Consider the following 57,383-nt stretch of genomic DNA (forward strand, 5'->3'; position numbering starts at 1 on the left):
CCCGAAGGGATCGTCACATCTGCTTGTCGTTCTGCCGTAGCAGCACGCCAAACAGTGAAGCTGACAACACTCATCATCGGCACAAGGCCTAGAGTGCGATACGCGCTCGGTCCGCAGTCGCTTGCACGACCAAACCGCCCACATATCTCTTCAGATAGCATCAATGTCAAAGAGCAAGGAAACAAAAACAACCGTCAGCACCAATCCCTTGGCGCATCCAGCCAGTATCATCTCCAGTTTTCCGTTTGCTTTCAGTCGCTTGCGCTTCCGTCCGCTTCCTTCCGCAACCACCGTCGCTTCGGTGAGGGGTCTTCTACGGATACCCACCAACCTCCGCAACCCCCTTTTTCAAAAATCACCAAAATTTCTCGCCGCGCCCGCCAAACCCCCAGCATTCATTGGGCAAAATCGAATACCCAAAAGAGAACCCCAAAACACGCCAGAAACTTTGTTGCGCAAAGGCGCCAGCGAAAGACGGAAAATTCTTGCACGCGACCGGGCGACACCGGGGAATCGCAAGGAAAGCGCCCTGCCCTTCCCGCCCGGCCAAGGCCCAGTCATGCGAAGGCCCGCCATGGGGCGGGCCGGGCAAGACGGGTTTCAGCGCGGACGGGTCACATCCTTCGGGCATAGGGCGCGATCGCATCCTCGACCTCGGCGCGCGAGAACGGGCCGGTGAAGGGCCCCGGTCGGCCGTCGCCGGTCAGGACGACGCCGAATTCCGCCCCCCGCCACAACAGGAAGGTGACGTTACCGTATTTCGAGACCACGGGCGGCTGCGTGGTGATTTGCGACAGTTGCATGGCGATTCCCCAATCGATGGCCCCCCCAGCTTCGCGGATCGAGGTTAACCGAGAGTCAATCGCGCGCCGAAATCCGGCCTGACCGGTCGCGCTCATTTCCCTTTCTTCCTGAGCGTCGAATGCTTGCCGAGATCCCATCGGGCCCGCAGGAACATCACCGCCTGCGCCAAGACTCTTTCCGCTCAGGGGCCGAAAATCGGGGTTTACAGGGCTGATGCGCCGCTTGCTTTCGGGATATGTCGCGGCGGAGGATCTGGCGCATCGCGGACAGGCGCAGCGGAAGCGCGGGTCGGCACGAGGGCAATGCGTGCGCCTTTGCCGCTCAGGGAACGAAGGGCCGTATCGCCTCAAGCACGACGCTTTCGATCCACACCCTGCGCCATTCACCCCCGGGTTTCTCAATCACTGGAAGCGCCTCCTCCCCGCTCGTCAGTCCTGACGCATCAGGAACTCCGCCACGGCCTGAAAGGCTGGCAGCGATGTGGGGTCGATCCGGGTGTTGGACGCGGTGGGATGAGAGGCGAAACGCACCAGAACCATGTCGGCGGCGGGGTCGACATAAATCGTCTGGCCATGCACCCCGCGCGCGGCAAAGGCGCCATGCGCATTGTGAAAGACCCACCACTGGCTGGTGTAGCTGCCACCCGGCAGCGTCGGATAGCCGCTGAACCGGGTCCGATCCCCCCCCTTCGCGATCTTTTCGACGACTTGCGCCGGAAACACCTGTTCGCCGTTGATCCTGCCCTTGTTCAGCATCAGCAAACCCAGGCGTGCCGCATCGCGCAGACCAAGGCTGATCCCGCCCCCCGCGAAAGGCACGCCCTTGCCGTCCACGGTCTGATAGGCGTCCTGCTCGGCCCCCATGGGGCGCCAAAGGCGTTCCGAGGCCAGATCCGTCACCGCCTTGCCCGTGGTACGGCTAAGGATCCAGCCCAGCATGTCGGAATTGATGGTCTTGTAATGGAACGCCTCGCCATGGTTCCCCTCGGGCTGGACCTGCGCCAGATATTCCCAATAGCCGTCCGGCCCCTTGTAGTCGGCAGGTTTCGGAAACGGGCTGGCGGCGGCGGAATAGACCCAGATGTCGGCCTTCGGATCGGCATAATCTTCCGAATATCTGACCCCCGTCGTCATGTCCATCACCTGACGGACGGTCGCGGTGCCAAAGGCGCTTTCGGCAACCTCGGGGATGATCTCGCCGACCCGGCGCGTGTCGTCGAGTGCCCCCTCCGCGATCAGGATCTCGGCCAGAAGGCCCGTCACCGATTTCGTCATCGACATTGCCGCATGTTTCCCGGCCGCGTCCAGGCAGCCGGAATAGCGTTCATAGACGACCCGCCCCCGGTGCAGGATCAAAATGCCGTCGGTGTAATTGGCATCGAGCGACTCTTCCCAGGTCATCGGTGTGCTCGCCCCGATCGGCAGGAAGGACAGCGCATCGATCCGGGCGCGCAGATCGGCGAAGTCCGCCGCCGGGGGATAGCTCAGCGGGACGGGGGCGCCCAATCCGCGGCTGATGGCCTCGGTCGGCAGAAACTCTCGCAGGTGGCAGACCGACCAGCGCAGTTTCGGAAAGCTGAAATAGACCTTGTCCGGCTGCGTGATGATCTTGTCCGCGGGCGGGGGGAAGCCCTGCATCCAGCCCATCACCCGCGGGTCGGACTCCCGCGCCGAGAGCGGCGCCGCCTCGGCGCTGGCGGACGTCGCGGTGGCAAGCGCAAGGACGAGCGCGGCGGTCCACAGGAACCCCTCAGTAGGCGATGACGACATTGGCAAATCCTCCTGTCCAGGGCGATGCGTCCCGGCCGATGACCCGGTCAATTCCGGCCCCGGGAAAGGAGGCCGAGACACCGGCGGTCAGAAACGTGTTGCGGTTGATGACCCGGCTGTATTCAAGGAAAAGATCGTCGGCCAGATCGGCCGTCGTCACGCCCGCCACGACCTCGAAATCGGGATCAAGGCGGGTTCCCTGTCCGAACTGGATCGGGCTCTTCAGCTCATTGGCCCGAACATGGGCATAGCGCAGGGTCAGGCTCTCCCGGGGCGAGGGGCTGAGCTGCAGCGCAAGGGACAGGGCGTTCACGTTCGAATTGATGAAGGTCGAAGCGGATTTCGACCCCGTCGCCCAGGCGCTTGGGCTGCCCTGATAATAGAGCGGGTCGAAGCGTTCGAGGGTCGCAGTGTCCGGATCATCGCCCGAGAAGGTCTGATAGCCGAGCGTCAGCATCGGCGACCATGGCCTGTCCGCAAAGCTGTAGCCGATGGTCACCCGACCGGCCCAGGCTTCCATGTCGATGCGATCATTCCGCTGCAAGGCCAGATCGCCGGTGAAGACCCAATTGGCCAGCCCGGTGTCGAAGGGATTTGTCTTCGCGTAAATGTTCAGCGTCCTGGTCGCCTCGCGCCCGCCCGCAAGGATCGAGGGCGCCCCGATGCCCCCCGGCGCGGCCACGGGATAGGGCGACCCGGAGCGGATCACGTCGACGTAAGTCGCGCCGATATAGCCCCCTTTCGGGTCGTCAAAGCGCAGATCAAGGCCCGCCAGGGCATTCCTGCCATCCTGGCCCGGCAATTCGTTCGGGTCCAGATAGAAAGCCGATCCGGTGACAGGCCCGTGCGACAGCTTGCCGAGGGCGGCCATTTCCCAGGCCTTGCGCGGCCCGAACTTGAGCGCGCCGCGTTCAAAGCCGTTCGTCGCGCCATTCGCCACCAGCATCCCGGTTCCGAAAGACACCTCGCGCGGTCCCAGCGACAGATCATAGGAGATGCCCTCGCTTTCCCCGCCGCGCAGGGCGAGATAGGCCTCTTCAAGCGTCGTCGCGCCGCTGTCCTGCGCGGCGAAGGCATCGGTGCCAAAGGTATGGGACAGAACCGCCGAGGCCCCGCCATAAAGCACGGCGCCGCCGTCCAGCCGCGCTTCAAAGCTGAGCCCGGGCTTGAGGTAGCTTTCGAGCCAGTCCGTATCGGGATCAAACCCGCTTGCGGGCGCCGTTGTCGCCGCAAGATCCCAAAAGAGATTGCTTTCGCTGACCGCATTCAGCCCGCCCTGAAGATGCCAGCGCAGGGTGAAACCGTCGCGCGCAAAAAGGGTGGTTTCTTGCGCCAGCGCGGGCTGCACGGCGGAGGGCAGCGCCGAAACGAGGAAGACAACCGCGCCGGGGAGACAGAACCTTCGCATCGACCACCGCCCCGCGATCACCAGCGGCCCCGTCAACGTTCGCGCTCAGGAGTGAGCCTGCCCGGGCGTGGCGTGATGACAAGCATTTCAAGTTCGGATGTTTCCAGAAGACCTTGGCGAACTATGCCGCGACCGATCCGCTCGATCAACAACTTTTGGTTGCGACCGCGAGGCGAGGATGAGGTTTCCTCTCATGTCGTGTTATGTTCTTCGGAAATCGTCAATCACCACCTGCCGGCTTTTTCCAGAGGTCACCAGGTTCGGGTCTTCTTCGATCAGGCTGCGGGTCTGGGCCGGCGCAAGGGGTGTGCAGGCAAAGCAGAGATGCAGGTGCTGTTCCGTACATGGCAGGTGGGGCAAAGCGGATCAGGCCCCGGTCTGCGGCGCCAGCCCCTTTCGGATCGCGACCCTGTCGCGGCCGGGCGGGGCGCCGAACATGCGGCGGTATTCGCGGCTGAATTGCGACGGGCTCTCGTAGCCGATCGCATAGCCGACCCGGGCGACATCGGCCGCGTCGGACAAAAGCAGCCGCCGCGCCTCCTGCAGGCGCAGCTGCTTTTGATATTGCACCGGCGTCATCGCCGTCACCGCCTTGAAATGGCGATGAAAGGTGGCGGGGCTCATGGCCGCGACCTCGGCCAGCCGCGCGATCTGGAGCTGCTCGGCGAAGCTGTCCCGGATCTGCGCGATGGCGCGGCCGATCCGCGCCGCGGGACTGCCCGCCAGCCCGATCTGGCGCAGCGCGGGCCCCATCGGGCCCTGCAGCAGCCGCCAGGTGATCTCGCGCCGGATCAGCGGCGCGAGGATCGCGACATCGCGCGGCCGCTCGCACAGCTGCAACAGCCGCAACAGCGGCTCCTGCAGCTCGGCCCCGAGACGATGCACCGCCAGCGCCGGGCCGGGCGGGATATCGGCGGCCGCGCCCATCTCGCACAGCAGGTCGGTGATCGTCGCGGGCTCCAGCGCCAGGCTGAAGGCGAGATAGGGGCGTTCCGGCGTGGCCTCGGTGATCTCGGCACGGATCGGCACCTCCATCGAGGCGATCAGGCATTTTCCCGCGTCATAGCAAAAGGCCCGGTCCCCCAGCATGCTGATCTTGGCGCCCTGCACCACGACGCAGAGCGAGGGGCGGTAAACCGCATGAATCGGCCCGGTCGGGGCCGAAACCGCGGTCAGATACAGCCCCTCAAGGGGCGTTTCGCGGCCATGCGCCTGCCACAGGCGGGCGATCGCGTCTCTCAGCGGGGCAAGGCTGTCCGTGTCCATGACCGGCAGGCTATCCGTCTTCGCGTGATCGCGCAGCCCGCAATCGGCGCGAATGAGAGGATCGTGCAAGATTTCGCGAGGATCGGCGTCGCGCCCCGCAGCCTTGCGGGCCTGTCTTTGCGGCAACCGGGCGGCCTGCGGGTTTCCCTCGGGCAAATACGGCGCGGGATCGCCACGGCCCGGGGCTGCTCGGTGGCGCAGGTGGCGCTGGCCTGGCTTTTGCATCAGCCGGTGGTGACCTCGGTGATCGTCGGCGCGAAGCGGGTCGATCAGCTGGCCGATAACATCGGCGCGACCGGGCCGCGGCCTGCGCCCGAGGATCTGGCGGCGGTCGGGCGAAACCCCGCAGTCAAGCCGTCACGGCGCGCTGGCGAAAAGACGGCGCGTCAGCGCAAAGGCCCGCTCCGCCCGGGCCGCGATCTGCGGCGGCGTCAGCGGCGCCTGCCGCCCCAGCGCCTGTCGCATCTGCCCCTCGCCGAAAAGCAGGCTGACATAGGTCTCGGCCGCCTCGGCCGGGTCCGTGTCGGGGGCAAAGCGGCCCGTCGCAATCACCTCGGCGAGACGCCCGGTTTCGGCGGCATCGACGATGGCGGCGCGGTTCAGGATGACCGCCTTGTCGCTGCTGATGAAGGCCAGAAGCAGCGGCCCAAGCTGGTCCAGCGCCGCCAGCGGATCGGCCTGCCCGGCAAGCGCCGCGTCCAGATGCGCGCTGACCCGCCCCCGTTTCGCCTGTGCCCGGGTCAGGATCCGGGCCCCTTTGCATCACCGGGGCATCGCCCGGCGAGCACTTCCAGAAAGATCTCGCGGTCGATGTTGCCGCCGCTCAGGATCACCGCGGCGCGCTTGCCCGCATGGCGGGCGCGACAGTGCATCAGCCCCGCCAGCGCCGCGGCACCTGCGCCTTCGGCAAGGTTGTGGGTGTCGGCAAACAGCACCCGCATCGCTTCGGCGATCTCCTCCTCCGTCACCTCGATCAGATCGGCGGCCCCGCGCAGGATCACCTCCAGCGCCTCGGGCGGCGGCTCGCGGCAGGCAACCCCGTCCGCGAAAGTCTGCGCCGCAAGGCCGGGCACCGGATGACCGGCGCGAAAGGCCCGCGCAAAGGCCGGGGCGCCCTTCGCCACCACGCCGACGATCTCGGTCGAAAGCCCCAGAAGATCGCGCATCGCGATCAGCCCGCAGAGACCCGAGCCCATGCCCACCGGCACGAAGACCACGTCGATCCCCTGCCAATCGGAAAACAGCTCAAGCGCATAGGTCGCGACGCCCTGCACCAGATCGCGGTGGAACGACGGCACCATCCGATACCCCCGCGCCTTTGCCTCGGCGGCGGCCCGCGCCCGGGCGGCGTCGAAATCCTCGCCCGCGATCAGCACCTCGCCGCCAAAGGCCCGCATCGCGGCATTCTTCTCGACCGAATTGCCCTTGGGCACCACGATCAGCGCCGGAATGCCCGCCGCCCGCGCGCCCATCGCGATCGACTGGCCGTGATTGCCCCGCGTCGCGGTCACCACCCCCGGCGGCAGCGCGGCCCGGCGCAGCCGTTCCATGTAAACCAGCCCGCCACGCGCCTTGAACGACCCGGTGGGCGTGTGGTTCTCGTGCTTGACGATCACCTCGAGCCCCAGCCGCGCCGCCAGAAGCGGCCAGGCATAGGCGGGCGTGGGCGGCACGCGCGGCCGCAGGATCGACACGGCATCGGCGATCTCGTCATCGGTGAACTGCATCGCACCCTCCTGTTTCGGGCTTCCGGTTCGGGCTTCCGGTTCGGGCCGCTGTAGCAGCCCTCAGGGCGCCGGGCTTTCACGGATCGCACATGAAATTGCGCCAAACCCGCAAGCGGGGCTGCGCGGGGGGCTGCACGACGGCGCGCGGTGCGCTAGGCTCTCCCCATGGGCAAGGCATCGCAGCAGACCGCCCCGGGCACGGGGGTTCTTCGGGCGCAGATCGGGCGCTGGCGGGCCGAGCTTTGGCCCGAAGCGCCCTATTCGGTGCGCTACACCCCGGACGCCGGGGTGTTGGGCTTTGCCTTTGATCCGCAAACGGGGGAACATGCCTTTGGCGCCGACCGCCGACAGGTCTTCGTCGCGCGGGCGGGGGGCCTGGCCTGGGTCCCGGCCGGCTGCGATGTCTATTCCGCCTCCGACCGGGGCGGCGCCTATCTGCGGATCGAGGGGCTTTGCGGCCCCGACCGACCGATGCGCGACCTGCCGGACCGGGGCGCCGAGGTCGCGGCACAGGCGCTGCGCCGAACGCTTCTGGGCGGCGCGGATCCGCTGCAGGCCGAAGCGCAGATCCTGACACTGGCCGCGCGGCTTGCGGCGGTGAATGGCGCCGCCCCGGCCCGCCCCAAAGGGTGGATGACGCCGCAGCGGCTGCGCCGGATCGACGCCCTGATCGAGGCGCGGCTTGACGAACCTCTCCTTGTTTCGGAGCTTGCGGCGGCGCTGGACCTGTCGCCCGGCTTCTTTGCCCGCGCCTTTCGCGAGGTGACGGGGCGCTCGCCGCGCGCCCATATCCTGGCCCGCCGCCTGAACCGGGCGCTGGAGATGGTGCGCAGCACGCCCCGACCGCTGGCCGAGATCGCCGCCGCCTGCGGCTTTGCCTCGCATGCGCATATGAGCGCGCAGTTCCGCGCCCGGCTGGGCATCGCGCCGAGCGATCTGCGCTGCGCCTTCCCGACGCGGGTCTTGCCGGGGGGAGCCGCGTCGGAAGCGCGGCGCTTGCGCCCCCCGGCGCCGATCCCTTGAGGCTGTCGCCGGCCCGAGGACGCGGCGGGCGGCGCCGTTTTCGATTGTCCCGAGATCAATATCGGCTATGGTCGCGGCACGAATGCGCCGACTTGAGGACGCCGTGTGAACCCATACGATAGCCGAAGCGCCATCAGCGCCTTCCTGTTCAAGAAATGCCCCCCGGAAGCCGTGGATCTGGCCTTTGTCTTCTGCAGCCCGACGCTCAGCAGCCTCGATCCGGCCATCGCACTCTATAAAGCGGGGCTGACCCCGAAACTGCTGCTCTCGGGCGCGGGCACGGCCATCGACGGATCGGTGGAATGGGCGTTCTATCGCGATCATGCCCTCGCCTCGGGCGTGGCGGAAAGCGCGCTGCTGCTTGAAAAGACCGCCCGCAACACCGCCGAGAACGCGGCCTTCGGGGCGGCGCTGATCGAGAAGGAACTGGGCTGGGCGCAGGTCCGCAGTCTTGCCGTGTGCGCCAAGCCCTTTCACATGCGGCGCGCGATCATGACGCTGCGCCCGCATGTCCCGGCCGGGGTGCGGCTGATCGCCCAGCCCCCGGACGATCCCGGCGATCTTGCCGCGGAAACCTGGTGGCAGACCGCGCAGGGCCGCGCGCGCGTCTTCGCGGAATTGGAAAAGATCGGCGCCTATGCCCGCAAGGGAGATCTGGGCGATGTCTGACCCGGCCCCCTCACACCTGACCCGCCCGCAGCTCGCCCGCCCCCACCTCGCCCGCATGCACCTGATCGGCGTCGGGGGAAGCGGGATGCTGCCTTTGGCGCTGCTGCTGCGGCAGGCGGGCCAGCCGGTGACCGGCAGCGACGATCTCTGCGCCCCGGCGCGTCTTGCGCTTTTGCAAGCGCAAGGGATCGCGGTGCGTTCGGGGGCGGATCCGGCCCTTGCGCGGGCGGCCGATTGTGTCGTCGCCAGCCCGGCGATTCCGGAAACCCATGTGGAGCGACGGGCGGCACGGCGCGCGGGCCTTCCCGTCAAGACCCGCGCCGAGGCGCTGGCCGAGGTGATCGCGGGCCGTCAGACCATCTGCGTCGCGGGCAGCCATGGCAAATCGACGGTGACGGCGATGCTGATCCGGATCCTGACCGCCGCGGGACGGGACGATTTCGGCTATATGCTGGGGGCCTCCTTCGCCGATCCCGGGATCGCCCCCGCGCGGCTGGGCACAGCCGGGGCGCCTTTCGTGACCGAAGCCTGCGAAGCCCATGGCGCCCTGGCGCAGTGGCAGCCCGCGCAGGCGATCGTGACCAATCTTGATGATGAGCACGCCGATCACTACGGCGGGCTGACCGGGTTGCGCCAGGCCTTCGCGGCGTTCCTGACGCGATTGCCGCCCGAGGGGCAGGCGGTGGCCTGCGGCGACGACCCGCAGGTCGTCGAGATCCTGCGCCGGGCGGGCTGTGCGGCGCTGACCTATGGTTTTCAGGACGGCAACGGCTTGCGGGGGGTGCCGGACGCGGCCGGGGGCGCCAGCGTCTTCCTGCAGGGCGCAGAGCTGGGGCGGCTCGCGCTGGCGGTTCCGGGGCGGCACAACATGCTCAATGCGCTGGCCGCGCTGGGCATGGCGCTGCGCCTTGGCATCGGGTTCCGGGTCGCGGCCGAGGCGCTGGCCGGGTTTCCCGGGATCGCGCGGCGGCTGCAGCGCCTCGACACCGGCGGCGGGCCGCGGCTTTATGACGATTTCGCCCATCACCCGGCCGAGATCGCGGCGGCTCTGGCGGTGCTGCGCGAAACGACCGCGGGGCGGCTGATCGCCGTGCTCGAGCCGCAATTGCACAGCCGGGTGACGCGCATGGCCGGGCGCTTCGCGCAGGCGCTGGGCGCGGCGGACCAAAGCTACATCCTGCCGGTCGCGGCACTGGGCGAAAGCGCGCGGGCGGGCGATGGCGATGCCGCGCTGGCCGCGGCCTGCCGCGCGGCGGGGCTTGTCTGGCAACCTGTCGCGGAGCTCGGCGCCCTGCTGGCGCGGCTCGGACAGGATCTGCGGGGCGACGACACGCTTGTTGTCATGGCGGGGACAAGCGGCGCCGCGCTGGCCCGGCAGATCGCCGCGGCGCTGTCGCAACCGTCCGCGCCCCGCGCGGCCCCCGCATCCGTCCCGGCCCCCGCATCCGTCCCGGCCCCCGCCTCCAACCCCGCCCCCGCCCCCAGCCTGCTGCTTGGCGAGCGGCGGCCCCCGCCGCCCGATCTGCTCGCCCTTGTCGCCGCGCAGGCGAAGCGGCGGCCCGCCGCACCCGCCGTCGAGATGGGGCCGCGCCGGCTGAGCTACGCCGATCTGCTCCGGCGCAGCGACGAGCTTGCCGCCCGTCTGGCCGCCGCGGGCGTCGGGGCGGGCGACAGCCTCGGTGTCTGCCTTGGCCGCTCGGTGGACCGGGTGACCGCCTTCCTCGCCGCCTTGCAGCTTGGCGCCGTCTTCGTGCCGCTTGACCCGGCGCTGCCCGAGGAAAGGCTGCGGCAGATGCTGCAAACCGCCCAGGTGCGGACAGTGGTGGTGAATGCCGCCAGCCCGGCGCTGCCGGAGATCGGCCTGCGCATCGTCCCCTGCGGCCAGCTGCCGGAGCGGGACGATGCCCCCGGGCCGCCCGGACGTCCGGTGCCCGCAGCGGCCGAAGCCACGGCCTACATGATCTTCACCTCCGGCACGACGGGGGCGCCGAAAGCGGTCGAGATCTCGCGCAGGGGGCTTGCCAATTACGCCGCCGCCGCGGTCCGGCACTTCCAGATCGCCCCCGGCGCGCGGGTCTCGCAGCTCAGCGGCTTCGGCTTCGATGTCTCGGTGGGGGACATGGCGATGGCGCTGGCCGCCGGGGCCTGTCTGGTCTTTCCCACGGATCTGCAGGCGATCCCCGGCCCGCCCGTCGGCCGCTTCCTTGCCGAGGCCCGGCTGACGCATCTGTCGCTGACGCCCTCGGCGCTGGCGATCATCCCCCCGGCAGAGCTGCCGGATCTGACCCATGTCATCGTCGCGGGCGAGGCCTGCCCGCCCGCGCTGGTCGCGCGCTGGGGCGAAGGGCGCGTCTTTCTCAATGCCTATGGGCCGACCGAAGCCACGATCGAGGCGCTTTTCGCCCGCTGCACCCCCGGCCAGCCCGTCAGCATCGGGCGGCCCTTCGACAACATGGGCGCCTGCGTGATGACGGAGGCCCTTGAACTTGTCACCCCGGGCGCGACGGGGGAGCTGTGCCTGTTCGGGCCGGGCCTCGCCACGGGATATCGCCACCTGCCCGCGCTGAGCGCGCAGCAGTTCCCGGTGGTCGACCTGCCCGGCCTTGGCCAGACGCGGATCTATCGCACCGGCGACCGGGCCAGGGTCGGCGCCGATGGCGGGCTTCTGTATCTGGGGCGGATGGACGGCCAGCTGAAGGTCAACGGCCACCGCATCGAGCCCGGGGAAGTCGAGGCGGCCCTTTGCGCCCTGCCCGGGGTGATCGACGCGGCGGTCTCCTGCCTTGCGGCGCCGCTTTCGGCCGATCGTCTGATCGCCCATCTGGTGATGCGGCCCGGCGCCGCCGCGCCCGATCCGGTCGATCTGCGCGCCCGGCTGCAGCGGCAGCTGCCCGGCTGGATGGTCCCCGCGGTCTTCCTGCCGGTGCCCGAAATTCCGCGCAATGCCAATGGCAAGCGTGACCGCAGCGCGCTGCCGGTGCCGCCGCAGCTGACGCGGCCCGCCGCGGCCCGCCGCACCGGCACCGCGACCGAGGCGAAGCTGATGGCGCTGATCGACGCCGAGGTCGGGACCGGGGTCATCGCCGGCACGCGCGACAGCCTGCGCGAGGCCGGGATCGACTCTCTCTCGATGGCCAACCTGCTGTTTGCGATCGAGGACGCTTTCGGCATCGCCCTTGATGCCGGGTTCGAGGCCGGGTTCGATACGGTCGAAGTCCTGGGGCTGATGGTGGATGCGCGGCTGCGGGCCCCGCCCGCGCCCGCCGCGCCCGGGATCGCCGCGGCGCTGCCCGCAAAGATCCTGCCCCATCTTGCCACCTGGCCGGGGCGGCGGCTTGGCCGGGCCGGGCTGGTGCGCAGCCTTGGAGAGGCAGGTGCGGCGCAAAAGCTGTTCTGGTGCTTTCAGGCCGGTCAGGAATTCGCCCGGCTGAGCGAAAGCCTGGGCGGGGCGGTCTCGCTTTTCGGGCTGCGCTCGGGGCATCTGGCGGTCGATTATGATGCCGATACGCTGATGGCGCTTGGTCGGCTTTATGCCGGGGAGATCACCGCCATCGCCCCGACCGGCCCGCTTTGTCTGGGCGGGAATTGCCAGGGCGGGCTGGTGATGCGCGAGGTCGGGCTGGCGCTGATGCGTCAGGGCCGCGAGGTCGCGCTGACCATCCTGATGGAACAGGGCCGCTTCCTGCATTACCCGGGCGCCACCCTGCTGCTGTTCGGCGCGGGCAGCTATCTCAACCCCTATGGCCAGATCGCGGCGCCGGAGCAGGTGTTCCGCAGCGCCTATCCCGCGGGCCACCATGTCGAGATCCTCCGCGGGGCGCATGGGCAGTATTTCAGGCCCGGAAATGTCGAGGCGCTGGCCGCGACGATCCTGCGCCATCTCGCGCCTCCCCGGAACGGAGACGGCAGCGGAGACGGCGCGGGCCCTCCTTGCCCCGGAGCGGCGCGGGGGCGCGTTCCTGCGGACGGATCAACGCACTGAGAAGCCCTGATCCGGGGCCGCGGCGCAGGCGGTAAGGCGAGAGGCGGGGCGGTCAGATCGCGGCGGCGACGATGCGGGTGATGAAAGTGTTCAGCACCGCCTTGCTCATCGCCACGGTCATCGCCTGCTTGAACTCGGGCGAGAGTTTGGCGCGCGGGATCTGCGCCCCCGGAATCGGCGCAGTCGTGCGGTTCGCGGCGGGCCATGCCGTCGGGCGGGTCAGCGCGGCCTTCGGGCAATGGGCGCAGATATGATCCAGGATCGCCCCCAGCTCGCCGCGCTCGACATGGTAATGCACGATCACCGAGGCCGCGCCGCGGTTCACCTCGACCGCCAGCACGCCTTCGAGCGCGCCGACCTTCTCATGCAGCTTGCGCGCCAGATCGGCATCGCGGCGCAGCGCCTCGATCTTGAAACGGGCGCGGCCGGGGATGTGATGCACGCAGCAGACCATGGAAGCCTCCGTCCTGTCCCCGGCAGGATGCGAAACCAAAGCGATTCTGTCAAGAATTATCCGGGCCAAGATGCATCCTGGCGCTCGCTTCGCGTCAGGCGCGGCTGCGGCCCTCGGGAAAGCCCGCCTGCGCCAGCGCATGCAGCAAAAGCGCGAAGGTCGAGCCGTTGTGCAGCAGCGAGGCCGCGACCGGCGAGAGCCGCCCCGAGGAGGCGGCGACGAACAGCCCGGTGTTGATCGCCAGCGCCAGGGTGGTGTTGGTGCGGATGATCGCCATCGCCCGGTCACAGGCCTCGCGCGCATCGGCCACGGCGCCGATCCGGTCTTCCGAGAGCGTGATGTCGGCCGCCGCCCGGGCGATGTCGGCGCCCTGCGCCATCGCGATGCCGACCCCGGCCGAGGCGAGCGCGGGCGCGTCGTTGATGCCGTCGCCGACAAAGGCGATCTGCCGCCCCTCGGCCTTCAGCCGCGCCAGGATCTCGGCCTTGTCCTCGGGGCGCAACTCGGCATGGACGGCGTCAAAGCCGAGGTCGCGCCCCAGTGCCGTGGCCCGGGCGCGGCGATCGCCGGTCAGCATCACCAGATGCGTCACCCCGGCGCGGCGCAGCCGGTCGGCGGTCTCGCGCGCATCCGCCCGCAGCCGGTCGCGCAGCCCGAAGAGCGCCGCGGGACGCCCGCCGATTGCCAGGTAAAGCGTCATCTTTCCGGCCTCGGCCAGGGCCTCGATCCGCGCCGCATGGGGGCTGAAATCGACCCCCTCGCGCGCCATGAAATGTCGCGCCCCCAGCAGCACCGCCCGCTCCCCGACCTCGGCGCGCAGCCCGTGCCCGACCTCGACCGTCACATCGCCGGACAGATCCGCCGCCAGCCCCCGCGCCCGCGCCGCGCCGCAGATCGCCCGGGCGATCGGATGCTGCGCCTGCCGTTCCAGCGCCGCCGCCAGCGCCAGAACCTCGGCCTCGGTCTGCCCGTCCAGCGGCAGCACCTCGCACAGATCGAGCCGCCCCTCGGTCAGGGTGCCGGTCTTGTCGAAGACGAACGTATCGGCGGCCGAGAGCTTCTCGATCGAGGGACCGCCCTTGATCAGGATGCCCCGCGCCACCGCCGCCGACATCGTCGCGCGCACGGCGACCGGGGCGGAAAGCTTGATCGGACAGGCATAATCGACCAGAAACACCGAGGACAGCCGCCGCAGATCGCGCGTCACGGCAAGCGTCGCCGCGCCAAGGCCCAGCGTCATCCAGACCTGCCGGTTCGCCTGCGCCCCGGCCAGTTTCTCGGTCTCCGAGCGTTCGTCCAGCGCGCCGCGGATCAGCGCCGCGATCCGTGCCGTCGTCGTCTGCATCCCCACCTGCTCGGCGCGGATCCGCAACCGCCCGCTTTCCAGCGTCGATCCCGCAATGGCGAGCGCCCCCGGCTCTTTCGTCACCGCAAGGCTTTCGCCGGTGATCGAGGCCTCGTTCACCTGCGCCGCCCCCGCGATCACCAGGCCATCGACCGGCACCGCCTCGCCGGTCTGCACCACGACGATATCGCCCTGCGCCACTTGATCGAAGGGCAGATCCAGCACCGCCCCCGCCCGCTCGACCCGCGCCGTCGCGGGATTGGGCATCAAGAGCGCCTGCAAAAGCGCGCCGGACTGCCGCATCGTCGTCTCTTCGAGATATTCGCCCGCTTCCATCATCAGATCGGTGGTCAGCGCGGTGCCGAAACTGCCGCGCGCGACGCCCAGCGACACCGCCAGCGCATCGAGCACCTCGACCGAGACGCCCTTGCTGACAAGCGCGTCAAGCCCGCCCAGAACCCGCGGCGCGATCGCCCAAAGCACCAGCGCCCGCCCCAGCGGCCGCGGCAGCACCGGCAATGTGGCCAGAAGCGCCAGGCGGCCGACGATCGGCGCGGCCGAGGGGCCCGCCGCCGCGGCTCCGGGCGGATGGACCGGCAGCTGATCGGGGTCGAGGCGGCCGATCCGGTCAAGGATTCGCGCCCGGGTGGCGGCGGTGCCGTCATGGCCGAGGATCACGCTGGCCGCCTGCGGGTTGAGCCGGACCGAGGTGACGCCGCGGATCTGCCGCAGCGCCCGGGCAAGGGCCTCGGTGTCCAGACCGGGCCGGACAAGCCACGGCAGTTTCAGCCGCAGCCGCCCGGGCGTCTCGTGGGCGATCCGCAGAGGGTGGATACGGGCGGGCAGGCCGCCGGTCAGGGAAAGATCAGGACGCATCCGGCCACCTGCCCTTCGGCTCTATTTCCGCTGCTGCGCGCGCAGCTCGGATTGCGCATCGCGGAAGCGCTCCTTCGCCTCTTCCATCCCGCCCTGCAGCCCCAGCCAGAGCTGGGCAAGCCCCCCCATCAGCTTGCGCTGCGCCGCCTCGTTGGTCAGGACGTAAGTCACCAGACCGCCCACGACCGCCCCGGTCAGAAACCGCGGGTTCGACAGAAGACCGGGCTGGCCGGTGGCCTCGGGGGTCGCGGGGGGTTGCGCATTGGTCTCGGTCATTGCGCGGCCTCCGCTTCTTCGGAGCCCGCGTCGGGGGCCGTTTCGGGCGCGGCCTTGCGGCTGGACCTGGCGAAATAGATCACCCCCGCCGCCAGCGCGACCAGCCCCAGAGCGGGCGCATTGCGCGCCAGATGCGAGGCGAGCGTCGCCACCGCCCCCGCCCCCGCCCCGATCGCGGCGCTGTTGGCGGTGGCGCGCAGCGCCGCATCGGTCGTGGTCTGGCCGTTGCGGACCCGGATCCCCTCGTTGATCGCGGTCCAGGCGCCGGTGATCGCGGCGCCGTTCACCCCGGCCCGCAGGATCTGCGTGGTCGAGGGCATCAGCGGTGCGGCTTTCGGTTGCGAAGACATCTCAGCTCTCCTCTGTGGTGGGGGCGGGTTTCGCCGCGGCGGGCGGGGTGCCCATGGCGCCCATGCCGCCCATGCCAAACCCCTGCGCGGCCAGGCCCGCAAACATCGCCTTGAGCGCGGGCAGATTGGCCAGCGCCAGCGCAACGGCAGAGCCCGCCACCGCCCCCTTCCAGAAATCGCGGTCGCGCAGGTTGAACAGCATGCCCAGCGTCTCGGCCGAGACATCGCCGCGGGCAAGACGGTCGAAGGCCTGCATCAGATCACGGTTGTCGGGCTCTTGCGGCCCCGGAGCCGCCCCGAAACCCGGGCCGAACCCGGAATTTGGGCCGTTTTGCGCCCCGCCCCAACCGGCCCCGCCCTGCCCCGGCCCCGCCTGCGGCCCCCAGCCGGGGGCGCAGCCCGCGACCCAGGGCGGTTCCGGCCCGAAATAATACCACCCCACCGGCGGCGTCGCGCCCACCCCGGGCTCCCCCCGCCCGGGGCTGCGCGGCTGATCCTCGTCGTCGTGCTTGCTCATCGTCTCGCTGTCCCGTCTCGCTTGCGCCTGTTCACGCCTCAGTTGAATAGCCCGGATCGACAGGGGTCAAGACCGATTCTTGAGTGTTTTTATATGGTAACAAAATGCCGCAGGACCGCCCCTGCCGCGCGCCGCAAGGGCGTCTGCCCGGCTTGACGTCCCGACCGGACCGGCGTGCCAGAGCGGGCCAGAGCGGCTTTCCCGTGATGCCCCAACCCTCTGGTTTCACGACAAGACTCGTTTTGGCGGGAAAGGGTCGGCGCCATCGCCGCGGACCGGACCGACCGCGCGGACGGCACCGGAGGCCGGAAGCTCCCTCCGCCCCGAGGCGCTTTCGGCCGGAAACGCGCCGCGAATCGGAAGATTATTTCACAATCAGGGGTTGCTTTTTGAATAATCCATACGCGCAAAGGCGTTACGACCGGTTCACATCCCGCTTTGAATTTGCTCGAAACGGTGTAGCATCAGGGTTGAAATGCCTGAAATATATACAACCCATGGTTGCCGAAAAGGACGACATCATGTTTGACGTGACCACCGCCCGACAAGTCGATTACAAGGACAGCCAGGGAAATCAACTGCAGGTGACCGTTTTTCAGGACCGTGAGGACAAGGGTCTGTGGTATCTGGTTCCCGTGCCGCGGCTGCGCGTCGACAACGGTCAACCGGCCTTTAACCTGACGAAATATCTGAAAAATCAGGACGGAAGCGCCGGGATCTGCACCTTCGAGGTCGAGCTTTTCGCCCCCGAAGACGCCAAGCGCGCCGCGCAGGAGCAGATCCCCGAGATCCGGGCCTGGGGCCAGTTCACCTGGACCAGCGGCGATGTGTTCTTCGATTTCGACCTGCCGGTCGAGGGCAAATCCGAAGGCCAGCAGATCTGCGTCTCGCCCTCGCTGTTCGGCTCCAATGTCGCGCGGTTCCTTGTCGAGCTGGAGACGGAGGCGGCGGTCAACACCTTTGTCGGCGCTTTCACCGGCGCGGGGGGGCTTGCGCCCTTCTCGATCAACTATTCGATGGGGGTGCTGACGCAGCTGCTGGGCGCCAAGGCCGAGGTGAAATATACTGCCTCAGTGGCGATCGACTACGAGCGCACCTATGAAACCAAGAAGGACACCTGGGGCAAGTCGCAACAGGTTCTGGTCGAGGTGAAGCAGAATCTGAAATCCTCGGGCGCGGGGGATGTCAAGGTGACGCCGGGCGTCGGCGGCACCCCCGAAGTGGTGCAGATGGTGCGCGACTGGGCCTGGAGCGTGCTGGAAACGCAGGTCGCCTCGGCGATCGAGACGGCGCAGCGCCAGGCCACCGGCAACCAGAACCCGATCTCGGTGGTGAGCGACATCTTCCTGACCTATGCGGAAGATGCGATCGTCGAATGGAGCACGCCGGTGTCGCGGTTCCTGCCCCGGTTCGAGCCCGCGATCTGGGAAAAACTCTATCACGAGGTCGACAACCGCGAACTGGTCGTGGTCTTCGAACTGGCCGGCGATCCGACCGATGCGGAAGGCGTGATCGGCTTCGAGGATGTCGAGGTCGAGGTCCGCTACCCCACCCGCACCACCGACAACAGCTTCAAGCTGAGCCTGGGCACGGGCGGCGAAAGCGCGGTCGTTTATCGCGCGCCGGGCGGCGGCGCCTTCGACCCGAGCTATGACTATCGCTACACGGTCAATTTCGGCGGCGGCGAGCCCTCCTATACCTCCGACTGGATCCCGGACCGGGCGACACGGGTCACCTTCCGGCCCAACCGTCTCGGCCTGCGCAACGTGACCTTCCTTGGCACCGGGATCCCGTTTAAGGACGGGACGCAATATCAGGTCCGGAAGCTTTTCATCGACTTCTTCGAGACGCCCCCCGCGGGGCAGCCGCCGAAGCTGCAGACCAAGGAAATGACCGAAAACGACACGCCGGTGGCGTTTTCCTCCACCTATCATGTGCCGATCGCCAATGAATACAACTATCGCCTGCGCTATCAGCTGGCATCCGGGGATGTGATCACGGTGCAGCCCGACGCGCGGTTCGGATCGAACAACGCCGACACCGTTTTCGTGCTCACGCCGCAGCGCTATCTGACGACCTTCTCGCTCCGGGCGCTGAGGATTCAGGGCGGCAGCGGCTTCCTCGAGATGAGCATCAACAGCGCCTATCACGACGACCAGAACCCGTCGCAGAAAGTGCCGCCGAACTACAACTGGGACGGCTGGGTGCCCCAATCGCAGACCGGCGTATCAGTCTCGCCGACCTGGACGTTCCAGGCGCAGCCCGATCCGCAGACCGCCTATTTCGATCTGAACGGACAGGTGATCTACGGCGATGGCGACGTTGCGACGCTGTCGAATGTCAAGGTGCCCTACAGCCGCCGCGCGCTGATCATCAAGGATACCGAAGAGATCTACAGCGTCGAGATCTTCACCAACGAGATCGACTGGACGCTGGTCAAGCAGGTGTCGCTGAACATCATGCAATTCGCCGATGCGAAGGGGGCGGTTCTGGCCGAACTGCACGAGGCGGCGCAGCAAAGCTTCACCCTGATGCGATCCCTGCACGGCACGGCGCCGCAGCCGGACCAGGGCTCCGGGCGGGGCGGATCGGTGTCGGCGGTCAACCTGATCGCCTACAACATGATCCCGCCCGCCACGGACATGATCGTGAAGGCGCTGCCGCTTTACTACACGCTATATCGGCCGCGCGGGGCGCCGGACATCGTCTTTTACTACAACGCCGACTATGTGATGAACGATGGCACCCGCAAGAGCACGGGGCCGCTCGAGGTGACGAACAAGCTGCAGATCCACCTTCCGCCGGTGGCCAGCGATCCGCCGGGCGTGCTGCAGGCCGCCCGCATCGCTCACCGATAGCGGCGGCCGCGCGATGGACCCGGTTCTGAGCCGTGCCGCAGCGGTCGGCAGTGCCGCGCCTCTCCCCGCCCCCGACCCTTCCGATGCGCTCTTGCGGGCCTGTCGGGCGGCGGGCGGGGCCGATGTTCCGGCCGAGCGATGGCACCGGGAGCTGCGCGGGCTTTGCGCCGACCCCGAGGCGCAGGACAGCAACCTCTCGGCGATCGGCGATCCGGTGGAGTTCCAGGCGCTCTGGTCCGCCGCGGGCGCAGAGCAGGTCCGCGCCACGCTGGATCCGGCCCCCGGAGCCTCGGGCGCCGAGCGGCGGGCGCGCGCGGTCGCGGCGGTGCAGGGCCTTTCGCCCGGGCAGCGCGCCCTGCGCGCGGCTGTCGTGGCCGCCCAGCAGGCGCGGGGCGCGCGGTTCGGCGGCTGGATCGGGTTGCGCCCCGGCGGCACGGGCCTGCGGCGCAAGCTTTATCTGGAACTGCCCGGCGCCCCCGAAACGCTGACGGCACTGCCCTTTGCCCCCCTGTCCCGCCGCCTGCCGGCGGTCCGCGCGCTCACCCCCGTGCTGCTCGGGCTCGATCCGGTGCGGGGCGAGGTCGAGATCTATGCCGCGATCGCGCCGCTGGCGCGCGACGGTCTGGCACTGCTGCTGGCCGATCTGGACTTGCCGCCGCTGGCGCCTGAGGCCTTGCGGCTGCTGACCGATCTGCGCGATCAAAGCCTGCGTCCGGTGCTGCCGACGCAGGATCAGGGGCTCAGCATTTCCTGGGGCAGCGACGGATCCGCCGAGGCACTGACCTGGTATGTGCATTGCGATGCGCTGCTCGGTCCGGCGGCCCGGGCGCGCGAGAGCCTTCTGGCCTTCGGCCAGCGCCGCGGCTGGGCGATGCCGCGCTACCGCGCGCTGAGCGCCCCGGCCGCGGACCGCATCCCCTGGCACGGGCTGGTCGGGCTGACGCTGGCCCGGTCGGGGCTGGCGCTCTCGGTCACCTGCGCGACGCGATGCGAAGCCTGGCGATCATGCGCGCGGTGCTGATCCGCCAGACGGCGCGCGGCGCTTTCCCCTCGGAGGTGGCGGGGATCGAGGACGGAACCTGTTTCGTCACCGCCAGCGTCGCGCTGTGCCTTGACCCCGCGGCGCATCGCCCGGCGCTCGAACGCGCGCTCGATTTCATCGAGACCTGCGAGGATCCGCGCCATCCCGGGGCCTTCGCCTTTTATCCGCCGCGGGGCAATGGGCCGATGCTGGTGCGCGGCCTGCCGCCCGATGCCGATGACACGGCGCTGGCCTGGCTGGCGCTGCTGCACGGCGGGCGGCGCGGCACCGATCAGGCGCGGGCGGCATTCGAGGCGCGGATCACGCCTGCCGCCTGTTTGCTGGTGCCGGGCGGCGCCCCGCCCTGGGTGCGCCGCGGCGCGGTGCGGACCTGGCTGATCGAGCGCGGCCGCGACAATCCGGTCGATCTGGCGGTGAATGCCAATGTGCTGGCGCTGGCCTGCCGTCTGGGCCTTGCGGCGCATCCGGTGGCGCAGGGCGCTGCCGCCTCGCTGGCCGCGGCCGCGGCGGGCGGCTTTGATCCGGCGGGTTTCGGCCGTCGGCTGGCGCCCTATTATGCCGATGTGACCGAACTGTGGTTCGCCGTCCGCCGTGCCGCCGCGCTGGACGACGGGACGCTTGCCCCGATGCTGGTTCCGGTGCTGGCCTGGCTGGCGCCCCTGCTGGGAAGCCGGGCGCTGGCGCTCGACAAGCCGCTTTACTGCAACGACCACGGACGGCCGGTCTGGCGCGCGCCGGTGCTGCAACGCACTCGCCGCCTCGGTCCCGCGCCCCGCCTGCCCCACGCCAGTGCCTGCGCTTTCAAACAGACGCCTGCGCTTTCAAACAAGGGAGACCAGCATGACGTTCTTTTCCTCTGCGGCGCTTGAGGCCGCCCCGGTCGGCGCCACCCCGGCGCTGCGGGTCAGCACGAATTACATGGAAACCTTCCTGCCGTTGCAGCCGGTCTCCTCGGGCACCGAGATCCAGACCTATCTGAACACCGCCGGGATGCTCGACATCTACAGCGTCGGCACCACCGGCCGGGTCTATCGCTATCGGCGCACCGATGCGACGCTCGCCCCCTATGAGGAAGCCGATCTGGGGATCCGCGCCAGCCAGCTTTACTTTTTCGACGCCGCGGGCGGGCGCTCCGACACGCCGTCGATCTTCGGGCTCAACAGCGAAAGCAAGCTGACGCTCGCCACCTATCAATCCGGCGGCTACGGGCAGCGCAACACCGGCCCGCAAGACGAGGTGATCCGCCATTTTCTGGGCGTGCGCGGCGTGACCGGGCGGATCTACATCAACGTGCGGCTTTCCGACGGGCGGCTGTGCACGAATTACTACGAGCCGCAGACCGACAAATGGGGCGGGCCGGTCTGGGCGCCGGTGATCGGCCCGGACGGCAAGGATGCGGTGATCAAGGACATGGCGATGGCCGCCAACAACCCGGTGCAATCGGCGCTGTTCGCGATCGGCATGGATGACGAGGTGCTCTTCGCCGAGGACAGTTTCCGCACCTCGCGGCTGCGCAAGCTCAACAAGAAGGCCTCGCATATCGCGGCGATCGCCGATTCCGAAAATCTGCTGAACATCCTCGCGGTGGAGCGCGACAGCGGCCTTTTGTGGGTGAAGAAGCAGCGCAAGCATTCGACCGCGGGCATCCAGTTCGACGATTGGGTGCAGGTCGATCCGGGCCAGAGCGGCCGGCTGGGCCGGTTGACGGCGAACCTGCGCCGCGACGGGCTGATCGAGGTTTTCGCGCTCAACGAGGCGGGCGATCTGACCTATACGCGCCAGGTCACCAACAGCGCGGGCAAGCTGCAGGGCTGGCGGGTGATCTTTCCGATCGCCTGCGACATGGAAAACCGGATCGTCGCCGTCGGGCGCAATACCAACGGCTATTCCGAGGCCTATTCGGTGACCGACGAGAACCAGATCTTCCGGTTCTGGCAGGCCCCCGACACCGAACAATGGTTCTCCGAGGTGCTCGATCTGCCGAAGGCCGAGGACAAGCTGGTTTCCGTGCCCACCCATTCGACCGAGATCTTCGTCGTCGACGCCGAGGGGGCGCCGATCTATGATGCGCCCGTCAGCGTCAACGCGGCCTTTCTCTGCACGCTTTGGGTGAACGGCAAGGCCTATCGCTCGAGCCTTGTCGATCCGGTCAGCTTCCGCACCGACGCGACGGGCAAGGTGGTCATCTTGCAGCGCGCCAATGCGCTGGCGGGGGCGACGCTGCTGATCGCGACGCCCAGCACCGGCGCGGGCCAGCCGATCGTCGTGCAGCCGAATGCGCAGCTGCAGGCGAAGATGGCGCAGACCACCAGGGACGACGTGCTGAACGCCACCGACAGCGCCGGGGCGCTGCTGCTGCCCGCCGACACCAAGGACCGCGAGAAGGTGGCCGAAAGCATCGCCGAGGTCACCCGCCAGTCGATGCGGATCGCGCAGGCGGATGAAACCGCGCGGGCGATCCAGTACAAATTCGCCTCGCCCCATGCGCTGCGCCACAGCCTGCAGGCGGATTTCCGGTCGCTTGGCACGGTGTCCTGGGAGATCGATTTCGGCTCTGGCGTGCCGATCTATCGCAGCCTGGACAGCAGCGACATCGCCGCCTTCCGAAGCGCCCATGCGCCGCAGCTGGACGCCGGGGGGTCGTTTCTCGGCATCGACTGGGGCTCGGTCTGGCGCGGCATCCGCGACGGCGTCGAATGGCTGATCAACGGGCTGGAAAAGATCGTCGTCACGATCATCGACGGCATCGCGAATGTGCTGTTCAAGATCGCGGGCCAGGTCTTTCAGGCGGTGATCAAATTCGCCCAGCAGGCGCTCGATTTCATCGAAGGGGTCTGGAACTGGCTCAAGGTGAAGCTGGAGCAGCTCTTTCAGTGGCTGGCCTTCCTGTTCGATTTCAAAGACTTCGCCCGCACGGCCGAGGGGATCAAGCACAGTGTCGGGGTAACGCTCGATTTCACCGCCGATGCGGTCCATGCGCTGCGCGGCCGGGTCGAGGAAGGGTTCGACTTTCTCAAGGCGGGGCTGGACGGCATCGTCAACAACCTGATCCTGACCCTGAACCGCGAGGGCGACCCGACGATGGGCGCCTATTTCGAACAGGAGGAACCGAGCGAAGCGGAACAGCATGCCTCCGATCACAACATCTTTCTCAATGCCTTCCGCGAGAACGAGACCAGGCTGACGGTCAAGGCGGACGGCGCCGCGATCTTGCGCGCCACCACCGCGCTGACCGATCCGCTGCAGGATCTGTTCGGGCGGATGAAATCCTTTTCCGACAATTTCCAGTTCGGTGACGGCAAGCAGGCGCTGGACGAGGCCTTCGGCTATTTCAACAACATCGGAAACGAGCCCGGGCGGGCGGCGCAGCTGTTGCTGAGCGGTCTGGTGAAGGCGCTGGAGGCGGCGGCGCTGTTCGCGCTCGATGCGGCCGAGGGCATCGTGCTGACGCTGTTCGATCTGGTCGAGGATCTGATCCGGCTGGTCAAGCTGGCGCTGTTTCAGGAATGGGAAATCCCGATCCTGTCGCAGCTTTACCAGCTGTTCACCGGCGACCGGCTGACGCTGACACCGATCGATGTCGTGGCCTGGATCGCGGCGATTCCGATGACGATCACCAGCAAGCTTATCCTGGGCCGGACGCCCTGGACGGCGGAGCAGCTGGCCAGCTTCAAGGCGAGCTTCACCGTCGAGATGCTGAAGGACCGGCTGGGGATGAGCCGGGCCAAGGCGCTGACGGCGGCCGAGGCGAACGGCTGGACGCCGGAGTTGCGCGAGAATTTCCTGACCGGCTATTGCGTCGTGATGGCGTTCCGCTCGCTGCTCGATCCAAGTTCGGCGATGGCGAATGCCTCGGGCGCGGGGCTTGGCCCGGCCGGGATCGTGCCCGCGGCGGCGGGGCTTTTGTCGACGCTCTTCACCATGCCCTGGGCGCTGTCGCCGCTGGCCGGGGCGCCGAACTGCCAGCCCGGCGATCCGGGTTTCGGCGTGACGATCTGGATCTGCCAGATCCTGTGCGGCCCGGGGCGCGGGATCGCGCTGCATTATCAGCCCTGGATCACCGGCGAGGCGAAGATCACCACCGCCGAATTGACCCAGACCGCCTGGGGGGTGGCCTATCTGATCATGCTCTCGGTCAATTTCGCCAATCAGGAGCAGACGACGCGCAACAAGCTGGCGTTCAGCCGCGGCATTCTCAACCTTGTTCCCGGCCAGGCCTTGCGGTTCCTGGCGATCCCGGCGCTCAACAAGGGCACCTACATGATCCCGGCGGCGATCCTGGGCGTGCTGAGCTTCCTGTCCTGCTGGGGCTCGCTTGGCGTGGCCATCGCCGAGATCCATCTGAAGGATCAGGCGCAGGCCTGAGCGCGCGTCCTGCCGGTCCCGAACCGGACCGGCAGGCCCGGCGCGGGACCGAAAGGCAGGCAGGGCCGCGGCCAAGAGGGCACATGACCCTGCGAGTTTTTTCACCGCCCCGACAAAAAGGCGCGACCCGGGCGGTTGCCCCGGTGCGGCGAAGCGGGCAAGGTGGCGCCCGTACCGCCCCTGCCCCGAACGGACCGATGCCGCCCGCCGAAGACCCCGAAACCGAGCGCCGCGCGCGGCGCGACACCGGCTTGCTCCTGGTGCAGATCCGCTGGATGGCGATCGGGGCGCAGATCATCGCGACGCTCTTTGCCGCCCGCGTTCTGGGCCTGCCGCTGCCGCTGGAGCGGATGGCGCTGATCATCGCCGGGCTGGTCGGCTTCAACCTGATCATCGCGGTGGCGCTGCGTCGCGACCGGCGTCCGCCCGATGCCGTGCTGGCGGCGCAGCTGGGCATCGACACGCTGTCGCTGGCGGCGCTGCTCGCGCTTTCGGGCGGGGCGGCCAATCCCTTCGTGGTGCTGCTGCTGGTGCCGGTGCTGCTGGCGCTGTCGCTTTGCACCCCGGCGGCGGCGCTGCCGATCTATCTGCTGGCGAACCTCTCGGTCTGGGCGCTGGTGACGCTGGTGCCCGCGCCCGCCGGCGGGCCGGGAACCGCGCTCGTGCCGGCCTTCGGACTGACCTCGACGCTGATGGCCTGGTTCGTGCTGCGCTTGCGACTGGCCGCGGCGGCGCGCGCGGAGGCGATCGAGGCCCTGCGCAAGGCCAAGGCCGAGGCCGATCAGCTGGCGGGGCTTGGCCTTTTGGCCTCGGGGATGGCGCATGAACTGGGCACGCCGCTGACCACGCTTGCGGTCACGCTGGACGACTGGGCCGAGGTCGGCCCGCCCGAAGGCCCGGCGGCGAAAGCCGAGCTGGAGCGGATGATCGCGCAGCTGCACCGCTGCCGGGCGATCGTCTCGCGCACCTTGCAGGCGGCGGGGCAGGAACGTCTGGAGGCCGCCGCCGCCGTGCCCGCCGAAACCGAGATCCGGCGCATCCTGGCGCTCTGGAGCGGCGCGCGGGGCCGGTCGCGGGTGCCGGTGGTGGCCAGCGCCAGCCTGCGCGGGGCGCGGATGCTCTCGGCCCCGGTGCTGGAGGCGGCGCTGATCAACCTGCTCGACAATGCCGAAAGCGCCGCCCCGGGCACCGTCGCGGCAGAGCTCTCGACCCGCGGGGCGCAGATGATCCTGCGCCTGACCGACCGCGGCCCGGGCTTTCCCGATTTCGTCCTGACCGGCCCGGCCGCGCCTTTCGTGACCGGATCGGGGGCACCGGGGCGCGGCCTCGGGCTGTTTCTGGCGCGCAATGCCATCGACCGTCTGGGCGGGCGGATGGAGCTGCGCAACACCGCCACCGGCGCCGAGGTGCGGATCGCCTTTCCGCTGCTCGCCCCCGCCATCAGCACCGAGACCCCGCATGACTGAGCCCCGCCGCCTGCTGATCGTCGAGGATGACCCGCATCTGGCCGAAACCCTCGCCAGCGCCTTCGCCCGGCGCGGCCATGCGGTGCACACCGCCCCGCGCGAGGACATGGCGATCACCCTTGCCCGCCGCCTGCGGCCAAGCCATGCCATCGTCGATCTGAAACTGGCCGAGGGCTCGGGGCTGGGCGTCGTCAAGGCCCTGGCCGCGCTTGATCCGCCGCCCGCGATCGTGGTGCTGACGGGCTTTGCCGCGGTGGCGACGGCGGTCGAGGCGATCAAGCTTGGCGCGACGCAATATCTGGCGAAACCCGCCACCGCCCGCGAGATCGAGGCCGCCTTTTCCCATCGCGCGGGCATGGCAATGCCGGAAATCGAGACGCCGCAGGTCGGCGTGAAGGCGCAGGAATGGGAGCTGATCCAGCGCACCCTGGCCGAGACCGGCTTCAACGTCTCGGAAACCGCCCGCCGCCTCGGCATGCACCGCCGCACCCTCGCCCGCAAGCTTGCCGCACGCAAGGCCGCGGGCGAAGATCCTGGCCGCATGATCGATTTCGAGGACTGATCCGCTTTCTTCCCGGCTCGACGACGCCGGGGGTCAGGGCGAAGCCCCCGGCGGGTTCTACCGCGCCTTTGGTCCGCAACACCCGCCGGGCCGCCCTCGGGCGGTGATTTTGCACAGCTGTAACGCGGCGGTTAACAAAGTGTCACCGGCGACAGGCAGGGTCCGCGCACCGCTGCAACCGGAGTGAGCCATGTTCAGAACCGCTTCTCTCGTCACCGTGCTGACCGCCCTTGGCGCGACCACGGCCCTTGCCCAGACCGACATCACCTGGTGGCACGGCATGGGCGGGCGCAATGGCGAAGTGATCAACGAAGTCGCGCAGAAATTCAACGAGGCGCAGACCGCCTGCCATCTGACGCCGCTCTCGAAGGGCACTTATGAAGAGGCGCTGGCCGCGGGCATCGCCGCCTTCCGCTCGGGCGAGCAGCCCGACATCCTGCAGGTCTTCGACGCGGGCGCCGCCACGATCATCGCCGCCAAGGGCGCGACCATCCCGGCCGAGGATCTGATCACCGGCGCGGGCAAGCCCTTTGACCGCAACGCTTTCATCCCGGGCGTGCGCAGCTTTTACGCCGATGCCTCGGGCAAGTTCATCGGCATGCCGTTCAACTCCTCGGCGCCGATCATGTATGTCAACACCGCGGCGCTGGCCAAGGCCGGTGTGAGCGCGCCGAAGACCTGGGAAGAGTTCGAAGCGATCGCGCCGAAGCTGAAAGCGGCGGGCTACATTCCGCTGACCGCCTCGCAGCTGACCTGGCAATTCGTCGAGAATTTCAAATCGCGCAACAACCAGCAATTCGCGACGAATGGCAACGGCTATGACGCGACCGAGGGGACCGAGATCATCGTCAATGATGCCAACACCGTGATGATGTTCGACAAGCTCAAGGCCTGGGCCGATGCGGGCTATTTCGGCTTTTACGGCGCGGGCTGGGCGGACAACCAGAAACCCTTCGAGGAAGGCAAGGCCGCGCTCTGGATCGGCTCTTCGGGCAGTTTCGGCGGCCTTGCGAAAACCGCCACCGCGCCGTTTTCCGCCGATTTCCTGCCCTATTGGCAAAGCCTGGGCGCGGGCAAGCAAAGTTTCATCGGCGGCGCGGCGCTGTTTGCGATGGCGGGCAAACCGGCGGAAAACACCGCCTGCACGGCCGAGTTCTTCAGCTTCCTGACCCAGCCCGAAGTGCAGAAATTCTACCATCAGGCGACGGGCTACGTGCCGATCACCACCGCCGCTTATGAGCTGGCGAAATCCGAGGGCTGGTATGAAAGCCACCCCGTGGCCGAGGTCGGCATCAAGCAGCTGATGCTGCCCGCGGGGGACTGGACCCGGGGCTACCGGATGGGCTTCTTCCCGCAGATCCGCACGATCGAGGAACGCGAGTTCAACCGCATCTTCTCGGGCGAGGTGACGCCGAAAGAGGCGCTGGCCACCGTCCAGACCGAGGCGAATGCGCTGTTGGCGAAATTCGCCAAGACCGCGAACTGATCTGTCGCGAGGACAGGGCCCCGGGGGGAACGCCCCGGGGTCTTTTCGCCATGAAAGCTGCCGCATGACCGCTTCCCCCCAGACTGCCGCGCCGCCCGCGAAACAGGCGCAGTTCGACCACCGCTGGACGCCGTGGGCTTTCGTGGCGCCGCAACTGCTGATCGTGGCGATCTTTTTCTACTGGCCCTCGGTGCAGGCGGTGACCTCGTCCTTTTACCTTGAAGATCCGTTCGGCTTTGGCGCCTCTTTCGTCGGGCTCGACAATTACCGCGAGGCGCTGGGGTCAGCGGAATACCGCCAGATCGCGGGCTTCACCGCGTTTTTCGCCGCCACCGTCACCGCGCTGGCGCTGGGGCTGGGGCTTTTGCTCGCCGTCAAGGCCGATGCGGTCTTGCGCGGCGCGGGCGCCTACAAGACGGCGCTGATCTCGGTCTATGCCATCGCGCCGCCGGTCGTCGGGCTGATCGGCATGATGATGTTCGACATGCATATCGGCCCCTTCACCCGCGCCGCCGCGCTGATCGGCTGGGATCTGAAGGTCGGCATCGATTACTGGGACACCGCCATCGCGCTGATCACCGTCGCGGTCTGGAAGCAGATCCCCTACAATTTCATCTTCTTCCTGTCGGGGCTGCAGGCGGTTCCGGCCGCGGTGCGCGAGGCGGCGCGGATCGACGCGACCTCACGCTGGCGGCAGTTTCGCGATGTCACGCTGCCGCTTCTGGCGCCGACCGCGTTCTTTTTGCTGGTGATCAACATCACCTATGCGCTGTTCGACACTTTCGGGATCATCGACGTGATGGTGAAGGACAAGCCCGCCAACAACCCGATCACGCTCGTCTACAAGGTCTATCTGGACGGCTTCAAGGGCAACGACATCGGCGGCTCCTCGGCGCAATCGGTGATCCTGATGGTGGTCGTCGCAACCCTCACCCTCGCGCAGTTCCGCCTGATCGAGCGGCGCGTGCATTACGGGTGATCCATGCGACGGTTCCGACCCCTTGACCATCTGATCCTGCTTCTGGGCGCGGCCTTTCTGCTGGCGCCGGTGCTGATGGCCTTTCTGTCCTCGACCCATGCGGCGGCGGACATCCACATGAACGGGCTTTACCTGACCCCCGGCACCGAGGGCCTGGCCACCTACAAAAAGGTGCTGACACAAAAGGGCGGCTTCACCGGCGAGGTGACCGGAGCAAGGATGGCGCTGAATTCGCTGATCCTTGGCCTTGGCTTTGCGCTTGGCAAGCTGATCGTCTCGATGCTGGCGGCCTACGGGCTGGTCTATTTCCGCTTCCGCTTTGCCACGCCGATCTTCTGGGGGATCTTCACCACGCTGCTGCTGCCGCTCGAAGTGCGGATCATGCCCTCTTATCAGGTGATGAGCCAGCTTGGCGCGCTCAATACCACTTGGGGGCTGATCGTGCCGCTTCTGGCTTCGGCCACCGGCACCTTCTACTTCCGGCAGTTCTTCAAATCCGTCCCCGATGAACTGCTGGAGGCCGCGCGGATCGACGGCGCCGGGCCGTGGCGGTTCTTTGCGGGCATCCTCGTGCCGCTCTCGCGGCCGATGATGGCGGCGATCTTCATCATCATGTTCGTTTACGGCTGGAACCAGTATCTCTGGCCGATGCTGATGACCACCGACGAGCGGTTCTTCACCCTGATGCGCGGGATCAAGACGATCCTGCAGGTCTGGGTCGGCAGCCAGATCCCCGATTACAACGAAGCCTTCGCCCTTGCGGTGCTGGCGATGCTGCCGCCTCTGGGGGTGGTGATCGTGTTCCAGCGCCTCTTCGTCAAGGGCCTGACCGAAAGCGACAAATGATGGCGGCACTTACCCTTGAAAGCCTGGGCAAGACCTATGCGGGCGGCACGACGGCGGTCAGCGACGTGTCGCTTGCCGTGGCGGATGGCGAATTCATCGTGCTGGTCGGCCCCTCGGGCTGCGGAAAATCGACGCTTTTGCGGATGGTGGCGGGGCTGGAGGAGATCAGCACCGGCACGGTGACCATCGGCGATCGCGTGGTGAACCGGCTGGAACCGGCCGAGCGCGACATCGCCATGGTGTTTCAGAACTACGCGCTTTATCCGCATATGACGGTGCGCGAAAACATGTCCTGGGGGCTGAGGAACCGCCGCATCCCCGCGGCCGAGATCGCCGCCCGGGTCGAGGAAGCGGCGCGGATGCTGGAGCTGCAGGCCCATCTCGACCGCAAGCCGCGCGCGCTTTCGGGCGGGCAGCGCCAGCGCGTCGCCATGGGCCGCGCCATCACGCGCCAGCCCGCGGCGTTCCTGTTCGACGAGCCGCTCTCGAACCTTGATGCGAAACTGCGCGTCACCATGCGCGGCGAAATCCGCAAGCTGCAAAAGCGCCTTGGCACCACCGCGCTTTATGTCACCCATGACCAGCTGGAGGCGATGACCTTGGCCGACCGGCTGGTGGTGCTCAACGGCGGCAAGATCGAGCAGGTCGGCCGCCCGCTTGAGGTCTATCACCGCCCGGCCTCGACCTTTGTCGCGGCCTTCATCGGCGCACCGGCGATGAACCTGATGGATGCGCGGATCGAGGCGGGGCGGCTCATGCTGGCGGGCGTCGATCTGGGCGCGGTGGACAGCGGCCCGCGCATGGTCACGCTGGGCATCCGGGCCGAGGATCTGCGGCTGCGCGCGGCGGGCGGGCTGCCCTTTCGCCTCGACGGGATCGAGGAGCTGGGCGCCACGCGGCTGGTGCATGGCTTCCTCGAGGATCAGCCGCTTTGCCTGTCCCTGCCCTCGGGGGCGGATCTGCCCGCGGGGCTGCATCTGGGCGCCGATCCGGCGGCCTGGCATCTGTTCGACACGCTGACCGGGAAGCGGCTGCCGTCGGCGTTGCATCCGGCCGCCCGGTCCCGGATCGCCGCCGGGGCTGATCCGCTGTCCTAAGCCCGGGACCGCCGGGGGGCGTCAGACACAGGCCTCCATCTGCAGGCTGGCCTTTTGCTGCCGCGCCAGCGATTTCAGCGCGGTCAGCCGGGTGGTCAGCGCCAGCGTCGTCTGCGGCCGATAGCCCGGTTCCAGCCGCAAGGCCGCGACGGTACAGGACAGCAGCGGGAACCGGGTCTGCGTGCCGTCACGCGCGCGCGCCTCGATGAAGCCCGCGGCGCGGTCTTCGGGGCTGTAAAGGCTCTCGGCCACATGGCGGAACCGCGCCCCGATCGTCTGCATGATCTTGTCCAGCGCGTCGCAGGCCGCGCCCTCGGCCCCCAGAAAGAAATCGTCGCCGCCGATATGGCCGACAAAGGCGGCGTGATCGCGTTCCAGCGATTTCAGGATCGAGGCCAGGATCAGGATCGCCCGATCCCCCATCTCGAAGCCGTATCGGTCGTTGAAGGCCTTGAAATGATCGATGTCGATATAGGCGACCAGTCGCGGCCCGGCGGTCTCGGTCAGACATCCCTCCAGAAACCCGGCAATCGCGTTGTTGCCCGGCAGCCGCGTCAGCGGATTTTGCGCCGCCGCCTGCTGCAGCCGGACCTCGTTGGCAAGCTTGAGCAGGCTGCCCGAGGACATGTAGCCCAGATAGCGCAGCGCCTTGGTGACGACGACGCCGTCCTCGGCATGATCAGCGATCAGTTCCAGCCGCTGCGCGATCGGCGTGCTGCTTTCCAGCGTCGGGATCGGCCGGACGAAATCGCCGATCGTCATGCCGATCGAGCGGTTGCGCGCCAGATCGCGCCCGAAGGGGGAATGCAGCAGCGGCTTGACGTCGCTTTCGCGGACCGCGCCGCGGGGCAGGCCGTCGCGATCCAGAACCGGATAGACGTTGCGGCCGGGATTGACCGTCAGCTGGTCGAACAGCACCGCAAGCGGCGTGTTTTCCTGCAGCGTCGGCACCTCCTCGATGAACTTCTCGATCATCAGGCTCTCGCCGCTTTCGGCGGCCGCGGCACCGGCATGCACCCGCTCGGCATAGCCCGTTGCAAGCTCGCTCGGATCGGTGGCCGGACGCGCGATCAGATAGCCCTGAATGAGATCGCAATTGGCTTCGCGGCAACAGATCAGCTGCTCGACCGTCTCGACCCCCTCGGCGATCACCCGGCTGCCCAGCGTATGCGCCAGATCGACGATCGAGCCGACCAGCAACCGCTTTTTCGCATCGCTCGGCATCGATTTGATGAAGAACTTGTCGATCTTGATAAAATCGGGCGCCGCCTGATAAAGCATCTGCATCCCCGAGACGCCGGTGCCGAAATCGTCGATGGCGATCTGGAGCCCGGCGGCGCGCAGACCGCGCACCGCCTCTTCGAAGGCCTCGGGCGCAAGCGGTTGATGTGCCTCGGAGAGTTCGATGCACAGATCCTGCGCAGACAGGCCAAGCTGCTCGCAGCGCAGTTCCAGAAAGGTGCGCAGGGCCCGCCAGTGCTGCAGATTGCGCCCGTCGAGATTGAGAAACAGAGCGCCGCCTTCGGCCTTCGGAAACCGCGCCCGCGCGGCAATCGCCTTCGCGATCACGCAGCAATCCACCTCGAACAGCCGCTTGCGCGCGGCGGCGCCATCAAGAAGCGCGCCCGGATCGGGAAAGCCCAGATCGTCGAAGCCGCGCATCAGCGCCTCATGCGCGACAACGACGCCGGTGTTTGCCTCGACGATCGGTTGCAGCGCAACCACCAGATGATGGTTCACATCCCTCAGAAACTGCTCGGAGTCGAAATTGTGCAGCCATATCGGCAGTTCGTCCCGCATCCCGTCTCTCTCGCAAGATTTCCCGACCGATAGCCGGTCCGGCTTAACGAGCCATGAACCCGGCCCCGTCACCGCTCAGCGCCAGAGCGGATTCGACCAGGCGCGACGTCCCGCCGCATCCACCACCGTCACCCGCAACCACGGCGAGGCCGCCAGCCGGGCATCAAGCAAGACCCGCGTGCGCGTCATCGCGCTGCCGTGCCGCGCCACCACGGCCGAGGCCTGCCCCTGCACGATCACGCTGACGACGGCGCCGCTCTCCACCTCGATCGCGGTGCCGTCAAAGCGGATCGCGCGCAGCTCGGGCCCCTGCGAGGCATAGAAATGCCCCGCCTTCAGCGCCGCCAGCAGCGCCTCGGGGGTGTTTTCGGGCGCCTTCACCATCACCCAGCCGCCGAAATGATCGGGTTCGGTGAAATGGGCGTCGTCGGTGGCGATCAGGTTCAGCCGGCGGCCCCCGGTCAGCAGCAGATCGGCGATTGCCGCGCCATCGCCGCGATCGGCGCCGGTGGCGCAGCCGTGGTTGTAGATCTCGATCGCATGGGCGGCGGTCAGGCTGCGGGCGTCCGACAGGCTCAGCCCCGACCAATGCGGATGCGCGATCGCGACGAAAGCCCCCGCCGCCACCGCCCGCGCGGCGATCTCGGGCCCGGTTTCCTGCCCCGCGACCGGGGTGAAATCGGGACTGAGAGAGGGCGCGAAATCGGCGGGCAGGCCGACCGCCAGAATGTGCCACAGCTCGCCGTTTTCAAGCGCGCCGGAATGCAGTTCGGCGCCGGGCAGCGTGGTGAAATCCGCGCTGCGAAACGGCGCGGTGTCGGTGATCGGATAGCCGTAGCAGCCGACGAAATGATCGGTCAGCGCCAGAAAGTCATAGCCCTCGGCGGCATAGCGGCGGCAGACCTCCGCGGGCGGCAGCGCCCCGTCGGAGCGGTCGGAATGGCAGTGCAGATTGCCGCGCCAGAATTTTCCGGGGGCGGTGAAGGTGTCGATCATGGTCCGGTTCCCTGGGCCTTGCGGCCCGCATGCTGTTGGCGACCGCGACGGCGCCGCGCCGCGAGGTCGGGCGCAAAATGCCACGCAACCCGGACAGAATCATGACGGTCCGGCGCTAGCGGCGGTGCAGGCATTCCCGTTGGTGACGGCGCAGCAGCTCGACCAGCCTGCGCGCCGAAATCCGGCCGTCGCGCTTGAGTTCGACGATCACGCATTCGGTCTCGTCCAGCGCCCCGGTCTCGTCCTTGAGCCGCACGAGCATGCCCACCGCATCCTCGCCGATCGCCCTGTTCATGTCGAGTTTCGCGATCCGCGCAAAGCGCGCGACAAGCTCGGCAACCGCGGGCCTTGGTTTCTTCATCTGCACCCCATCACCTGAACTGAACCGTTTCGCTCCCCCGCGAACGGAGCCTAAGGCGATGGCCAACATCCTGTCCAGAATGAGAATTTCAGATCATCTGCGACAGATTGCCCACCCGTCCAAAAGACAGGGCCGGGATCGAAAACGTGCCGATCCTTTCCGCAATCCCCCTGCGGATGCAAAATCGGCACGCATTTCGGGACCGCTCAGACGGCGGCGGCGGCTTTCCCGGCCCGCTTGCCCGGGCGCGCGGGCGCAGGCGCCGGGTCCGCGCTTGCCGGGGCCTGCGCCGCGGCGGCGGCAGGCGTCGTTTCGGGCGACACCGCCGCGACGGGCTCGGCCAGGGGCTGCGCAACCGCCCCGACCGCGGTTTCGCCGCCGGTTTCGCCGCCGGTTTCGACGGCGGCTTCGACAGCGGCCTCGACTGGCTGGGCCTTTTTCGCCTTGCGTTTCTTCGGCGCGGCGCCACTGTCCGTTCCGGCCCCGACCTCGGCGGATTTCGCCGCGACGAAGGCGCGCATGAAGCGGCGCAGCTCGCGCCCGGCGCTGGTGTCAAGCGCTGCGCACAAGCCAAGGAAGGCGGCCTTCTCCGCCTTCTCGACCCGGATCACCAATTGGCTTTCCTTTTTCTTTTCCTTGGTCTTGCCCATCGCGGCCTCCTCAAATGCAACGACAATGTATCGACACCCGCAGCCGCCGCAACGGGATTAATGTAACGTTTTCATGACACTTGGATGACGCACACATGACGCCCGCATGACAGCCCGGGGCTGGCCTGCGCGCATGCGCCGCGCCCTTCCGTCATCTGGCTGCAACAAAGCGATGTCCCCCTTGGCCTGACAACGGCGAAGCGAACGGAGACAGGATGAGCAAGATCAAGGCAGTCGTCTTCGACTGGGCCGGAACGATGGTCGATTTCGGCTCTTTGGCGCCGATGGGGGCTTTCGTTCAGGCCTTCGCCGAATTCGGGGTCGCCATCAGCGTCACCGATGCGCGCAAGCCGATGGGGCTGCGCAAATGCGACCATATCGCCGCGATGCTGGCCGAGCCGCATATCGCCGCGCGCTGGCAGGAGGCGCAGGGCGCGGCCCCCGACGCGGCGGCGGTGCAGCGGCTGCACGATGTCTTCGTGCCGATGACTGCGGCGGTGGCGGCCCGGCACGCGACGCTGGTGCCCGGGGCGCTGGAGACGGTCGACTGGCTGCGCGGTCGCGGCATCAAGATCGGCTCCACCACCGGCTACACCCGCGCGATCATGGAGCAGGTCAGCCCGGTGGCCGCAGCGCAGGGCTATGTGCCCGACACGCTGGTCTGCGCCGATGACCTGCCCGAGGGGCGGCCGGGCCCGCTGATGATGTACAAGTGCTTCACCGATCTGGCGGTGCATCCGCCACGCATGGTGATCAAGGTGGATGACACCGAGCCCGGCATCGCCGAGGGGGTGGCGGCGGGCTGCATCACCGTCGCGGTGACGCTTTCGGGCAATCATGCCGGGCTGACGGCGCGGGAGATGGCGGCCCTTTCCGAAGCGCGGCGCAACGAGATCCGGCGCCGCGCAAGGGCGGCGCTGAAGGCCGCGGGCGCCATGCATGTGATTGATACCGTGGCCGATCTGCCCTCGCTGATCCAGACCTTCGAAACCCGAGAGAGCGCATGAAAGACATTCCCCCCGTCGAGCCGATCCTGCTGACCCCCGGCCCGCTGACCACCTCGCGCGCCGTCCGGGCGGCGATGCTGCGGGACTGGGGCAGCTGGGATGACGATTTCCGCGCCATGACGCGGCAGCTGCGCGCCGATCTGGTGGCCCTGCTGGGCGCGGGCCGCGAGGCATATGACTGCGTGCCGATGCAGGGCTCGGGCAGCTATCTGGTCGAGGCGATGCTGGGCAGTTTCGTGCCCTGGCATGGCAAGGTTCTGGTGCTGGCCAATGGCGCCTACGGGCAGCGGGCGGCGCGGACGCTTGACGTGATCGGCCTGCCCTTCACGCTGATCGACATGGGCGATTTCCTGCCGCCGCGGGGCGAGGACGTCGCCGCCGCGCTGGCCGCCGACCCCGAGATCACCCATGTTCTGGCGATCCATTGCGAGACCTCCTCGGGCATCCTCAACCCGCTGGCCGAGATTGCTGCGGCGACAGCGGCGGCGGGGCGCAAGCTTCTGATCGACAGCATGTCGGCCTTTGGGGCGATCGCGATCGACCCCGCGTGGCTGCCGTTCGAGGCGCTGGTGTCTTCGGCCAACAAATGCCTGGAGGGGGTGCCGGGCTTCGGTTTCGTGCTGGCGCGGCGCCGGGCGCTGGCCGAATGCGCGGGCAACAGCCCCTCGCTTTCGCTGGATGTGCACGCGCAATGGCTCAGTTTCGAGACAACCGGGCAATGGCGATTCACGCCGCCCACCCATGTCGTCGCGGCCTGTCTTGAGGCGCTGGCCGAACACGCGGCCGAGGGCGGCGTGGCGGCCCGCGGCGCGCGTTATGCGGCCAATCGCGACCGGTTGGTGGCGGGGATGCGGCGCCTTGGCTTCGAGACGCTGCTGCCCGAGGCCTGGATGTCGCCGATCATCGTCACCTTCCTGTCGCCCGCCGATCCGGCCTTTGATTTCGCGCGCTTTTATGCGGCGATGAAGGCGCGCGGCTTCCTGATCTATCCGGGCAAGCTGACCCTGGTCGAGAGCTTCCGCATCGGTTGCATCGGCCAGATCGACCCCGAGATGATGAGCCGCGTCGTCGTGGCGGTCGAGGAATCGCTGCAGCAGCTGGGGGTGCGCTCGGTCGCCCCCGCGCCCGCGGCGCTGGCGCAGCGGATGCCGGGCTGATCAGCGCCGCGGGCGCGTCCGGAAACGGGATGTGGCGGCGGCGGCGCATCTCGGCCCCGGTCCCGCCCGCGCCCCCCGGTCGCGACTGCCGAGCCGGATCAGCCCGACGCGCATCGCGCTGTCGATCGCCGCCGCGCCGGGCCCGCCCAAGCATCCGCCATACGCGCGCAAAATATGCAAAGGGCGCCCATCAGGCGCCCAATATGTAGATCTCGCTGAAAACTCGCGCCCATAGGGTGAGAACGCGAGTCTTTTCTGCACCCTCAATGCGTCCAGTTCGCCCGCCGGTTCGTCGCGAAATTCTCGCCGTAGCCCATCGGACGGATGTTGACCTTGCGCTTGTGACCCTCGGTCACCGTGTAGTCCAGACCCCGCGCCTTGGCGAAAGCCTCCGCCGCCGCGCGACTGTCGAACTTCAGGCGCACCTGCGCCTGGGTGTCGTCCGTGCCCGTCCAGCCCATCAGCGGGTCCAGATTGCGGGCATCGGCCTGCAGGAAATCAAGATACCAGAGCTTCGTTTTCGCCTGACCGGATTGCATGGCGTTGCGGGCCGGTTGGTAGATGCGTGCGCGCATGGGATCCCCCTTTGTCTTGCCCCAGTCATAGGCCGATCCGCGGAAAAATTCAAGCTCTGCATACAATGGTGTGCAGAAGGCGACGCGGCGTTGACTGATCCGGCAGGGGTTTGGAAAATGCGGGAAGGGGTGCTACCGGCCGGGCTTGGGGAGCGAGGGGTGGGGGTGGTGCCCCGGCCGGTAGCCAATCGCTGCTTGCCTGAACAATATGCGAACACGCGCGATCAAAAGCAAGCGCTAAATATCCATAAGGTCATGTTTTGCATCGAAAAAATACGTCCTCACCTTAACCTTCGCTTAACATCTGCAGCAATCCCTTGAAAGAGAACGAAAAGGGACCGACATTGGGGCGGATCAAGGAGGCCCCATGCCCCACAACAACACCGACCGCCCGACCCCGCGCCCCGAGGTTCTGACCCGTCCGAAGCTCGAAGGCGGCAAGCGATTCGTGATGAAATCGGATTTCTCGCCCGCGGGCGATCAGCCGACGGCGATTGCGGAGATCTCGAAAGCCGTGCTGGCGGGCGAGCGCGATCAGGTGCTTCTGGGCGCCACCGGCACCGGCAAGACCTATACGATGGCCAAGGTGATCGAGGCGACGCAGCGCCCGGCCATCATCTTGGCCCCCAACAAGACCCTGGCCGCGCAATTATACGGCGAATTCAAGGGCTTCTTCCCCGACAACTCGGTCGAATATTTCGTGTCCTACTACGATTACTACCAGCCCGAGGCCTATGTCGCCCGCACCGACACCTATATCGAGAAGGAATCGATGATCAACGAACAGATCGACCGGATGCGCCACTCGGCCACCCGGGCGCTTCTGGAACGCGATGACGTGATCATCGTCGCCTCGGTCAGCTGCATCTATGGTATCGGCTCGGTCGAGACCTATTCGGCGATGACCCAGGATCTGACTGTGGGCAGCCTGTATGACCAGCGCAAGTTCCTGGCCGATCTGGTGGCGCAGCAATACAAACGCCTCGATGCCGCCTTTCAGCGCGGATCGTTCCGGGTCAAGGGCGACACGATCGATCTCTGGCCCGCCCACCTTGAGGACCGCGGCTGGCGGTTTTCCTTTTTCGGCGAGGAGCTGGAGGCGATCACCGAATTCGACCCGCTCACCGGCGCCAAGACCGACAGTTTCCAGCAGATCCGCATCTATGCGAACAGCCACTATGTGACCCCCCGCCCGACCCTGCAGCAGGCGACGAAATCGATCCGGACGGAACTGGCCTTGCGGCTCAAGCAGCTCCATGACGAGGGCAAGCTGCTTGAGGCGCAACGGCTGGAGCAGCGCACCAATTTCGATCTGGAAATGCTCGAGGCGACCGGGGTCTGCAACGGCATCGAGAATTATTCGCGCTATCTGACCGGCCGCGCCCCGGGCGAGCCGCCGCCGACGCTGTTCGAATTCATCCCCGACACCGCCATCGTCTTTGCCGACGAATCGCATGTGACCGTGCCGCAGATCGGCGGCATGTATCGCGGCGACTACCGGCGCAAGTTCACCTTGGCCGAACACGGCTTCCGGCTGCCCTCCTGCATGGACAACCGGCCGCTGAAATTCGAGGAATGGGATGCGATGCGGCCGCAATCGGTCTTCGTCTCGGCCACGCCCGCGCCCTGGGAGCTGGAACAGACCGGCGGCGTCTTCACCGAACAGGTGATCCGGCCGACGGGGCTTTTGGATCCGGAGGTCGAAATCCGCCCGGTCGAGACGCAAGTCGATGATCTGCTGGATGAAATCCGCAAGGTAGCGGCGCGCGGCCTGCGCGTTCTGGTGACCACGCTGACCAAGCGCATGGCCGAGGATCTGACCGAATATCTGCACGAACAGGGCATCCGGGTGCGCTACATGCATTCCGACATCGACACGATCGAGCGGATCGAGATCCTGCGTGATCTGCGGCTGGGCGCCTTTGACGTGCTGATCGGCATCAACCTTCTGCGCGAGGGGCTCGACATTCCCGAATGCGGGCTCGTTGCCATTCTCGATGCCGACAAGGAGGGGTTCCTGCGCTCGGAAACCTCGCTGATCCAGACCATCGGCCGGGCGGCGCGGAACGCCGACGGGCGGGTGATCATGTATGCCGACCGGATCACCGGCTCGATGAGCCGCGCCTTGAACGAGACCAACCGGCGGCGTGAAAAGCAGATCGCCTACAACCTCGAACACGGGATCACGCCGCAGACCGTGCGCAAGAATGTCGATGATGTTCTGGCCGGGCTGTGGGCTGGCGACACCGACATGTCGCGCGTCACCGCCAAGGTGGAGGGGCCGGCTGTCGGTTCGAACCTGGCGGCACATCTGGAGGCTTTGCGCACGAAGATGCGCAAGGCGGCCGAGAATCTTGAGTTCGAGGAGGCGGCCCGGCTGCGCGACGAGGTGAAACGGCTCGAGGCGGTCGAGCTTGCGGTCTCGGATGATCCGCTGGCGCGGCAATCGGCGGTCGAGGAGGCGGTCGAGGCCGCGACCCAGGCCAAGGGCCGCTCCACCGCCGGGCGGCCGGGGCAGCGCGGCGGGGTGAAGCGGCCGAAGAAGCGCTAGCCCCCTGCCCTAGCGGCCGACGCTGACATAGCCCTCGAAGCCCGCCTTTTTCGCGTCCTTGGCGGAATAGATGTTGCGCAGATCGGCCATCCGCGGCGTGGTCATCTTCTTCGCCAGTTTCTTCAGATCAAGGGCGCGGAATTCGTTCCACTCGGTCAGCAGCACCAGGCAATCGGCCTTCTGCGCCGCCTTGTAGGCATCCTCCATCCAATGCACACCGGGCAGCATCTGCTGCGCCTCGCGCAGGCCCTGCGGATCGACGGCGCGCACCTTGGCCCCCGCCCCGATCAGCGCGGGCACGATGGTCAGGGACGGCGCGTCGCGCATGTCATCGGTATTGGGTTTGAAGGTCACCCCAAGCACCGTAATGGTCTTGCCATTCACCGAGCCGTCGCAAAGATCGACGATCTTGTCGATCATCCGCCGCTTCACCTCGTCATTGACCTTGATCACCGTCTCGGTGATCTGCATCGGCACGGCGTGATCCTGCCCCATCCGCGCCAGCGCCTGGGTGTCCTTGGGGAAGCACGAGCCGCCATAGCCCGGCCCGGCATGCAGGAACTTGTTGCCGATCCGGCCATCGAGCCCCATGCCGCGCGCCACTTCTTTGACATCGGCGCCGACCTTTTCACACAGCCGCGCGATCTCGTTGATGAAGGTGATCTTCGTCGCCAGGAAGGCGTTGGCGGCGTATTTGATCATCTCGGCGGTTTCCAGATCGGTGTAAAGCACCGGGAATTCGCGCAGGAAGAGTGGCCGGTAGACCTCGCCCATCACCTCTTTCGCCCGCTCCGAGGAGACGCCCACCACCACCCGGTCGGGGCGCATGAAATCGTCGATCGCCGCGCCCTCGCGCAGGAACTCGGGGTTCGAGGCGACGTCGAATTCCGCCTCCGGCCGGGCCTTGCGGATCACCTGTTTCACCGCGCGGTTGGTGCCGACAGGCACGGTCGATTTCGTCACCACGACGGCATAGCCGGTCAGCGCGGCGGCGATTTCCTCGGCCGCGGCCATCACATAGCGCAGATCGGCATGGCCGTCGCCGCGCCGCGTCGGCGTGCCCACCGCGATGAAGACCGCCTCCGCGCCATCGACCGCCGCCGCCAGATCGCCGGTGAAGGACAGCCGCCCCGCCGCGACGTTCTTGGCCATCAGCGCCTCCAGGCCGGGCTCGTAAATCGGCACCTCGCCCTGCAGCAAACGCTCGATCTTCGCCGGATCCTTGTCGACGCAGACCACGTCATGGCCGAAATCGGAAAAGCAGACCCCGGACACCAAACCGACATACCCGGTGCCGATCATCGCAATCTTCATCGCAAGCCCTTTCGTCGTGACCCGGCAAAATTCGATGCCCCGCAGCGCGAAGTCAATCCGCCCCTTGTCACGCCGCGGCGAAAGTTTGCAACTGGCCGCAAAACGGCGCCTTTTTGCACCCTTTGCAGAACGCTGCAGGCGCGATGCCGCCGCGCAGCATCCAATCGCCCGCAACAGGGTGCGAAAGTGCAACACTTTGGGGGACCCATATGGAACCGGTCAAGAATTCCCCTTTGCATTTAGCGGCTCATATGCTCTTCTCGCGATGATGCTGCCGGGCTTGGCGGCTCTCTACAGCAATGACGGAGATTGACATGAAAAAGATCGCTACCATCGCCCTGGCCCTCGGCCTCTCGGCTTCCACCGCTTTCGCTGGCGGCTACACCGCTCCGGTCGTCGAATCGACCCCGGTCGTCGCCGGCACCTCGTCGTCGAACGCCGGCATCCTGATCCCGGCCCTGCTGCTCGTCGGCGTGGCCGTGGCCGCTTCGTCGAACTGAGTTCGACGATCAGGCTCGCCTGATACGGCCGGGAAGCGCAAGCTTCCCGGCCTTCTTCTTGCGCCGGACAAACCGCGCAGGCCCGTCCCGGCGCGGCAGGCAGATCAGATGAGACAGACCAGATCAGAAAGGGGCGCCCCGCGGAGCGCCCCTTTCTGATGTCGATCGCCAGAGTGTCAGTTGCGCAGGGACTGCAGGGTCAGATAGCCCAGCCGCGGCCCGATCCATTGCCGCGAGGACAGCACCACCCCCGCCCCCGAGACGATATAGCTGTTGTCGAACTTGAAACCGTAGCCCTCGCAATGCACGGCCACCGGCGTCCCCTCGAAGCGCATCCCGGCGAAATCATAGCCGGTGGGCGCGGCAGTGCCGGTCCGGCACGCAAGCGGCAACGGCCGCTCTTTGCCCAGCCCGTCCAGATAACGCAGCTCGATCTTCAGCTCGGTCGTGCGCCGCCCCTGCACCACACCGATCAGCGGACCGATATCCGACGACATCAGATCGTTGCCGAAGCCGCGGGTGCCCGCCAGCACGCCGCCGCGGGTGATCACCCCCTGCCCCGAGGGCGAGAGCCAGGTCCGCATGCCGTTGTTCTCGCCGCGCAGCCCGAAGACCGAGGTGGATTTCGTCGCCTCGAGCGAGACCAGCATCACCGGCCCCGGATTGGCCGCCAGCGCCTCGCGCGCGATCTGCTGCGGATCGGGGGCGGCGCCTTTCGCTCCGCGATGGACCAGACCGCGCAGCAGCGCCTTCACCTCGGCCGTCGCCTCGCGCCCGGTTTCCAGCCGGGTCTGATCCGTACCGCAAGCCGCAAGCCCGGCGACGAGCGCCAGCGCGGCCATGACGGCCCGACGCCTGTTCGTCATCGCCAGAATCTCCCCCATTCGTTGTAAAGCGAGCCGGTCTGCGCGCCGTGGACGGTGTCGAACAGCCGCCCGTCGATATCCAGCCGCGCGCCGCCATCGCGTTGCAGCGGACGGATCGTCGTCTTCAGCGTGTTGACCGAGGGCTTGCCGGTGCTCCAGGCGACCGGAATGGTCAGGCGGATGCCCTTGTCGAACGAGCCCTCGCCATATTCCTCCGAGGACATGTCGGTGATCGTCGCAAAGGCGCCGACCTTCCAGCCGTTCTCGAATTCGCGGTCCAGCTCGATCGTGCCGCCCCAGTCCTGCGCCAGATAGCGGCCGACATGCAGTTCGCCGACATAGCCGCGGCCGAAATCGTAATAGGCCGAGACATGGCCGGTGGCGGTGTCATAGTCCTGAAAGCCGAAATGCTGGTCGAAGTCGCGCTGCTTCACCCAGTTCGCCTCGAGCCCCAGCGCCAGACGGCTGTCGACGGGTTTCCACAGCATCTCGCCGGAAACGCCGCCATACATCCGTTCCAGATAGCCCACCGTCACCCGCGAGAAGACATTGGGCATCGGCTGGCCGTAATGGCTGACGGTCAGATATTGCAGCGCCAGATCGCCCTCGCGCTGATACTCGACCAGATCCGAGCGCACATGCTGCACCTCCGAATCCGAGACCCGGGTGGAATTGTCGAGGTTGCCCGCGACCTTCTGCCGGACAAGGCCCGACATCACGAACCCCGGCGCCAGTTCGAATTTCGCCGAAAGCTGGGCGCCGAAATCGGCCCGCAGCGGATTGTCGGGATCGAAGATCGAGGCCTCGGCATAGGGCATCAGCCCCCAGCGAAAGCGCGGGTAAAGATCGGCGGTGCGCACCTGCGCCGGATCATGCGCGTCAGCCGCGGTGATCGTGGTCGAGGGCAGGATATCAAGCGCGCGGGTGTTTTCCAGCCGCTCCAGATCGCGGCGATGGAAGGTGACCGAGGAAATCGCCAGACCGCGTTCGACCGAGGTGATGGTGATGGTTTCGACCGAGGGCGGCAGGGCGCGGGTGGCGGTGCGGGCGGCATGGCCGATCGCCTGCGGCTGCGCGCCATAGGTCATGTTGCGGATGCGCAGCTCGGCCCTTGTCGCGGAAAGCGACATCGATTCAAGCACCTGCCCGTCCTTTTCCAGCGCCTGCGCCAGCGCGCCCTGAATTGCGGGCTGCGCGGTCGGGTCCTGGCTCCAGGCGCCCGACCAGCCCAACCGGTCGGCGGACACCGGCGGGCGCGGCTGCACCGGCAGGGGCGCGCGCTCGATGCCGGAGGCGAAGGGCGGCTCCTGCGGGTTGATCGCGCGGGTGATCTGGAAGCCGAACTTGTCGCCATGCATGTAGAAGAACTGCATGTGGGTGAAGGCGCCAAGCTGGTAATCGGCGCCGATATTGACCGAGCTGCGCCGCTCCCAGTCGCCATTGGGCGGGCTGTCGGCGGTTTCCTTTTCATAGGCGTCCGAGGAATATTCCGCCTTCAGCGTCAGCCGGTCGGTCATCGCCCAGGACAGGCCGAAGAAGGGCGCGACATCGCCGCGGAACCAGTTCTTGCCGTTGAACTGCCCGCCGGTCGAGCCGTAGTCATACTCGGGCCGCGTTCCCATCGAGGCGATCGAGCCATGCGAGCCAAGCCGCCCCCAGCCCAGACCGCCCGAGACCCGCAGCCGGTCGCCAAAGCTTTTCGTGGCCACGATATATTCCGAGGAATAGACCCCGGTGCCGACGAAATCGTTCATCCCCACCGCGACGGCGGGACGATAGCGCCCCTCCTCCAGCATCTGCCAGCGGATGTCGAAGGAGCGGTCGTAAAGCGCGGTATAGGCGCCGGTTTCCTTGTCGTCGTCGCCCTTGACCGGCATCAGCCCGGGCACGCGCGAATAGCGGAAGGCGCCGACCAGCGAGGGGGCGATCTGAAAGGTCAGCGTCGCGCGCGAGGTGCCGTCATCCAGCACCGTCAGACCGATGCCCAATTCGCCATCGGGGAACATCTCGGCCGAGGGCATGTCGAGCACGCCGGGCATCCCGAAGGTGTTGCGCGTCTTGCCGACCAGCGGATCGGCCTGCACGGGCGCCGCCCCCAGGGCCGCGGCAAGGACGACAAGGCTTGTGGCCGACAACCAGCGGCCAAGGCCGGATTTTCCCGGTTGCGTCATGGGCGCAATCGCAGTCTGCACGAGGATCTCCCAAATCTTTTCCCCGTTATACCCGTTTTCCGTTTCGAGACGAGAGCGAAACGCAGCGATTGTGGCAGGAATGTGGGGGAATGGCAGGAAAGCCGCAACCTGTGGGGGATGCCGCCAAGGGTGGTGGCCCGGCGGCATCGAAGCCGCCGGGCGCCGCGCTTACATGCAGGCGTCGAACAGCGCGCGGGTGTTTTCGCGCGTCATTTCGATCGGGTTGCCGCCGCAGGAGGGATCTTCCAGCGCCATCTCGGTCAGCATCGCCAGATCTTCCGGCTTCACGCCCATTTTCGTCAGCGTTTCCGGGATCTTGAGCTCCGCATTCAGGGCCACGACCGCGGCGCGGAAACCGTCAAAGCCGCCCGGAATGCCGATATAGGCGGCGGCTTTCTCGATCCGTTCCTCGATGGCGGCGCGGTTGTAATCGAGCACCATCGGCATCACGCAGGCATTCGTCGTGCCGTGATGGGTGCCGTAAACCGCGCCCACGGGGTGCGACAGCGAATGGATCGCGCCAAGGCCTTTCTGGAAGGCCACGGCGCCCATCGCGGCGGCCGACATCATATGGGCGCGGGCCTCGATGTCCTGCGGGGTCTTGTAGACCCTGGGCAGGTTCTCGAAGACAAGCCGCATCCCTTCGAGCGCGATGCCCTGCGACATCGGATGATAGAAGGGCGAGCAGTAGGCCTCAAGGCAATGCGCCAGCGCATCCATGCCGGTCCCCGCGGTGATGAAGGCGGGCATGCCCACCGTCAATTCCGGGTCGCAGATGGTGACCGCGGGCATCAGTTTCGGGTGGAAGATGATCTTCTTCTTGTGGGTGACGGAATTCGTCAGCACGCCGGCGCGGCCCACTTCCGACCCCGTCCCCGCCGTCGTCGGCACGGCGACGATGGGGGCGATCTTCGTGGCATCCGCCCGGGTGTACCAGTCGTCCACATCCTCCAGATCCCAGACCGAAAGGTCGGCGCGCTGATCGGCCATCAGCGCGATCATCTTGCCCAGATCCAAGGCCGAGCCGCCGCCGAAACAGATCACCCCGTCATGGCCGCCCGCCTTGTAGACGGCGATGCCCGCGGCCATGTTGCCCTCGTTCGGGTTCGGATCGACCTCCGAGAACACCGCCCGGCCAAGCCCGCCCTTGTCCATCACATCCAGCGCCTGCGCGGTGATCGGCAGGCTGGCCAGCGCCTTGTCGGTGACCAGCAGCGGCTTGGTGATGCCCACCGCCTTGCAATGATCGGCCAGCTCCGCGATCCGGCCGCAGCCGAATTTGATCGGCGTCGGGTAGTTCCAGTTTCTGTTCGGAACGCTCATTTCGTCACCTTCTTCAGATGGTAGGATTTCGGCCGCGTGACCGAATGATAGCCAAGGGCCGAGAGTGCCGCGCCGCGGCCGGTGTCCTTGCAGCCGGTCCAGCACAAAGCCGGGTCCAGATAGTCGCAGCGGTTCAGGAAGACGGTGCCGGTCTCGATCCGCGCGCCGATGGCGGCGGCGCGCTCCACATCCTGCGTCCAGAGCGAGCAGGTCAGACCGTAGGGGCTGTCATTCATCGCGGCGATGGCTTCTTCGTCATTCGCGACGGGCATGATGCCGACGACCGGGCCGAAGCTTTCCTCGCGCATCACCCGCATTTCGTGGTTCACATTGACCAGGATCTGCGGGGCCAGATAGGCGCCGCCGTCATCTTCCGGAAACAGCGCCGGGTCGATCAGCGCCGTCGCCCCCTCGGCGATGGCCTCGGCCACCTGCTCTCGCACCACATGGGCAAAGCGCTTGTGCGCCATCGGGCCAAGCGTCGTCGCCTGATCGAAAGGATTGCCCAGTTTCAAGGCCTTGACCCAGGCCACCGCCTTTTGGACGAAAGCATCGTAAAGGCTTTCATGCACATAGATCCGCTCGATGCCGCAGCAGCATTGCCCGGCGTTGAACATCGCGCCGTCCATCAGGCTGTCCACGGCGGCGTCCAGATCGACGTCGTCCATCACATAGCCCGGGTCCTTGCCGCCGAGTTCCAGCCCAAGCCCGGTAAAGGTGCCCGCCGCCGCCCGTTCGATCGCAGCCCCGCCGCCCACCGAGCCGGTGAAGTTGACGAAGTTGAAGGCGCGGTTTCGCAGCAGCTCCTCGGTCACGTCATGGGTGAGGTAAACGTTCTGGAACACGTCCTCGGGCACGCCCGCCTCGGTGAAGGCCTCGACCAGACGCTCGCCCACCAGCATGGTTTGCGTGGCGTGTTTCAAAACGACCGTGTTGCCCGCGATCAGCGCCGGAACCAGCGTGTTGATCGTGGTCAGATAGGGATAGTTCCACGGCGCGATGATGAAGACGACGCCCACGGGCTCGCGCGCAAGGCTGCGGCGGAAGCGGTCACTGTCCTCGACCACGGTGGGCGCAAGGGTCTTTCCCGCGATCTCGGCCATGTAATTGGTGCGCTCGTTCACGCCGCCGAATTCGCCGCCAAAACGCGTCGGGCGGCCCATCTGCCAGGCCAGCTCCTCGACCACGCGGTCCTTCATGTCATTGAGCCGCGCCACCCCGGCCTTGACCAGCGCGATGCGGTCTTCAAGCGGACGCGCCGCCCAATCGGCCTGCGCCGCCCGGGCGCGCGCGGCAACCGCCTCGGCTTCGGAGAGCGTCAGCGCCGGGCGCTCCGCATAGACCCGCCCATCCACCGGCGAGATACATTGGATCATCTTCGTCATGTCGACCTTCCTTTGGGGCGCCGTCGCCCCCGTGAACCCGTTACGCCCGCTCAAACCCGCGGTGCCGTTCCCAATCGGTCACGACGCGCAGGCTTTCCTCGATCTCCCAGCGCGCGGCGTGATAATAATGCTCCACCACATCTGCCCCCAGCGCCTGCGCGAGGAAAGCGGAATCCTTCAGCGCCTCGGCCGCCTCGATCAGCGAGCGTGGCACCCCGGGCGCGGCCTCGGACTGATACAGATCGCCATTCACCGGCTGGCCCGGGTCCAGCATCTGTTCGATCCCCTCCAGCCCCGCCGCCAGAAGCGCCGCGCAGGCCAGATAGGGGTTCAGATCGGCGCCGCCGATGCGGCATTCGACGCGGACGGATTTGGTGTTCTCGCCGCAGATCCGATAGCCCGCGGTGCGGTTGTCCAGCGACCAGACCGCCTTTGTCGGCGCGAACATGCCGACGCAGAAGCGCTTGTAACTGTTGACATAGGGCGCCAGAAAGACCGAAATCTCGCGCGAGAACGCCAGCTGCCCGGCCAGGAAATGCCGCATCACCGCGCTCATCCCATGCTCGGCCGCCGGGTCGTGAAAGGCGTTCTTCCCGTCTTTCCAGAGCGACTGGTGAATGTGGCTTGATGACCCCGCCTTGCGGTGATCGTATTTCGCCATGAAGGTGACGCTGGCGCCGTGTTGTTGCGCGATTTCCTTCACCCCAAGCTTGATCAGCGCATGCATGTCGGCGGTATCAAGCGCGTCGGAATATCTCGCATTGATCTCTTCCTGACCGGCCTCGGCCTCGCCCTTCGAGCATTCGATGGGGATCCCCGCGCCGTAAAGCTTGTTGCGGATGTCGCGCATGATCCGCTCGTCACGCGCCGAGCCCATCAGGTTGTAATCGACATTATACCGCGCCATCGGGGTGGGCAGCGGATAACCGGCATCGAACAGCGCCGGGAAGCTTTCCTCGAACAGGAAGAATTCCAGTTCGGTCGCCATCATCACGTCAAAGCCCATGGCTTTCGCCCGCTCGATCTGCCGCTTCAAGACCGTGCGCGGCGCATGGGCGACCGGCGCATGGGTGTGATGGTCAAGCACATCGCACATCACCAGGGCCGTGCCCGGGGCCCAGGGAATGGTGCGCAGGGTCGCCATGTCGGGCTTCATCACATAGTCGCCATAGCCGCGCGACCAGCTTGACGCCTTGTAGCCCGGCACGGTGATCATCTCCATGTCGGTGGCCAGCAGATAGTTGCAGCAATGCGTTTCCTCATGCGCGCTTTCGAGGAAATGCGCGGCATGAAAGCGCTTGCCCTGCAATCGGCCCTGCATGTCGCAGATGCAGGTGATGACGGTGTCGATCTCGCCGCTGGCAACGGCCTTCTTCAGCGCGGCAAAGGTCAGGTTTGCGGGCATCTCTCTCTCCTCCTCGGGCGGGGAAAGGCCGGGGCTGCCCCCGGCCCCACCGATCAGTAGCGATAGGGCACGCCGGCCTTGACCATCGTGTCGTTGTATTTCTTGATGATCTCGACCACCTTCGCCTTGAGCGGGCTTTCCGCGGCGATCTCGTCCCAGAACCTCTGCGCGGCCTCCTCGATTTTCGCGTAATCCTCGGGCGGAAGCGAGGTCAGCGTCATGTCGGCGCCCTCGACGCGCAGCTTGGCTTCGCCCGCCCAGTACCACCATTGGCGGCGGTAATGCGACTGGTCGAAACAGGTCTGCATCAGCTGTTGCAGATGCGCAGGCAGGGCATTCCAGCGCTCCATATTGGCGAAGAAATGCCCGATCCAGGCGCCCGAGATGTTGTTGGTCAGGAAATAGGGCGCGACCTTCGACCAGCCCGCGGTGTAATCCTCGGTGATGCCCGACCAGGCCAGACCGTCAAGCTCGCCCGTTTGCAGCGCCACCTCGACATCCTCCCAGGGCAGCGTGACCGGGATGACGCCGAATTGCGCCAAAAACCGCCCCGCCGTCGGGAAGGTGAAGACGCGCTTGCCCTTGAGATCTTCGAGCGACTTGATCGGCTCCTTCATGTTGAAGTTGCACGGATCCCAGGACCCCGCCGAGATATGCTTGATGCCGACCTTGGCGTATTCTTCCTTCCAGATCTGATCGAGGCCCCATTCGTTGAAGAGCGCAGGCACATCGAGCGAATAGCGCAGCGCGAGCGGGAAATAGCCGCCAAATACCGTCACCTCGGTCGGGCTGGCCATGCTGTCATCATCCGATTGCACCGCATCGATGGTGCCGTTCTGCATCGCGCGGAACAGCTCGCCCGTCGGCACCAGCTGGTCCGAGGTGTAAAGCTCGATCTCCATCTGGCCGTTCGCAATGGTGTTGAAGGCGTCAATCGCCGGTTTCACCACCTGCTCGGCCAGCACCGTGCCGGCATAGGTCTGCAACCGCCACTTGATCGGCGCCGATTGCGCCAGCGCCGGGGTCGCAAGACCCGCCGCAACACCCGCCGCGCCGGTGGTGAGGAAGGTCCGTCTGGTCGTCGTCATCTCTCTACTCCTTGTCGGTTGATGCCCCATTTTCGGGGTCGTTCGTGTCAGCGCCCCAGCATCGCCTGCGGCAGCCAAAGCGCGATTTGCGGAAACACCATGATCAGCACAAGCGTCAGCACCATCACCAGAACGAAGGGCCAGACCGAGCGGTAGATCACCGGAAGCGTATAATCCGGCGGCGCCAGCGCCTTCATCAGGAACAGGTTATAACCGAAGGGCGGGGTAAGATAGGCGATCTGACAGGTGATGGTATAAAGCACGCCATACCAGATCAGATCGAAGCCCAAAGCCTTGGCCAGGCTGACATAAACCGGCGCGACGATGACCAGCATCGCGGTGTCGTCCAGAAACATCCCCATGACCAGGAAGCTCAGCTGCATCAGCACCAGGATCTGCCAGGGTTCCAGCGCCAGATCCCTGGTGAAAAAGCTCTGGATCGCGCGCCCGGCCCCAAGCCCGTCGAAGACCGCGCCGAAACTCAGCGCCGCGGTGATGATCATCATGAACATCACGGTGATCAGCATCGTCTGTTTCGTCGCGGTTTCCAGCACATGCCAGCTCATCCGGCGCTTGGCCCAGGCGACCAGCACGGTGGCCGCGACGCCGATCACCGAGGTCTCGGTCAGGCTGGCCCAGCCGTTGAGGAAGGGCACCATCATCGCGACGAAGATGAAGACCGGCAGCAGCCCCGCCCGCAGCAGGCTGAACTTCTCGGCCCGGGTGATCGCGGCGCGTTCCTCGGCCGACATCCGCGGCGCCAGCGACGGGTTGGCCCAGGTGCGCAGGACGATGTAAAGGATGAACATCGCCGCCATCAAAAGCCCCGGCACGATGCCCGCCAGCCAGAGGTTCGACACCGGCTGGCGCGCGATCATCGCATAAAGCACCAGCACAACCGAGGGCGGGATCAGGATGCCAAGGCTCGAGCCCGCCTGAATCACCCCCGAAATCATCAGCTTGTCATAGCCGCGCCGCTGCAATTCGGGCAAAGCGATGGTGGCGCCGATCGCCATCCCCGCGACGGAAAGCCCGTTCATCGCGGAAATCAGCACCATCAACAGCACGGTGCCGATGGCGAGGCCCCCCGGCAGCGGCCCCATCCAGACGTGAAACATCCGGTAGAGATCCTCGGCCAGCCGGGTTTCGCTCATCACATAGCCCATGAAGATGAACATCGGCAGCGTCAGAAGCGCGGTCCATTTCATCAGCTTCATCACCGCCGAAAAGCCCATGTCGGCGCCGCCATCGCCCCAAAGCGTCAGCGCCGCAACCACGGCGACGAGGCCGATGGCGCCAAAGACGCGCTGCCCGGTCAGCATCATCAAGAGCATCGACGAGAACATCAGCGCGGCAATGGTGTTGTAATCCATCAGAGTTTCACTCCGCGCAGGGTGGCGAAATCGCGGATCAGCAGGGCTGTGGCCTGCAGCAGCATCAGCCCGAAAGCGAGCGTGATGACCGACTTGACCGGCCACAGCACCGGGCGCCAGGCGGTCGGATTTCGTTCCGACATTTCAAAGGAATAGACGGTGCTGTCAAAGGCGCCATAGAGCATCACGCCGAGATAGAACATCAGGCAGAAGACGGTGAAGACATCGGTCAGCGCCCGCCCCTTGTGCGAGAGGCGCCCGTAGATCAGGTCCATCCGCACGTTCACATCGGTCTGCAGCGCAAAGGGCGCGCCCAGCATGTAATAGGCGACCAGCGTGAATTGCGCCATTTCCAGCGTCCAGAGCGCCGGGACATGCACGGCCTTGGTCAGCATCGAGACGATCATGATCCCCATGATCACATAAAGCAGATACATGGCGAACCGGCCGACGCGCCGGTTCACCCCGTCAATGAAATGCACATAGGCGACAAGCACACGGGGCATCAGGCGGCCTCCTTTGTTGCACGCGGTTGCATCGGCGCCGCGGCAGGCCGCATCCGGGCGCGGCGGTCCGCCGCCGCGCATCCCGTGATGACGACCGCGCCTCTTGTCGGTTCTTTCACCCTGGCTCCCTGGTCTTGACGGCGATTCTGCGATCTCCTGTCGTGCAGGCTTGACCGGACGCAAGAAACTGTCAACTTCATTTCAGGGGAAGCAATTCTGTTACAATCTGTTCGGCAGGGGCGGACCGCCTTTGCCGCAGCGAGGTGCCCGTTTTGGCGGCAGGCAAGGCCACGATCGAGGAGCAGCTGCGCGGCGCGATCGACACGATGACGCGCGCGGAACGGCAATTGGCGGGTCATGTGCTGCGGCATTATCCGCTGGCGCTGCTCGGCTCGGTCACGCAGCTGGCGCGGGCGGCGCAGGTCAGCTCGCCCACGGTGGTGCGGCTGGCGCAGAAGATGGGCTTTGGCGGCTATCCGGGGCTGCAGGGGGCGGTGCGCGACGAGCTGGAAGCGCGGCTGGAAGGTCCGCTCTCGAAACACGACCGCTGGTCGGCGCAGGCGCCGAAAGCCCATGTGCTCAATCGCTTCGCCGATGCGGTGCTGGGCAATCTGCAGGCGACGCTGGCGCAGATCGACCAGCAGGATTTCGACGCGGCAGCGGATCTGATGGCCGATCCCGCGCGCAAGGTCTTTGCCACGGGGGGCCGGATCACGCTGGCGATGGCGGAATATTTCGTCACCCACATGAAGGTGATCCGCCCCGAGGTGGAGCTGCTGATGCCGGTCTCGAACGCCTGGCCGCCCGCGCTGCTGGAGATGCGCCGGGGCGATGTGCTTTTGGCCTTCGACATCCGCCGCTATGAGAACAACGTGCTGCAACTGGTTGAAATGGCAGCCGAACAGGGGGCCGAGGTGGTGCTGGTCACCGACCCCTGGATCAGCCCCGCGGCAGCGCATGCGCGCTATCGGTTCTCGGTTCAGGTCGAGGTGCCCTCGGCCTGGGACAGCACGGTGGCAATTCAACTGCTGGTCGAAACGCTGATGGCGGCGGTGCAGGATCTGACCTGGCAGACGACGTCGGACCGGATGGCGCGGCTGGAAGCACTTTACGAACGCGCGCGGTTCTTTCGCGGCCGGAAGTAAGGAAGGGGGGGACGCTGCCCCCCTCTTGGCCTGACGGCCAATTCACCCCCCGAGGTATTTCGGGCAAGATGAAAGCAGGACCCGGCCGCCCTTTCATCTTGCCTCAAATATCCCGGGGGTGCGGGGGCAGCGCCCCCGCCCTCAGGCCCCGATCACCATGAGATCGGCCGCATTCAGGCCAAGCGTAACCTCGGTGCCCACCTGCGGCGGCGCGACGTGGCTGTTGTTGAACGTGTCAAAGGCGATCGGCTGGCCCGCCAGATCGGCGCGCAAACGGATCACCGAGCCGAGGAAATCCACCTCGCGGATCGTCGCGGTCAGCCGCGTGTCGTGCGTCCCCTGCCCCAGCGTCACCGCCTCGGGGCGCAGGCCCAGCGTCACCGCGCCGGGGGGCAGCGGCCGGGCCAGGTCGATCTCGGTCGCGCCCAGCCGCACCCGGCCGGTCGCAGCGTCCAGCACCTGCGCATCGAGCGTGTTCAGCGTGCCGACGAAGCCCGCGACAAAGCGGGTGGCGGGGCGGTTGTAGATGTCAAAGGGCGTGCCGACCTGATCGGCGATCCCCTCATGCATCACCACGACCCGGTCCGACATCGAGAGCGCCTCTTCCTGGTCATGGGTCACGAAGATCGTGGTGATGCCAAGCTCGCGCTGGATCGCCCGGATCTCGTTGCGCAGCGACACCCGGACCTTGGCATCGAGCGCCGAAAGCGGCTCATCGAGCAGCAGCACCGAGGGTTTCGGCGCCAGCGCGCGCGCCAGCGCCACGCGTTGCTGCTGGCCGCCCGAAAGCTGGAACGGATAGCGGTTGCCGAGTTCGGGCAGGCCGATCAGCGCCAGCATCTCCTCGACCCGCCGCGCGATCTGGGCGCGCGGCGTGCCCTTGACCTTGAGCCCGAAGCCGACGTTCTGCGCCACGGTCAGGTTCGGAAAGAGCGCGTAAGCCTGAAACACCATGCCGATATTGCGCTGGTTCGGCTTGAGGTCGGTCACCTCCTTGCCCGCGATGGTGATGGCGCCGGTCGTCGGCGTCTCGAACCCCGCCACCATCCGCAGCACGGTGGTTTTCCCGCAGCCCGAGGGGCCCAGAAGCGAGATGAACTCGCCCTTTTCGACGCTCAGGTTGAAGTCCTTCACCACGCGCAGCGTGCCGAAGCGTTTCTCCAGATGGGTCAGCTCAAGATAGCTCATCGCGGGGCCTTGTCGTGTTTGGTGAACCGGGTGACGAGCTGGATCAGCCCCATGCAGGCCCAGGTGATGATGAAGGCGATGGTGGCGAGCGCGAAGGGCTCGTAGGCGCGGTTGGCCCCCATCAGTTGCAGATAGGGCCCGAAGGCCGGGCGATCCAAAAGCGCCGCGAGGGTGAATTCGCCCATGACGATGGCAAAGGTGACAAAGGCGCCCGAGAGCACCGAGACCAGCACATTGGGCAGGATCACCCGCGCCAGGATCGTGCCCCAACCGGCCCCCAGCGACTGCGCGGCTTCCGTCAGCGTCGCCACGTCGATGGTGCGCAGCCCGGTATCGACGGCGCGATACATGTAAGGCAGGCTCAGCGTCGCATAGCCGAAGAGAAGCAGCAGGTTGGTGCCAGATGTGGTGCCGGTCAGCGGCAGCCAGCTTGAAGTGTTGTAAAGCCGGATATAGCCGAAGACGATGACGATGGCCGGGATCACCAGCGGCAACAGGGTGACGAATTCGATCACCGGGCGCCAATGCGGCAGCTTGAGCCGCACCCAGAAGGCCGTCGGCACCACCAGCACGACGCCGAAGACGATGGTCAAGACCGCCATCAGCACCGAATAGCTGAAGGTGTCGCGAAAGCGCGGATCGGCGAAGACGACGCGGTAGGCCTCAAGACTGTATTCGCCGCGCGTCATCGACAGCGAGAATTCCACCAGCCCCACCAGCGGCAGGATGAAATAGGCCATGCCCAGCAAAAGGATGGCCCAGGCGGCGGCGGTCTTCATTTCAGCCACCTTTCCGACCGCATCCGCAGCCAGATGTAAAGGATATTGGCGAAAGCGGTGATCAGGATCATGCCGAAGGCCATCGCATAGCCCAGATGCGGATTGCCCAGAACGTCACCGCGGATCTGCGCGAAGAGCATGATCGGCACGATGTTCAGGCTCGATCCCGTCAGCGCAATGGCGGTGGCGACGGCGCCAAAGGCATTGGCGAAGAGCAGCGCGAAGGTGCCCAAAAGCGACGGGAAAAGGATCGGCAGCGCGACCGAGGTCCAGTATTGCGTCGCGGTGGCGCCCAGCGATTGCGCCGCTTCGCGCCATTCGCGTTTCAGACCGTCGAGCGCCGGGGTGATGATCAGGATCATCAGCGGGATCTGAAAGAAGATATAGGTGATCGTCAGGCCCCAGAACGACAGGATGTTGAAGCCATGCGCCCGCAGGTTGATGCCGAATTCGGTGCGCAGCCAGACGGTGACAAGGCCGAGGGGGCCAAGCGTCGCCAGAAAGGCGAAGGCGAGCGGCACGCCCGCGAAATTCGAGGCGACGCCGGAAAAGGTGAGCAAAGGCGCGCGGATCCCCCGCGGCAGACCGCCCAGCACCATCGCCGCGGCCATCAGAAAGCCGATCAGCGCGCCCAAGGCCGCCGAGGCCACGGAAATCTTGATCGAGATCCAGTAGCTCGCCAGGATCGAGGGGGTGAAGAGCCCGATCAGGTTTTCAAAGGTGAAACTGCCATCGGCGCGTTGAAAGGCGCCGATCACGATCTTCATCGTCGGCGCGATCAGGAACAGGCCCACGAAGAGCGCGAAGGGAACGAGGCCCAGCCAGGCAAGGCGCAACCGTCGGCGGGACGGGGCGGCCGGGGGGGCGGCGGGGGGGGATGTGTCGGTCACGGCGGCCCTTGGTCGGGAGCGGGAAAACCGCCCCCGGGATCCCCGGAGGCGGCACAATCTTTCGAGCCGATTACTGGACGTTGGCGCCCACGACCTTGTCCCAGCCCTCGGTGACGGCGGCCTTGTTGGCATCCTGTTCCGCAAGGGTCGGGAAATAGGCGGCCTGATAGGCTTCCGCCGGAGGCAGCTTGGCCATCGCCTCGGCATCAAGCTTGCCCGCCGCCGCCATCGCGTTGAAGCGCGCCGGGTGGCAATAGCCCTTCAGCCAGAGGTTCTGACCTTCATCCGAATAAAGGTATTCCATCCAGAGTTTCGCGGCATTCGGATGCGGCGCATGGGCCGAGATCGCCTGCACATAGACGCCCGCCAGAACGCCGGTCTGCGGCACCACCACCTCGACCGGCGGGTTGCCCTTGAGCGTGTCGCGCGCCGACAGCGCGTTATAGTCCCACATCACCACGATCGGCGTGGCGCCTTGCGCCAGCGTGCCCGCCTTGCCGATGACCGGCACGAAATTGCCCGCGTCGTTCATCGCCTTGAAGTAATCGAGCCCCTTGGCCCCGGCTTCGGCGCCCGCCGCACCGCCATTCGCCATGCCCGCGGCCAGAACCGCCAGGATCGCCTGGTTCGAGGCGCGCGGATCGCCCGCCAGCGCCACCTGACCGGCGTAATCCGCTTTCAGCAGATCGGCCCAGTCGGCGGGCGGCACCGGCACCAGATCCTTGTTCACCATGAAGGACATGACGCCATAATAGTCGCCATACCAGTAGCCGTCGGCATCCTTGATCTCGGCCGGGATCTCGTCCCAGGTCGAGACCTTGTAGGGCTGGATCAGCCCTTCTTCCTTGGCCTGCGGGCCGAAGGACAGGCCGACGTCGATCACGTCGGGGGCCTGCGGGCCGGTGTTGCCCTTGTTGGCGCGGATCGCCTCCAGCTCGTCGGCCGAACCGGCGTCGGGGTTCAACTCGTTCACCTTGATGTCGGGATACTTGGCCTTGAAGCCCTCGATCACCGCGCCGTAGCCACACCAGTCATGCGGCAGCGCGATCGTCGTCAGCTGGCCTTCGGCCTTGGCGGCGGCTTCCAGCGCGGCCAGATCCTCGGCGTGAACAAGCGCCGTCGTGGCCATCAGCAAAGCCGCACCGGCAAGGACGTGCATCGGTTT

The 57,383-nt window shown here is 66.9% G+C and carries 47 protein-coding genes and 1 pseudogene; 19 read left to right on the plus strand and 29 right to left on the minus strand.

The genetic code is table 11. From position 1 onward, the window contains the following. Positions 1-614: 614 nt before the first annotated feature. From LY44_RS15295 to LY44_RS15310, 4 genes are all read right to left on the minus strand, one after another. Positions 615-803 (minus strand): hypothetical protein, encoded by a 189-nt coding sequence (locus LY44_RS15295; protein ID WP_136905713.1) that lies wholly within the window; start codon positions 801-803, stop codon positions 615-617. A 429-nt stretch (positions 804-1,232) separates the two neighbouring features. Continuing rightward, positions 1,233-2,573, minus strand: coding sequence for a serine hydrolase domain-containing protein (locus tag LY44_RS15300; protein WP_055212023.1), 1,341 nt, complete (start codon positions 2,571-2,573; stop codon positions 1,233-1,235). Then, positions 2,554-3,981: an alginate export family protein gene (locus tag LY44_RS15305; protein WP_065118416.1), complete on the minus strand. Its 1,428-nt coding sequence runs from the start codon at positions 3,979-3,981 to the stop codon at positions 2,554-2,556. Before LY44_RS15305 ends, LY44_RS15300 begins: the two co-directional genes overlap by 20 nt. A 366-nt stretch (positions 3,982-4,347) precedes the next feature. After that, a complete protein-coding gene (locus tag LY44_RS15310; RefSeq protein WP_055212035.1) occupies positions 4,348-5,247 on the minus strand; it encodes an AraC family transcriptional regulator in 900 nt (299 codons plus the stop codon). Here LY44_RS15310 and LY44_RS18585 point away from each other — a divergent pair. Next, positions 5,188-5,532 (plus strand): annotated as a pseudogene (locus tag LY44_RS18585) (aldo/keto reductase); the annotation flags it as partial. The gene LY44_RS15310 and the pseudogene LY44_RS18585 overlap by 60 nt on opposite strands. Before the next feature lie 72 nt (positions 5,533-5,604). Here the strand turns inward: LY44_RS18585 and LY44_RS18035 are convergent. Together LY44_RS18035 and LY44_RS15325 are read right to left on the minus strand one after the other, a co-directional pair. Beyond that, positions 5,605-5,799 (minus strand): hypothetical protein, encoded by a 195-nt coding sequence (locus tag LY44_RS18035; RefSeq protein ID WP_055212025.1) that lies wholly within the window; start codon positions 5,797-5,799, stop codon positions 5,605-5,607. A 188-nt stretch (positions 5,800-5,987) separates the two neighbouring features. Next, positions 5,988-6,974 (minus strand): threonine dehydratase, encoded by a 987-nt coding sequence (locus tag LY44_RS15325; RefSeq protein WP_055212027.1) that lies wholly within the window; start codon positions 6,972-6,974, stop codon positions 5,988-5,990. Positions 6,975-7,139: 165 nt separating this feature from the next. Between LY44_RS15325 and LY44_RS15330 the strand changes: the two genes are divergently transcribed. The 3 genes from LY44_RS15330 (at position 7,140) to LY44_RS15340 (ending at position 12,648) form a co-directional block, all read left to right on the plus strand. Further along, the gene (locus LY44_RS15330; protein ID WP_055212029.1) at positions 7,140-7,997 is read left to right on the plus strand and encodes a helix-turn-helix domain-containing protein; all 858 of its coding nucleotides are present in this window, start codon (positions 7,140-7,142) and stop codon (positions 7,995-7,997) included. Between the two features lie 105 nt (positions 7,998-8,102). Beyond that, complete coding sequence (locus LY44_RS15335) at positions 8,103-8,666, plus strand: YdcF family protein (RefSeq protein ID WP_055212030.1); 564 nt, start codon at positions 8,103-8,105, stop codon at positions 8,664-8,666. Continuing rightward, positions 8,659-12,648 (plus strand): amino acid adenylation domain-containing protein, encoded by a 3,990-nt coding sequence (locus tag LY44_RS15340; protein WP_111396055.1) that lies wholly within the window; start codon positions 8,659-8,661, stop codon positions 12,646-12,648. The genes LY44_RS15335 and LY44_RS15340 overlap by 8 nt, the downstream gene beginning before the upstream one ends. A 52-nt stretch (positions 12,649-12,700) precedes the next feature. Here the strand turns inward: LY44_RS15340 and LY44_RS15345 are convergent, their stop codons facing one another. The 5 genes from LY44_RS15345 to LY44_RS15365 all read right to left on the minus strand — a co-directional run bounded on the left by LY44_RS15345 (position 12,701) and on the right by LY44_RS15365 (position 16,466). Next, the gene (locus LY44_RS15345) at positions 12,701-13,102 is read right to left on the minus strand and encodes an HMA2 domain-containing protein (protein ID WP_065118435.1); all 402 of its coding nucleotides are present in this window, start codon (positions 13,100-13,102) and stop codon (positions 12,701-12,703) included. 94 nt (positions 13,103-13,196) lie between these two features. Beyond that, positions 13,197-15,323 carry a heavy metal translocating P-type ATPase gene (locus LY44_RS15350; RefSeq protein ID WP_211310149.1) on the minus strand — a complete coding sequence of 709 codons (2,127 nt, stop codon included), beginning with the start codon at positions 15,321-15,323 and terminating at the stop codon, positions 13,197-13,199. 21 nt (positions 15,324-15,344) lie between these two features. Next, positions 15,345-15,599, minus strand: coding sequence for a hypothetical protein (locus LY44_RS15355; RefSeq protein WP_055213135.1), 255 nt, complete (start codon positions 15,597-15,599; stop codon positions 15,345-15,347). Then, on the minus strand, positions 15,596-15,949 hold the full coding sequence (locus tag LY44_RS15360) for a hypothetical protein (RefSeq protein WP_055256397.1): 354 nt from the start codon (positions 15,947-15,949) through the stop codon (positions 15,596-15,598). The genes LY44_RS15355 and LY44_RS15360 overlap by 4 nt, the downstream gene beginning before the upstream one ends. A 1-nt stretch (position 15,950) precedes the next feature. After that, positions 15,951-16,466 carry a hypothetical protein gene (locus LY44_RS15365; protein ID WP_055213131.1) on the minus strand — a complete coding sequence of 172 codons (516 nt, stop codon included), beginning with the start codon at positions 16,464-16,466 and terminating at the stop codon, positions 15,951-15,953. 521 nt (positions 16,467-16,987) lie between these two features. Between LY44_RS15365 and LY44_RS15370 the strand changes: the two genes are divergently transcribed. The 10 genes from LY44_RS15370 (at position 16,988) to ugpC (ending at position 31,167) form a co-directional block, all read left to right on the plus strand. After that, the gene (locus LY44_RS15370; RefSeq protein WP_146707263.1) at positions 16,988-19,324 is read left to right on the plus strand and encodes a hypothetical protein; all 2,337 of its coding nucleotides are present in this window, start codon (positions 16,988-16,990) and stop codon (positions 19,322-19,324) included. 13 nt (positions 19,325-19,337) lie between these two features. Continuing rightward, positions 19,338-20,345, plus strand: a complete 1,008-nt coding sequence (locus LY44_RS15375) for a hypothetical protein (protein ID WP_146707264.1) — start codon at positions 19,338-19,340, stop codon at positions 20,343-20,345. Beyond that, complete coding sequence (locus LY44_RS15380; RefSeq protein WP_146707265.1) at positions 20,312-21,235, plus strand: prenyltransferase/squalene oxidase repeat-containing protein; 924 nt, start codon at positions 20,312-20,314, stop codon at positions 21,233-21,235. Before LY44_RS15375 ends, LY44_RS15380 begins: the two co-directional genes overlap by 34 nt. Next, on the plus strand, positions 21,207-24,731 hold the full coding sequence (locus LY44_RS18040) for a hypothetical protein (protein ID WP_055213123.1): 3,525 nt from the start codon (positions 21,207-21,209) through the stop codon (positions 24,729-24,731). Before LY44_RS15380 ends, LY44_RS18040 begins: the two co-directional genes overlap by 29 nt. 197 nt (positions 24,732-24,928) lie before the next feature. Then, positions 24,929-26,197 (plus strand): sensor histidine kinase, encoded by a 1,269-nt coding sequence (locus LY44_RS18045; protein ID WP_055213121.1) that lies wholly within the window; start codon positions 24,929-24,931, stop codon positions 26,195-26,197. After that, a complete protein-coding gene (locus LY44_RS15390; RefSeq protein ID WP_055213120.1) occupies positions 26,190-26,759 on the plus strand; it encodes a response regulator transcription factor in 570 nt (189 codons plus the stop codon). Before LY44_RS18045 ends, LY44_RS15390 begins: the two co-directional genes overlap by 8 nt. Before the next feature lie 190 nt (positions 26,760-26,949). Then, entirely contained in the window at positions 26,950-28,245 is a 1,296-nt protein-coding gene (locus LY44_RS15395; protein ID WP_055213119.1) for an extracellular solute-binding protein, read from the plus strand. A 64-nt stretch (positions 28,246-28,309) separates the two neighbouring features. Further along, complete coding sequence (locus LY44_RS15400) at positions 28,310-29,224, plus strand: carbohydrate ABC transporter permease (RefSeq protein ID WP_055213117.1); 915 nt, start codon at positions 28,310-28,312, stop codon at positions 29,222-29,224. A 3-nt stretch (positions 29,225-29,227) separates the two neighbouring features. Beyond that, positions 29,228-30,070, plus strand: coding sequence for an ABC transporter permease subunit (locus tag LY44_RS15405; RefSeq protein ID WP_055213116.1), 843 nt, complete (start codon positions 29,228-29,230; stop codon positions 30,068-30,070). Beyond that, the gene (gene ugpC / locus LY44_RS15410) at positions 30,070-31,167 is read left to right on the plus strand and encodes a sn-glycerol-3-phosphate ABC transporter ATP-binding protein UgpC (protein ID WP_055213168.1); all 1,098 of its coding nucleotides are present in this window, start codon (positions 30,070-30,072) and stop codon (positions 31,165-31,167) included. The genes LY44_RS15405 and ugpC overlap by 1 nt, the downstream gene beginning before the upstream one ends. Positions 31,168-31,188: 21 nt before the next feature. Here the strand turns inward: ugpC and LY44_RS15415 are convergent, their stop codons facing one another. The 4 genes from LY44_RS15415 to LY44_RS15430 all read right to left on the minus strand — a co-directional run bounded on the left by LY44_RS15415 (position 31,189) and on the right by LY44_RS15430 (position 34,974). Beyond that, entirely contained in the window at positions 31,189-32,967 is a 1,779-nt protein-coding gene (locus LY44_RS15415) for an EAL domain-containing protein (RefSeq protein WP_055213115.1), read from the minus strand. A 75-nt stretch (positions 32,968-33,042) separates the two neighbouring features. Further along, positions 33,043-33,963 (minus strand): CehA/McbA family metallohydrolase, encoded by a 921-nt coding sequence (locus LY44_RS15420; protein ID WP_055213113.1) that lies wholly within the window; start codon positions 33,961-33,963, stop codon positions 33,043-33,045. Between the two features lie 115 nt (positions 33,964-34,078). Continuing rightward, entirely contained in the window at positions 34,079-34,324 is a 246-nt protein-coding gene (locus tag LY44_RS15425; RefSeq protein WP_055213112.1) for a hypothetical protein, read from the minus strand. A gap of 206 nt (positions 34,325-34,530) precedes the next feature. After that, positions 34,531-34,974: a hypothetical protein gene (locus LY44_RS15430; protein WP_055213110.1), complete on the minus strand. Its 444-nt coding sequence runs from the start codon at positions 34,972-34,974 to the stop codon at positions 34,531-34,533. Between the two features lie 215 nt (positions 34,975-35,189). Here LY44_RS15430 and phnX point away from each other — a divergent pair, with 215 nt between their 5' ends. Both phnX and LY44_RS15440 read left to right on the plus strand, forming a co-directional pair. Beyond that, entirely contained in the window at positions 35,190-35,981 is a 792-nt protein-coding gene (gene phnX / locus LY44_RS15435) for a phosphonoacetaldehyde hydrolase (RefSeq protein WP_055213108.1), read from the plus strand. Further along, entirely contained in the window at positions 35,978-37,138 is a 1,161-nt protein-coding gene (locus LY44_RS15440; protein WP_055213107.1) for a 2-aminoethylphosphonate--pyruvate transaminase, read from the plus strand. The genes phnX and LY44_RS15440 overlap by 4 nt, the downstream gene beginning before the upstream one ends. A gap of 263 nt (positions 37,139-37,401) precedes the next feature. Here the strand turns inward: LY44_RS15440 and LY44_RS15445 are convergent, their stop codons facing one another. Further along, positions 37,402-37,713, minus strand: a complete 312-nt coding sequence (locus LY44_RS15445; protein ID WP_055213166.1) for an ETC complex I subunit — start codon at positions 37,711-37,713, stop codon at positions 37,402-37,404. A 367-nt stretch (positions 37,714-38,080) separates the two neighbouring features. Between LY44_RS15445 and uvrB the strand changes: the two genes are divergently transcribed. Further along, entirely contained in the window at positions 38,081-40,264 is a 2,184-nt protein-coding gene (gene uvrB, locus LY44_RS15450) for an excinuclease ABC subunit UvrB (protein WP_055213105.1), read from the plus strand. 9 nt (positions 40,265-40,273) lie between these two features. On the opposite strand, the gene LY44_RS15455 is transcribed toward uvrB, so the two are convergent. Next, positions 40,274-41,578 carry a UDP-glucose dehydrogenase family protein gene (locus LY44_RS15455; protein ID WP_055213164.1) on the minus strand — a complete coding sequence of 435 codons (1,305 nt, stop codon included), beginning with the start codon at positions 41,576-41,578 and terminating at the stop codon, positions 40,274-40,276. 314 nt (positions 41,579-41,892) lie between these two features. On the opposite strand from LY44_RS15455, the gene LY44_RS15460 reads away from it, so the two are divergent. Beyond that, positions 41,893-42,078, plus strand: a complete 186-nt coding sequence (locus LY44_RS15460; RefSeq protein ID WP_013067107.1) for a hypothetical protein — start codon at positions 41,893-41,895, stop codon at positions 42,076-42,078. Between the two features lie 176 nt (positions 42,079-42,254). Here LY44_RS15460 and LY44_RS15465 read toward each other — a convergent pair whose 3' ends face one another. The 8 genes from LY44_RS15465 to LY44_RS15500 all read right to left on the minus strand — a co-directional run bounded on the left by LY44_RS15465 (position 42,255) and on the right by LY44_RS15500 (position 52,216). After that, entirely contained in the window at positions 42,255-42,944 is a 690-nt protein-coding gene (locus LY44_RS15465) for a YjbF family lipoprotein (protein WP_160320019.1), read from the minus strand. Further along, positions 42,941-45,136 (minus strand): YjbH domain-containing protein, encoded by a 2,196-nt coding sequence (locus LY44_RS15470; protein ID WP_223230680.1) that lies wholly within the window; start codon positions 45,134-45,136, stop codon positions 42,941-42,943. The genes LY44_RS15465 and LY44_RS15470 overlap by 4 nt, the downstream gene beginning before the upstream one ends. A 168-nt stretch (positions 45,137-45,304) precedes the next feature. After that, a complete protein-coding gene (locus LY44_RS15475) occupies positions 45,305-46,459 on the minus strand; it encodes an iron-containing alcohol dehydrogenase (RefSeq protein ID WP_055213101.1) in 1,155 nt (384 codons plus the stop codon). Continuing rightward, positions 46,456-47,844, minus strand: coding sequence for an aldehyde dehydrogenase family protein (locus LY44_RS15480; RefSeq protein ID WP_055213100.1), 1,389 nt, complete (start codon positions 47,842-47,844; stop codon positions 46,456-46,458). Before LY44_RS15480 ends, LY44_RS15475 begins: the two co-directional genes overlap by 4 nt. 40 nt (positions 47,845-47,884) lie before the next feature. Further along, entirely contained in the window at positions 47,885-49,249 is a 1,365-nt protein-coding gene (locus LY44_RS15485; protein WP_055213099.1) for a glutamine synthetase family protein, read from the minus strand. A 53-nt stretch (positions 49,250-49,302) separates the two neighbouring features. Continuing rightward, the gene (locus tag LY44_RS15490; RefSeq protein WP_055213097.1) at positions 49,303-50,337 is read right to left on the minus strand and encodes a TRAP transporter substrate-binding protein; all 1,035 of its coding nucleotides are present in this window, start codon (positions 50,335-50,337) and stop codon (positions 49,303-49,305) included. A 47-nt stretch (positions 50,338-50,384) separates the two neighbouring features. Beyond that, positions 50,385-51,710, minus strand: a complete 1,326-nt coding sequence (locus LY44_RS15495; protein ID WP_055213096.1) for a TRAP transporter large permease — start codon at positions 51,708-51,710, stop codon at positions 50,385-50,387. Beyond that, the gene (locus LY44_RS15500) at positions 51,710-52,216 is read right to left on the minus strand and encodes a TRAP transporter small permease subunit (RefSeq protein WP_055213163.1); all 507 of its coding nucleotides are present in this window, start codon (positions 52,214-52,216) and stop codon (positions 51,710-51,712) included. Before LY44_RS15500 ends, LY44_RS15495 begins: the two co-directional genes overlap by 1 nt. A gap of 272 nt (positions 52,217-52,488) precedes the next feature. On the opposite strand from LY44_RS15500, the gene LY44_RS15505 reads away from it, so the two are divergent. Then, entirely contained in the window at positions 52,489-53,361 is an 873-nt protein-coding gene (locus tag LY44_RS15505) for a MurR/RpiR family transcriptional regulator (RefSeq protein WP_081024402.1), read from the plus strand. A gap of 141 nt (positions 53,362-53,502) precedes the next feature. On the opposite strand, the gene LY44_RS15510 is transcribed toward LY44_RS15505, so the two are convergent. The 4 genes from LY44_RS15510 to LY44_RS15525 all read right to left on the minus strand — a co-directional run bounded on the left by LY44_RS15510 (position 53,503) and on the right by LY44_RS15525 (position 57,347). After that, the gene (locus LY44_RS15510; protein ID WP_055213095.1) at positions 53,503-54,549 is read right to left on the minus strand and encodes an ABC transporter ATP-binding protein; all 1,047 of its coding nucleotides are present in this window, start codon (positions 54,547-54,549) and stop codon (positions 53,503-53,505) included. Beyond that, positions 54,546-55,328, minus strand: a complete 783-nt coding sequence (locus tag LY44_RS15515) for an ABC transporter permease (RefSeq protein ID WP_055213094.1) — start codon at positions 55,326-55,328, stop codon at positions 54,546-54,548. The genes LY44_RS15510 and LY44_RS15515 overlap by 4 nt, the downstream gene beginning before the upstream one ends. Then, complete coding sequence (locus tag LY44_RS15520) at positions 55,325-56,218, minus strand: ABC transporter permease (RefSeq protein WP_055213092.1); 894 nt, start codon at positions 56,216-56,218, stop codon at positions 55,325-55,327. The genes LY44_RS15515 and LY44_RS15520 overlap by 4 nt, the downstream gene beginning before the upstream one ends. Positions 56,219-56,288: 70 nt before the next feature. Then, positions 56,289-57,347 carry an ABC transporter substrate-binding protein gene (locus LY44_RS15525; RefSeq protein WP_223230757.1) on the minus strand — a complete coding sequence of 353 codons (1,059 nt, stop codon included), beginning with the start codon at positions 57,345-57,347 and terminating at the stop codon, positions 56,289-56,291. Positions 57,348-57,383 lie beyond the last annotated feature (36 nt).

The sequence above is a fragment of the Rhodobacter capsulatus genome (assembly GCF_003254295.1).
GTDB lineage: Bacteria > Pseudomonadota > Alphaproteobacteria > Rhodobacterales > Rhodobacteraceae > Rhodobacter > Rhodobacter capsulatus.

What these genes read in the sequence shown, in the direction of transcription:
- LY44_RS15360 (WP_055256397.1), bottom strand. Translation starts at nt 15,949, where the DNA reads ATGTCTTCGCAACCGAAAGCCGCACCGCTGATGCCCTCGACCACGCAG.
- LY44_RS15340 (WP_111396055.1), top strand. Translation starts at nt 8,659, where the DNA reads ATGTCTGACCCGGCCCCCTCACACCTGACCCGCCCGCAGCTCGCCCGC.
- LY44_RS15345 (WP_065118435.1), bottom strand. Translation starts at nt 13,102, where the DNA reads ATGGTCTGCTGCGTGCATCACATCCCCGGCCGCGCCCGTTTCAAGATC.
- LY44_RS15425 (WP_055213112.1), bottom strand. Translation starts at nt 34,324, where the DNA reads ATGAAGAAACCAAGGCCCGCGGTTGCCGAGCTTGTCGCGCGCTTTGCG.
- LY44_RS15310 (WP_055212035.1), bottom strand. Translation starts at nt 5,247, where the DNA reads ATGGACACGGACAGCCTTGCCCCGCTGAGAGACGCGATCGCCCGCCTG.
- uvrB (WP_055213105.1), top strand. Translation starts at nt 38,081, where the DNA reads ATGCCCCACAACAACACCGACCGCCCGACCCCGCGCCCCGAGGTTCTG.
- LY44_RS15415 (WP_055213115.1), bottom strand. Translation starts at nt 32,967, where the DNA reads ATGCGGGACGAACTGCCGATATGGCTGCACAATTTCGACTCCGAGCAG.
- LY44_RS15495 (WP_055213096.1), bottom strand. Translation starts at nt 51,710, where the DNA reads ATGGATTACAACACCATTGCCGCGCTGATGTTCTCGTCGATGCTCTTG.
- LY44_RS15490 (WP_055213097.1), bottom strand. Translation starts at nt 50,337, where the DNA reads ATGACGACGACCAGACGGACCTTCCTCACCACCGGCGCGGCGGGTGTT.
- LY44_RS15465 (WP_160320019.1), bottom strand. Translation starts at nt 42,944, where the DNA reads ATGACGAACAGGCGTCGGGCCGTCATGGCCGCGCTGGCGCTCGTCGCC.
- LY44_RS15500 (WP_055213163.1), bottom strand. Translation starts at nt 52,216, where the DNA reads ATGCCCCGTGTGCTTGTCGCCTATGTGCATTTCATTGACGGGGTGAAC.
- LY44_RS15460 (WP_013067107.1), top strand. Translation starts at nt 41,893, where the DNA reads ATGAAAAAGATCGCTACCATCGCCCTGGCCCTCGGCCTCTCGGCTTCC.
- LY44_RS15295 (WP_136905713.1), bottom strand. Translation starts at nt 803, where the DNA reads ATGCAACTGTCGCAAATCACCACGCAGCCGCCCGTGGTCTCGAAATAC.
- LY44_RS15305 (WP_065118416.1), bottom strand. Translation starts at nt 3,981, where the DNA reads ATGCGAAGGTTCTGTCTCCCCGGCGCGGTTGTCTTCCTCGTTTCGGCG.
- LY44_RS15525 (WP_223230757.1), bottom strand. Translation starts at nt 57,347, where the DNA reads ATGGCCACGACGGCGCTTGTTCACGCCGAGGATCTGGCCGCGCTGGAA.
- LY44_RS15405 (WP_055213116.1), top strand. Translation starts at nt 29,228, where the DNA reads ATGCGACGGTTCCGACCCCTTGACCATCTGATCCTGCTTCTGGGCGCG.
- LY44_RS15370 (WP_146707263.1), top strand. Translation starts at nt 16,988, where the DNA reads ATGTTTGACGTGACCACCGCCCGACAAGTCGATTACAAGGACAGCCAG.
- LY44_RS15390 (WP_055213120.1), top strand. Translation starts at nt 26,190, where the DNA reads ATGACTGAGCCCCGCCGCCTGCTGATCGTCGAGGATGACCCGCATCTG.
- LY44_RS15485 (WP_055213099.1), bottom strand. Translation starts at nt 49,249, where the DNA reads ATGCCCGCAAACCTGACCTTTGCCGCGCTGAAGAAGGCCGTTGCCAGC.
- LY44_RS15515 (WP_055213094.1), bottom strand. Translation starts at nt 55,328, where the DNA reads ATGAAGACCGCCGCCGCCTGGGCCATCCTTTTGCTGGGCATGGCCTAT.
- LY44_RS15325 (WP_055212027.1), bottom strand. Translation starts at nt 6,974, where the DNA reads ATGCAGTTCACCGATGACGAGATCGCCGATGCCGTGTCGATCCTGCGG.
- LY44_RS15350 (WP_211310149.1), bottom strand. Translation starts at nt 15,323, where the DNA reads ATGCGTCCTGATCTTTCCCTGACCGGCGGCCTGCCCGCCCGTATCCAC.
- LY44_RS15480 (WP_055213100.1), bottom strand. Translation starts at nt 47,844, where the DNA reads ATGACGAAGATGATCCAATGTATCTCGCCGGTGGATGGGCGGGTCTAT.
- LY44_RS15395 (WP_055213119.1), top strand. Translation starts at nt 26,950, where the DNA reads ATGTTCAGAACCGCTTCTCTCGTCACCGTGCTGACCGCCCTTGGCGCG.
- LY44_RS15420 (WP_055213113.1), bottom strand. Translation starts at nt 33,963, where the DNA reads ATGATCGACACCTTCACCGCCCCCGGAAAATTCTGGCGCGGCAATCTG.
- LY44_RS15510 (WP_055213095.1), bottom strand. Translation starts at nt 54,549, where the DNA reads ATGAGCTATCTTGAGCTGACCCATCTGGAGAAACGCTTCGGCACGCTG.
- LY44_RS15475 (WP_055213101.1), bottom strand. Translation starts at nt 46,459, where the DNA reads ATGAGCGTTCCGAACAGAAACTGGAACTACCCGACGCCGATCAAATTC.
- LY44_RS18045 (WP_055213121.1), top strand. Translation starts at nt 24,929, where the DNA reads ATGCCGCCCGCCGAAGACCCCGAAACCGAGCGCCGCGCGCGGCGCGAC.
- LY44_RS15380 (WP_146707265.1), top strand. Translation starts at nt 20,312, where the DNA reads ATGCGAAGCCTGGCGATCATGCGCGCGGTGCTGATCCGCCAGACGGCG.
- LY44_RS15445 (WP_055213166.1), bottom strand. Translation starts at nt 37,713, where the DNA reads ATGCGCGCACGCATCTACCAACCGGCCCGCAACGCCATGCAATCCGGT.
- LY44_RS15440 (WP_055213107.1), top strand. Translation starts at nt 35,978, where the DNA reads ATGAAAGACATTCCCCCCGTCGAGCCGATCCTGCTGACCCCCGGCCCG.
- phnX (WP_055213108.1), top strand. Translation starts at nt 35,190, where the DNA reads ATGAGCAAGATCAAGGCAGTCGTCTTCGACTGGGCCGGAACGATGGTC.
- ugpC (WP_055213168.1), top strand. Translation starts at nt 30,070, where the DNA reads ATGGCGGCACTTACCCTTGAAAGCCTGGGCAAGACCTATGCGGGCGGC.
- LY44_RS15375 (WP_146707264.1), top strand. Translation starts at nt 19,338, where the DNA reads ATGGACCCGGTTCTGAGCCGTGCCGCAGCGGTCGGCAGTGCCGCGCCT.
- LY44_RS15455 (WP_055213164.1), bottom strand. Translation starts at nt 41,578, where the DNA reads ATGAAGATTGCGATGATCGGCACCGGGTATGTCGGTTTGGTGTCCGGG.
- LY44_RS15330 (WP_055212029.1), top strand. Translation starts at nt 7,140, where the DNA reads ATGGGCAAGGCATCGCAGCAGACCGCCCCGGGCACGGGGGTTCTTCGG.
- LY44_RS18040 (WP_055213123.1), top strand. Translation starts at nt 21,207, where the DNA reads ATGACGTTCTTTTCCTCTGCGGCGCTTGAGGCCGCCCCGGTCGGCGCC.
- LY44_RS15355 (WP_055213135.1), bottom strand. Translation starts at nt 15,599, where the DNA reads ATGACCGAGACCAATGCGCAACCCCCCGCGACCCCCGAGGCCACCGGC.
- LY44_RS15430 (WP_055213110.1), bottom strand. Translation starts at nt 34,974, where the DNA reads ATGGGCAAGACCAAGGAAAAGAAAAAGGAAAGCCAATTGGTGATCCGG.
- LY44_RS15365 (WP_055213131.1), bottom strand. Translation starts at nt 16,466, where the DNA reads ATGAGCAAGCACGACGACGAGGATCAGCCGCGCAGCCCCGGGCGGGGG.
- LY44_RS15300 (WP_055212023.1), bottom strand. Translation starts at nt 2,573, where the DNA reads ATGTCGTCATCGCCTACTGAGGGGTTCCTGTGGACCGCCGCGCTCGTC.
- LY44_RS15400 (WP_055213117.1), top strand. Translation starts at nt 28,310, where the DNA reads ATGACCGCTTCCCCCCAGACTGCCGCGCCGCCCGCGAAACAGGCGCAG.